Genomic DNA, 49106 nt, shown 5'->3' on the forward strand with positions numbered 1-49106 from the left:
CGGACAAAGCCGGTGATGATGTTGCCCGCGAAATCCTTTTGGATTTCGTAAAAGTCGCCCTCGTCGGCGACCTTCACGATCAACTCCTTCATGTCATAGGGCTGGTTCGGGTTGTCGGGGATCAGCGTGTCCAGGCTTTCCTCGATCCTTGCGGGATCGTCGAAGAAGGGCCGCACCGGCGCCTTGTCGCGGTTGTTCAGCGGCAAGAAATCGAACAGGCGGCGGATTTCGGTCAGCGCCTCGACATCATCCTCGAACGCGCCATCGGCGACCGAGCTTTTCCTGGTGTGGGTGGACGCGCCGCCCAGTTGTTCCGCCGTCACCACCTCGTTCGTGACGGTTTTCACGACATCGGGACCGGTCACGAACATGTAGGACGTGTCCTTCACCATGAAGATGAAATCGGTCATCGCGGGGGAATAGACCGCGCCGCCCGCGCAAGGCCCCATGATGACGCTGATCTGCGGCACCACGCCCGACGCCATGATGTTGCGCTGGAACACGTCGGCATAACCGGCCAGCGACGCCACGCCTTCCTGGATGCGGGCGCCGCCCGAATCGTTCATCCCGATCACCGGCGCGCCGTTCTGCATCGCCATGTCCATGATCTTGCAGATCTTCTGGGCATGGGTTTCCGACAGCGAGCCGCCAAAGACGGTGAAATCCTGCGAAAAGACATAGACCATGCGGCCGTTGATGGTGCCCCAGCCGGTGACGACGCCATCGCCATAGGGCCGGTCGTCCTGCATCCCGAAATCGGTCGAACGGTGGGCCACGAACATGTCGAATTCCTCGAAGCTGCCTTCGTCCAGCAGCAATTCGACCCGTTCCCGCGCCGTCAGCTTGCCCCGCGCATGCTGCGCGTCGATGCGGCGCTGCCCGCCGCCCAGACGGGCCTGCGTCCGGCGGTTTTCCAGTTCCTGCAAAATGTCCTTCATGGCGCGCCCCCGATCCTGCCGTTGCAGAGTAGTCACCGCCCCGATCGCCGGAAAGCAAAATCCTGGAAATTTGCAAACTGTGCGATGTGTCGATGCTGAAAACTGAAAAGCTGCAAACGGATGGCTGCACGGGACATGCGGCCGGATCGCGATGCAACGCGGGCGACAGGGGGGATGGGTGAGAGGCTGGACAACGACCCAAGCGGGGCTCGTTACGGCTGCTTCCTTCCGGACCTGACCGGGTTGGCGAGGCGCCTGCCCGCGCCAACCTCTCGGCGGTCTAGATAGTGCGGTTGCGCGCCGGATGCAAGCGCGTCACAGATGAAGGCGAACCACCGCGAAACCGTCGCCCGTGTGGCCCAGGTGTTCCATCCGCCGGCCGATGCACGCTTGCGCCTGGGGCAACAGCGGGATGCCGCGGGGGCCGGTCTCGAACGTGACCGAGGTGCCGGGAAGCGGCTGGAACTGCCATGCGGGGGTGGCGTGGATCGACACGCGGCGCCGCTGGCGCAGGTAATTGCGGATCACGTCGCGGGTCTGCGGGCCGGGCGGGACGATCGGCGGCCGCCCCCCCGTCAGGGCCGCGAACAATCCGCAGCCCGACAGGCGATAGGAATTCGTCGCCAGCACGAACCGATCATCGTCGCGCAGCGCCCGGCCGCGCCAGGTCAGGTCGCGGACGCGGCCGCCGCCTGTCGGGGTTCCATCGGCGCGGAAGGCCGCCGGACTGGACAGGTCGATGCGCCACCGCAAATCCTCGATCACGTCGAACTGGTACGCGGGAAAGGCCGGATCGGTCAGGGGTTGGTCGGCCCGGCCGGGCAGGATGCGGTTGAACAGGCCCGCCGACCGTTCCAGCCAGCCGCGAAGGCCCGCCCCGTCGATGGACACCGCGCAGATGCGGTTCGAAAAGGAATAGATGTCGGTCAGGTTGCCAAGGCGCAGCCGCCCGGCCGCGACATCGGTAAAGTGTTGCGGACCGCCGCGCCCGCCCGCCCGGAACGGCGCCGCGGCGGCCAGCACCGGCACCCCGTCCAGGGCCGTGCCTTGCAGGCTTTTGCGCACGAACCAGCGTTGCGCCATGTTCACCAGCGTAAGCGCCGGATCCGCGCCGATCAGCGTGAAGTAGCTGCTGATCCGCTGTGCGCTGCTGCCGACGCGGGTGCCCAGATGCGATACCGTCATGCGGTGCGACGGCGCGACCGCGCGCAGCACGGCCGGGGCCGGGGGAAGATGGGCGCCGACCGCCTCGCACCGGGATGTGGCCCCGGACAGGCGCCAGCCCGTCCGGTCGTCATGGACCAGCGACAGATCCATCACCCCCAGGTGCGATCCGCAAAAGCCCGGCATGACCGCGGGCTTGCCCGAGAGTGTGCCTTCCACCGCGTCGATGCCCCCCGAGGAGGCCATGCTGCCCGGAAACACCTCGTGCGTGTGGCCCGCGACGATGGCGTCGACGCCGTCCAGGGCGCCCAGTTCGGCGGCGACATTCTCGGCCCCCGGCGTGCCGGGGTGCGCCGAGATCCCGCTGTGGGCAAGCGCGACGACGATATCCGCGCCCTCGGCCCGGATCCTGGGAACGACCCGCCGCGCCGTGGCCAGGATGTCGTCGCAGGCCATGCGTCCCGCCAGATCCAGATCCCAGGCGGCGGTCTGCGGCGGCAGGAACCCCACAAGCCCGATGCGCAGGGTGACGGCGCGGCCGGTTGCGGTCCGCACCCGCTTGCGCAGAATGGCATAGGCGGGAAAATCCGTGCGCCCCCTGACGGACAGATTGGCCGCCAGAAGGGGAAAGCGCGCCTGCCGTGCCGCCGATCGCAGGACATCCAGGCCAAAGGCAAAATCGTGATTGCCGATCGCGGCCGCGTCATAGCCCATCAGGTTCATCGCCGCGATGGCGGGATGGCCCTTTCCGCCCGACTGCGCGGCCAGATCCCCCAGGGGTGTTCCTTGCAGGAAATCGCCGTTGTCCAGCAGCAGGGTATTGGGCGCCGTGTGGCGATGCCGTTCGACAAGCGAGGCGATCTGGGCAAGGCTACCCCGCCCGCAGGGCCGGTCGGCCAGGTAATCGTGGGGCAACAGCTTCATGTGCATGTCGGTTGTCGCCAGGATCCGCAGCATGACCATGTCGCACTGATGCCGCGGCGGCAGATCGGCAAGCTGGATCTGGCTGGTCCCGTCAGGCATCCGCAACCTCAAACCCCAGGGTCGCCGCGCACCCCCTTGCGCCCGGCCCGGCCACGCTAGCGTCCCCGGACCCTTAACTCAACCATAGATTGATAAAATAAGACCCATTTCCGATTTGCGTGTGCAGGCGCCCCGGATTATCGTGGCACAGGCGGCGCGTTGCCGCCAGGATTTCCGTTGGTTGCCGATCATGATTGCCCGCCTGTTGCGCGTCTCGCCCCCCATGACCTATGAAGCGCAGGGTTCCTGGTCGCCCGATCGGAACCGTGTTTCGAATGGTCAGCGCGCGATGAGATTTTCGACCCGTATCGACACGGACATTCCCGCGCCCGATCTGTTCGACATCCTCAGCGATTTTTCCCGCAGCGAACGCGCCCTTGGCGCGCGGGGCGTGACGGTGCGCCGGATCGACCCGGCCCAGGAACCGGGAAGCAGTCTTGGCTGGACCATCGATTTCGACTGGCGCGGCCAGCGGCGGACGCTGCGGCTGGATGTGACGCGGTTCGACCGCCCGTCCCATGTCACGATGGGCGGGCATTCCGACCAGTTCGACCTGTCCGTCAATATCAGCGTCGTCGCGCTGAGCCGGATCCGGTCGCGCCTTCTGTTCGAGACAGAGATCCGCCCCCGCACCCTGCGCGCGCGGCTGCTGATCCAGACGGCGCGGTTCGGCAAGGCCCAGCTCGACCGGCAATACGCCCGGCGGATCGCCGATTTCGTGGCGCATCTGCGCGCGACCTAATCCGTGCGCTGCTGGGCCTCGCGCAGCGGATCGGCGGGATACACGCCCAGCATGTCCAGCGACGACGTGAAATAGCGCAACTCCTCCAACGCACGTTGCAGGGCCGGATCCTCGGGATGGCCTTCGACGTCGGCATAGAACTGCGTCGCGGTGAAGACGCCGTCCACCATGTAGCTTTCCAGCTTGGTCATGTTGACGCCGTTGGTCGCGAACCCGCCCATGGCCTTGTACAGCGCGGCCGGGATGTTGCGGACGCGGAAGACGAAGGTGGTCAGCATCCGGTCGGACCGGCGGCCATAATCGGGCTGGCGCCCCATGATAAGGAAGCGGGTGGTGTTGTGGTGGTGATCCTCGATGTCGCGGGCCAGCACCTCCAGTCCGTGGATCTCGGCGGCCAGTTCGCTGGCCATCACGCCGATCCCCGGCGTGCGCTCGCGCGCCAGGTCGGCTGCGGCGCCCGCGCTGTCGGCCGCGGCCGAGGCGGTTATCCCGTGCTGCGTCAGAAAGCCGCGCGCCTGCGGGATCAGCACCAGATGGGCGCGCACGTGGCGCACGTCGTCCAACCGGGTGCCTGGCCACGACATCAACGAGATGCGGACCCGCACGAACGCCTCGTCCAGGATATGCAGGCCGGATTCGGGCAGCAGGTGGTGGATGTCGGCAACCCGGCCATAGGTGGAATTTTCCACGGGCAGCATCGCCAGGTCGGCCCGATGGCTGCGCACGGCCTCGATCACGTCCTCGAAGGTGCGGCAGGGCAGGGCGTCCATGCCGGGCCTGGCCTTGCGGCAGGCTTCGTGGCTGTAGGCGCCGGGTTCGCCCTGGAAGGCGATGCGATTGGTCGTGGTCGTCATGGCCCGCTGTCCGAATTTTGAAGTGTTTCGGCGTCAACTATACCTTGATCCTTCAAAGCGAAAGCGGATAGATACCCGTCGAATTGACGAGCTTACCAATGCGGGGATCGCACGCGATGTTCAACACCATGACCCTGACCAAGGCCGCAGGCGCGCTGATCGGCGCGCTGCTGTTTCTGATGCTGGCCAACTGGGCGGCAAGCTCGTTGTATACTGTCAGTTCGGGCGAACACGGTGAAATCGCCCAGGCCTATACCATCCCGGTCGAGGAAGCCGCGGGCGGCGAGGAACCCGCCGAGGAGCAGATCGACTTTGCCGCCCTGCTGGCATCGGCCGACGCCGCGGCGGGCGAGAAGGATTTCGGCAAGTGCAAGGCCTGCCACAAGCTGGACGGCAGTGATGGGGTCGGTCCCCACCTGAACGGCGTCGTGGGCCGGGAAGTGGCCGGCATCGCCGGTTTCTCCTATTCCCCCGCGATGGTCGAACACAAGGCCGTGGCGCCCCAGTGGACCCCCGAGGCGTTGCAGGAATTCCTGGCCAATCCCAAGGGCGTCGTGCCCGGCACCAAAATGTCCTTTGCGGGGCTGAAGGATCCGCAGGACCGCGCCGACATCATCGCCTATCTGCAAAGCCAGCCCTGACCCCGGCGGCACCGCGTGGCGGCACCGCGTGGCGGCATCGCGGCAAGGGCGCATCGCCGGATGCGCCCTTTTTCATGGCTCCATCCATCACGAAATCGCGGCTTGATCGTGTCCCCGGCGCTGCCTAGCGTGGCAGCCAACCCACCACAGCCGGAGTTTGCCGATGCGCCGCCTTGCCCTGATCGCCGTCCTTGCCCTTGCCCCGGCCGGCGGCGCCCTGTCGCAAGAAACCCGGACCCCCGGCGCCGAGGACATCATCAAGACCCACGCCATCGCCCTGTTCGGCGAACCGGCGCTGCCCGCCGATTTTCCGCATTACCCTTATGTCAACCCCGACGCGCCCAAGGGGGGCGAGATCTCCTTTGGCGCGGTCGGGGGCTTTGACAGCTACAACCCGTTCACCCACCGGGGCCGGGCCATCGCGCTGTCGGTGATCCAGCTGGAACGCCTGATGGACAGCCCGGCGGACGAATTGGGCGTCGATTACTGCCTTTTGTGTGAAACGCTGGAATATCCCGCCAGCAAGGACTGGGTGATCTTCAACCTGCGCCCCGAAGCCCGATTCAGCGACGGCACGCCCCTGACCGCCGATGACGTGCTGTTCAGCTTTGAAACCCTGCGCGACAAGGGGTTGTCGTCGTTCCGCATGGCCATGCAGCAGATGGTCGCCAAGGCCGAGGTTCTGGACGACCGCCGCATCAAGTTCACCTTTGCCGACGGCTATCCCCGCCGCGACGTCATCAGCCAGATGGGCAACCAGATCGTCTTTTCCAAAAAGGACTTCGAGGACAACAAGCGCGATCTCGAACAGAGCAGCAACACGCCCTTTCTGGGATCCGGCCCCTATATGTTCGACCGCGCCGACATCGGCCGCACCCTGGTCGTGAAACGCAATCCCGATTACTGGGGCAAGGATCTGCCGATCACCCAGGGCCGATTCAACTTTGACCGCATCCGCTATGAAATGTTCGGCGATTTCGACAGCGCGTTCGAGGCGTTCAAGGCAGGCGAATACACCTTCCGCAACGAAACCTCATCGATGCACTGGTCCACGCGCTATGACTTTCCGGCGCTCGCCTCGGGCGCGGTGGTGCGCGAGACGCTGCCCGACGGGCAGATCGCCAGCGGCGACGGCTGGGTCTTCAACCTGCGGCGCGACAAGTTCAAGGACATCCGCGTGCGCGAGGCGATCGGGCTGATGTTCAACTTCGAATGGACCAACCAGACGCTGCTGTACGGGTTGGAGACGCGCGTGAATTCCTTTTGGGAAAACAGCGAATTCCGCGCCGACGGCCCGCCTTCCCCTGCCGAAGCCGCCTTGTTGGAACCCGTCGCGGCCGATCTGCCCCAGGGCATCCTGACGGACGATGCCGTGGTCCAGCCCACCGGGGGCGAACGCCAGCTTGACCGCCAGAACATGCGCCGCGCCACGGCCCTGCTGGATGAGGCGGGCTGGACGGTGGGCGATGACGGCAAGCGGCGCAACGCCCAGGGCGAGTTGCTGACGGTCGAGATCCTGAACGACGACGTGGGCAACGACCGCATCATCAACCCCTTTGTCCAGAACCTGCAAGCCATCGGCATCGAGGCCGTGAACCGCCGCGTGGACAATGCCGAAATGCAGCTTCGCACCCGGTCCAAGGATTTCGACATGGTCGAGGATTCGCTGGGCCAGGCCTATGCCATCGGCGGCTATGCCGGCCAGGTCTTCGGGTCCGAGGATGCGGACGACGTGTTCAACCCGATGGGCCTTGCCAATCCCGCCATCGACCGGCTGCTGGAACTGGGCCAGCAGGCCCAGACGATGGACGACAACATCACAGCCATCAACGCGCTGGACCGTGCCCTGCGCAGCCTGCGGTTCTGGGTGCCGAAATGGTTCAAGGCCGAATACACCCTTGCCTATTACGACATGTACCGGCATCCGGAAAAGATGCCGCCCTATGCGCTTGGCACGCTGGATTTCTGGTGGGCCGACACGGGCCGAGAGGCCGAGCTGAAGGCGGCGGGCGCAATCCGCTGAGGTCAGGGTTGATTTCCCGGCAGTCCCGCCCGACAAGGGCCGGATAAGGAAACGGGGCCGCGAAGGCCCGAAAGGGCAAGGGCAATCCGATGGGCGCCTATATCCTGCGGCGGCTGCTGCTGATCGTCCCGACGCTGATCGGGATCATGGTGGTGAACTTTACCCTGACGCAGTTCGTGCCGGGCGGTCCCATCGAACAGATCGCCGCCCAGGTGCAGGGGTCGGGCGACGCCTTCAGCAACATCTCGGGCGGCGGGTCGGGCGGCGATACGGGCGTGGTCGAGGGTTACGAGGGCGCGCGCGGCCTGCCCCCGGAATTCATCGCCCAGCTGGAAAGGGAATTCGGCTTCGACAAGCCGCCCTTGCAGCGGTTCCTGTCGATGATGGGCAACTATCTGACCTTCGATTTCGGCACGTCCTGGTTCCGGTCGATCAGCGTGATCGATCTGGTCGTGGAAAAGATGCCGGTGTCGATCACGCTGGGCCTGTGGTCCACGCTGCTGGCCTATCTGATCTCGATCCCGCTGGGGATCCGCAAGGCCACGCGCGACGGCACGCGCTTTGACACATGGACCTCGGCGGTCATCATCATGGCCTATGCGATCCCGGCGTTCCTGTTCGCGGTGCTGCTGATGGTGCTGTTCGCGGGCGGCAGTTACTGGCAGATCTTTCCGCTGCGGGGCCTGACCAGCGACAACTTTGCCGACCTGAGCCTGTGGGGCAAGATCAAGGACTATGCCTGGCATGCGACCCTGCCCGTCATCGCCTCGACCATTTCCAGCTTTGCCACGCTGACCCTGTTGACCAAGAACAGTTTTCTGGACGAGATCAACAAGCAGTACGTGATGACCGCCCGCGCCAAGGGCCTGGCCGAGGGGCGGGTGCTTTACGGCCATGTGTTCCGCAACGCCATGCTGATCGTGATCGCGGGCTTTCCGGCGATGTTCCTGGGCGTGTTCTTCGGGGCCAGCATCCTGATCGAGACGATCTTTTCGCTGGATGGCCTGGGCCGCCTGGGGTTCGAGGCCGCGGTGCAGCGCGATTATCCGGTGATCTTCGGCACGCTGTATGTCTTTGGCCTGATGTCGCTGGTCGTGGGGATCCTGTCCGACCTGATGTATGTCTTTGTCGATCCGCGCATCGATTTTGAATCGAGGGCCGGGTGATGGCGGTCAGCGAACTCAACCGCCGCCGCTGGCGCAATTTCCGCCGGAACGGCCGGGCCTTCTGGTCGCTGGTGGTCTTTGCCGTCCTGTTCGTGGTGGCGATGTGCGCCGAGATCGTCGCCAACGACAAACCCATCGTGGCCAGCTATCGCGGCGATCTGTATTTCCCGGCCTACAACTTCTATCCCGAAACCGCCTTCGGCGGCGATTTCGGAACCGAGGCGATCTATACCGACCCGGCCGTGCAATGCCTGATCGTGACCGGCGGCAACCAGGACTGCTGGGACACGCCCGAGGATCTGCTCGCCGCCGTCGATGCCGGCACCAGCGACATCCCCGAGGCCGATCGGGGCTGGATGATCTGGCCGCCGATCCCGTTCCATTATTCGACGATCAACAACGTCGGCACCGCGCCCAGCGCGCCGGATGGCACGCACTGGCTGGGCACCGACGACACCGCGCGCGACGTTCTGGCGCGGGTGATCTATGGCTTCCGCATCTCGATCCTGTTCACGCTGATCGTGACGGTAGTGGCCTCGATCGTCGGCATCACGGCGGGGGCGATGCAGGGATACTTCGGCGGCCGCACCGACCTGGTGTTCCAGCGGGTGCTGGAGATCTGGGCCTCCACCCCGTCGCTGTATGTCATCATCATCCTGTTCGCGATCCTGGGGCGCAGCTTCTGGCTGCTGGTCTTTGTCACGATCCTGTTCGGCTGGCCTGCCTTGGTGGGCGTGGTGCGGGCCGAATTCCTGCGGGCGCGCAACTTCGAATACGTCCGCGCGGCGCGCGCGTTGGGGGTGGGCGACCGCACCATCATGTTCCGCCACATCCTGCCCAACGCCATGGTGGCCACGCTGACCATGCTGCCCTTCGTCGTGACCGGCACGATCAGCGGGCTGGCGGCGCTGGATTACTTGGGTTACGGGCTGCCGGCATCGGCGCCGTCGCTGGGCGAACTGGCCTTGCAGGCCAAGCAGAACCTTCAGGCGCCCTGGCTGGCCTTCACCGCGTTCTTCACCTTTGCCATCATGCTGTCGCTGCTGGTCTTCATCTTCGAAGGCGTGCGCGACGCCTTCGATCCGCGAAAGACGTTCAAATGACCAACGATCTGCGGCCCGTCATCCCCGCCCCCGGCGCCCCCGCCGTCGTGGCCGAAGGACATGGCGCGCAGATGCCGGGCGACGCGCAGGGCCACGCCATCCCGTCCCCCGGCAGCGACGCGGTTCTGGCGGTCCGCGACCTGCGCATCGGCTTTCGCCAGGAAGGCCGGATCGTGCCCGCCGTCACGGGCGTCAGCTTTCACATCGGCAAGGGCGAAACCGTGGCCCTGGTCGGCGAATCCGGGTCGGGCAAGTCGGTCACGGCGCTGTCCACCGTGCGCCTGCTGGGCGATTCCGCCGTGGTCGAAGGGTCGGTGAAATACGCGGGCCGGGAAATGGTGGGTGCCCCCGACCGCGTGCTGCGCGACATTCGCGGCAACGATATCAGCTTCATCTTCCAGGAACCGATGACATCGCTGAACCCGCTGCACACGCTGGAAAAGCAGCTTGGCGAAAGCCTGGCGCTGCACCAGGGGCTGACAGGGGCAAAGGCCCGCGCGCGCATCGTGGATCTGCTGACCCGCGTGGGCATCCGTGATCCCGAAACCCGCCTGGCCGATTACCCGCATCAACTGTCCGGCGGGCAGCGCCAGCGGGTGATGATCGCCATGGCCTTGGCGAACGGTCCCGAACTGCTGATCGCGGACGAACCCACCACCGCGCTGGATGTCACGATCCAGGCGCAGATCCTGGACCTGCTGGCGGAACTGAAAGCCGACGAAGGGCTGTCGATGCTGTTCATCAGCCACGATCTGGGCATCGTGCGCCGCATCGCCGACCGCGTTTGCGTGATGAAGGACGGCGAGATCGTCGAGCAAGGCCCGGTCGAGCGGATCTTTGTAAACCCGCAGCACGACTATACCCGCAAGCTGCTGGCGGCCGAACCGACCGGCGGGGCCGATCCGGTTCCTGGCGATGCCCCGGTGATGGTCGAAACCCGCGACCTCAAGGTGTGGTTTCCGATCCAACGGGGGCTGCTGCGCAAGACGGTGGGCCACGTCAAGGCCGTGAACGGCGCCACGCTGACCGTGCGCGCGGGCGAAACCTTGGGCGTCGTCGGCGAATCCGGGTCGGGCAAGACCACGCTGGCGCTGGCGATCATGCGGCTGATCGACAGCGACGGGCCGATCCTGTTCATGGGCCAGGACATGTCCCGCTGGCAGTCGCGCCAGTTGCGCCGCCTGCGCCGCGACATGCAGATCGTGTTTCAGGATCCCTTCGGCAGCCTGTCGCCGCGCATGACCGTCGAACAGATCATCGCCGAAGGGTTGGGCGTCCACGGCGTCGAAAAGGGCCGCGACCGCCGCGTCATGGTCGCGGACATCATGGCCGAGGTCGGGCTGAACCCGCAGATGATGCACCGTTATCCGCATGAATTTTCCGGCGGGCAGCGCCAGCGCATCGCCATCGCCCGCGCCATGATCCTGCGCCCCAAGGTGGTGGTGCTGGACGAACCGACATCGGCCCTGGACATGACGGTCCAGGTGCAGATCGTCCAGCTTCTGCGAGGGTTGCAGCGGAAATACGGCCTGGCCTTCCTGTTCATCAGCCACGACCTGCGGGTGGTCCGGGCCATGTCGCACACCATCATGGTGATGCGCGCGGGCGAGGTGGTCGAACAGGGCGGCACCGCGCAAATCTTTGACGATCCGCGCCACGAATACACCCGTGCGCTGCTGGCGGCGGCGTTCCGCGATCATCACCGATGAAGATCCTGTTCGTCCATCAGAACTTTCCCGGACAGTTCCCGCATCTTGCCCCCGCCCTGGCCGCACGGGGCCATCAGGTTCTGGCCCTGACCGACGACAAGAACCAGCGGCCCAGCCCCGTGCCTGTCGTCCGCTACAAGACCCCCGACGATGTGGCGGCAACCGGCCTGGGGCGCAGCTATGCCATCCATGCCCAACGCGGCTATCTGGCCGCGCGCGGGGCGCGGGCGCTGCGGGATCGGCACGGCTTTGTGCCCGATGTGATCCTTGGCCATTCCGGTTGGGGCGAGACGCTGTTCCTGCGCGAGATCTGGCCCGATGCCCGTCTGCTGGTCTATGCCGAACTGCTGTATCGCACGCGCGGCCACGATGTCGGCTTTGATCCCGACATCCAGGATGGTTCGGACGAGGCGCGGATGATGACCGTCGCCCGCAGCGCCCATCTGATCCAGGGCATCGTCCAGGCCGACGCCGCGATCGCGCCCACGCGGTATCAGGCCGACAGCTTTCCCGCCGACCTGCGCGGCAAGATCGCCGTCATCCACGACGGCATCGACACCGCCCGCGTGTGCCCGAACCCGGCGGCCCGCCTGATCCTGCCCGGCGGACGGACCCTGCGCGCGGGGGACGAGGTTCTGTCCTATGTCAGCCGGTCGCTGGAACCCTATCGCGGTTTCCATGTCTTCCTGCGCGCCTTGCCCGACGTGCTGGCCGCCCGCCCACGGGCGCAGGTGGTCGTGATCGGCGCCGAAGGGATCAGCTATGGCAGCGCACCCAGGGACGGCGGCACCTGGAAGGCGCGGATGCTGGCGGAACTGGGCGACCGGCTGGACCTGTCGCGCGTGCATTTCCTGGGCCGGGTGCCCTATGCCGATTATCTGTCCCTGATCCAGCTGGCCCGCGTCCATTGCTATCTGACCTATCCCTTCGTGCTGTCCTGGTCCCTGGCCGAGGCGATGGCGGCGGGCGGATACATCGTGGCGTCGGATACCGAACCCGTGCGCGAATTGATCCGCGATGGCGAAAACGGCCGTCTGGTGCCGTTCTTCGACGTGCCCGCCCTGTCCGCCGCGCTGACCCAAGGCCTTGCGGGCGATCCCGACGCGGACCGGCTGCGGGCGGCGGCGCGCCGGACCATCCAGGACGGCTATGACCTGCACCGCCACAGCCTGCCGCGCCAGATCGCATGGGTGGAAAGCCACGCCCCGATGGGCTAGATCCGCGCGGGACAGACAACGAGGCGTCCCATGGTTCAGATCCGGCTGACGAATACCCGCACCCGCAGGAAAGAGGTTTTCGAACCGCTGGACTGCAACGACGTGCGCCTGTATCTGTGCGGCCCGACCGTCTATGACCGCGCCCATCTGGGCAACGCGCGGCCGGTGCTGGTATTCGACGTGCTGGTCCGCCTGCTGCGCCATGTTTATGGCGAAGATTCGGTCACTTATGTGCGCAATTTCACCGACGTGGACGACAAGATCAACGCCCGCGCCGCCGCCACCGGCCGCACCATCCGCGAGATCACCGACGAGACGATCGCCTGGTATCACGCCGACATGGACGCCCTGGGCGCCCTGCGTCCCGACCATGAACCCCGCGCGACGGAATACATTCCGCAGATGATCGCCATGATCGGCGACCTGATCGCGCGCGGCAACGCCTATGAGGCCGAAGGCCATGTCCTGTTCGACGTGCGGTCCTTTCCGGACTACGGCCGCCTGTCGGGCCGGTCCGTTGATGACATGATCGCCGGCGCGCGGGTCGAGGTCGCGCCGTTCAAGCGCGATCCGATGGATTTCGTGTTGTGGAAACCCTCAGGCGCCGATCAGCCCGGCTGGGACAGCCCCTGGGGCCGGGGCCGCCCCGGCTGGCACATCGAATGTTCCGCCATGTCCGAGGCGCTGCTGGGACCGTCCTTCGATATCCACGGCGGCGGCATCGACCTGCAATTCCCCCATCATGAAAACGAGATCGCCCAAAGCTGCTGCGCCCATCCCGAGGCGACGTTTGCCAACGTCTGGCTGCACAACGAGATGTTGCAGGTCGAGGGCAAGAAGATGTCCAAGTCGCTGGGGAATTTCTTCACGGTGCGGGATTTGCTGGACCGGGGCGTGCCGGGCGAGGTGATCCGGTTCGTGATGCTGTCCACGCATTATCGCAAGCCGATGGACTGGACGGAGGTGAAGATGAAAGAGGCTAAAGCCGTCCTTCGGCGATGGTGGGATATTGTAGGTAACGCCGAGCCATCCAAACCATCACCACATGTAATTCTGGCTCTGGCAGACGATTTAAATACCTCGTCAGCAATCGCTGCGTTACACCAGTTGTATGATGAGGTTAGGCAGTGGCAGCCACCACAAGTCGAGGGAAGAACTGGTATTTCGTCGGAAGAAATTCAAACATGGATCGATGCCAGATCTGAATTCCTCGCATCCGCAAACTTCTTAGGTTTGCTAACAGAGGCCCTGAGTGACTGGGTGAAGCCTACTACTTGGGGTGACGATATCGAGAGACTTGTAACATCAATATGTTCAAAATGGCTCAAACTGAGACGAGCTAGGAATTATGAACAAGCCGACCTTCTAAAAAGTCAAATGAGGGCAGCTCATATAGAACTTGTTGCCGAGAAGGGTGACCAAACAAACTTCAAATATTTAAACCCATATAAGAAAGAACTAGCTGACGATATTTTGCAAAAATTGCAATCTATTAAGGAAAGTTGGGAAATTGCCTCTTGATGCCTGCACCGAACTGGTGCGGACCCAGGATCCCGACCGCTTCGGCGCTGTCTTGGTGGCTCAGCCGCAGGATCGCCCGGCGCTGATGACGCTCTATGCCCTGAACCTGGAAATCGCCCGCGCGCCGTTCCAGTCGGCGGAACCGATGCTGGCCGAGATGCGGCTGCAGTGGTGGATCGACCGGCTGGCCGAGATGGGCAACGGCAAGCCGCCCCCGTCGCACGATGTCCTGACCCCGCTGTGGGACGCCTGGGGCCGGGACGCGGGCGGCCTTGTTCCCCTGGCCGAGACCCGGCGCCGCGACTGCGCCCGAGAGCCTTTGACCGATCCGCAGGCGGTCGTGGCCTATGTGGCGGACACGGCGGGGGAACTGATGTGGGCCGCCGCGCGGCGTCTGGGCGCGCCGGACAATGCGCGTGCGGTGGTGGCCGATCAGGCGCTCGGCGCGGGACTGGCGGCGTGGCTGCGCGCGCTTCCGCGATTGCAGGCCATGGGTCTGGGTCTGAAACACCCCGATCCCGGCAATGCCGCGATGCTGGCGGGCCTCGCGCGGGACGCCCTGCGCCGCGCCGCAGGGTCGCGCCATCTGCTGCCCAAACGGGCAGTTGCCGCGCTCTATCCCGGCCCGCGCGTGATGCCGTTTTTGACCGGCATCCTGAAAGGCGACATCAACCCCCTCCAGGAAATCCCTGAAATCACGCCCTTCCAACGCCGCGCATCCTTGGCGCGGCTGGCGCTGACCGGGCGGTGGTGGCGCTAGGACGGGGCGCCCCCCGGACCATAAACCCTCTTTTCACCCTTTCGCCGATATGAAAGGAATTGAACCGAACGTTGCGGGACGGAACGGATGGCCAAGGGCGGGTTGGATGCACAGGCACGACAGGGCTATGCCCTGATCGCGCCGCCGTTCCTGTACGCGGCGCTGGTCCTGGCCGCGCCCCTGCTGACCATCCTGGCCTACAGCTTCCTGACCGACGGCTATCTGGAGGTCGTGCGCGAGTTTACCTGGGCCAACTATGTCCAGGTCTGGACCGATCCCATCGTGCGCACGGTGATGCTGCGGTCGCTGATGGTGTCGGCCCTGGTGACGCTGGTGACGGTGGCCCTGGCCTTTCCGGTGGCCTACTACGTCAGTTTCCTGGTCCGGCCCCAGAAAAAGGCCACATGGCTGTTTCTCATCACCATTCCCTTCTGGACCAGCTATCTGATCCGGGTGTTCCTGTGGAAGGTGATCCTGGGTTACAACGGTGTGGTCAATTCCAGCCTGACCGGCCTTGGCATCATCGACGAACCGCTGACCTTCATCCTGTACAACGTCAATTCCATCGTCATCACGCTGGCCCATGCCTATGCGCCCTTCGCGATCCTGCCGATCTTCGTGGCGCTGGAAAAGATCGACCGTTCCCTGCTGGAGGCCGGGCGCGACCTGGGCGAAAGCCGCGCCATGACCTTTTGGCGGGTGACGCTGCCCCTGGCGATGCCGGGGGTGCTGGCGGCGGTGCTGATCGTGTTCATCCCGACCATCGGCGATTACGTCACCCCCGAACTGATCGGCGGGGGCAAGATCCCGATGATCGCCAACCTGATCCAGGTGCAGATGCTGGCGCTGGACAACCGCCCGCTGGGTTCGGCCCTGGCGGTGACGACCATGGCCATCGTCGCCGTGGTCAGCATCGTGTTCCTGCTGATAAACCGCCGCTTCCTGAAGGTGCGGTCGTGAAGGGGCAGGGGCGCGGCTTGCAGGCCTATGCGCTGCTGTACCTGTTGTTTCTTTATGCGCCGATCATCCTGCTGCCGCTGTTCGCGTTCAATTCGGGCACGATCATCGCATTCCCGTTGCAGGGCTTCACGACCGACTGGTTTTCGCAGATGTGGGCCAACGCCACGCTGCGCACGGCGCTGGCGAATTCTCTGCTGATCGCGGTTTCGGCGGCAGTCCTGGCGACCTGCCTGGGCATCTTCGCCGCCCGCGCCTCGACACGGTTTGAGTTTCCGGGCAAGGGCGGGATGATGGGGTTCATCCTGTTGCCGATGGTCCTGCCGGAAATCATCGTCGCCATGTCGCTGCTGGTCGTGCTGCTGGGCGCGGGGGTGCAGTTGTCGATCCTGACGGTGATCCTGGGCCATGTGCTGATCTGCATGCCCTATGCCATCGCCATCCTGTCCACCGCCTTTTCATCCCTGGACAAGTCGCTCGAGGAAGCGGCCTATGACCTGGGCGAGACGCGGTGGAGCGCGTTTCGCCTGGTCACGCTGCCCCTGGTCATGCCCGGCATCATCAGTTCGCTGCTGATTTCCTTCACCATCAGCCTGGACGAATTCATCATCGCCTTTTTCCTGGCGGGCAACCAGCCGACCCTGCCCACCTATATCTTCAGCCAGTTGCGGTTCCCCAAGCAGATCCCGATGATTATGGCGCTGGGGACCGTGCTGGTGGCGCTGTCCATCGTGCTGCTGGCCTTGGGCGAATACTTCCGCCGCCGCGGCAATGCCCGCATGGGCGGCAATCCGACAAGGGGATTCCTGTGACCGACGACCGCAAGCCGATGATCGAATGCCGCGGCGTCCACAAGCACTACGGCGATTACCACGCCCTGCGCGGCATCGACCTGACCATCCGCGCGGGCGAGTTTTTTTCGCTGCTGGGGCCGTCGGGCTGCGGCAAGACGACTCTGCTGCGCACCATCGCCGGGTTCGAGGATATTTCCGAAGGCGCCATCCTGATCGATGAAAAGCGCATGGACGAGGTGCCCGCGAACAAGCGCCCCACGAACATGGTGTTCCAGTCCTATGCGATCTTTCCGCATCTGACCGTGGCGCAGAACGTGGCCTTCGGCCTGCGTCGCGATCCCCGAGGCAAGGCGGAGAAATCGGCCTTGGTCGATGAAACCCTGGCCCTGGTCGGCCTGCGCGGCTTCGGCAACCGCGCAGCCCACGCCCTGTCGGGCGGGCAGCGGCAGCGGGTGGCGCTGGCCCGCGCGCTGATCCTGAAGCCCAAGGTGCTGCTGCTGGACGAGCCCCTGTCCGCGCTGGACCGCAAGATGCGCGAGCAGATGCAGGTCGAATTGATAAAACTGCAACGGCAGGTCGGCATTACCTTCGTGCTGGTCACGCACGACCAGGAGGAAGCCCTGGTCATGTCCGACCGCATCGCCGTGATGTTCGAGGGCGAGATTGCGCAATTGGACGGTCCCGAGGCGCTGTATGCCCGCCCCGCCAACCGCCGGGTCGCGGATTTCATCGGCGTGATGAATTTCCTGCCCGCGCGGATCGTCGCGGAACAGGGCGGCGGCGCCACGGTCGAGGTGCCGGGGCTGGGGATGGTGGATCTGCCCGCACGCCAGATCAGCCGCGCCAATCCCGACGACGGCGGCCCGACCATCGGGTTCCGGCCCGAAACCATGACCCTGCTCGGCGCGGGCGCCACCCACAGCCAGCCGCGGGAAACGAACGCCACGATTGATGAGGTCGTCTATTACGGCGACATGACCTATTACGACCTGCGGCTGGACGGCGCCGCGGCCATGGACGGCAAGGCGCGCCCGGTGCGGATTTCCATGCGCAACGTTTTTGGCCGCGACGTGCAGGAGGTGGGGACGCGGACCCGCCTGGCCTGGTCGCCGGGATCGCTGGTGCTGTTCCGCTGACGCTTGCGAAACCCCGACCGCGCGCCTAGAACGCGGCCTGAATTTGGCTGAAAGGGGCGCGTCATGGGCTTTCGCATGGGAATTGTCGGCTTGCCGAACGTGGGCAAATCGACGCTGTTCAACGCGCTGACGAAAACCGCCGCCGCGCAGGCCGCGAACTTTCCCTTCTGCACCATCGAACCCAACGTGGGCGATGTCGCGGTTCCCGATCCGCGCCTGGACACGCTGGCCGCGATCGCGAACAGCAAGCAGATCATCCCGACGCGGATCACCTTCGTGGACATCGCGGGCCTGGTCAAAGGCGCCAGCAAGGGCGAAGGGCTGGGCAACCAGTTCCTGGCCAACATCCGCGAGGTGGACGCCATCGCCCATGTGCTGCGCTGTTTCGAGGATGGCGATGTCACCCATGTCGAGGGCCGCGTCGATCCCGTCGCGGATGCGGAAACCATCGAGACCGAACTGATGATCGCCGATCTGGAATCGGTCGAACGCCGCCTGGCCAACATCGCGCGCAAGCTGAAGGGCGGCGACAAGGACGCCGTGGCCCAGGAACGCCTGCTGAAATCCGCGCAGGCCGCGTTGGAATCCGGCCAGCCCGCCCGCACGGTGCAGGTCGCGGACGAGGACCGCAGGGCCTGGGACATGCTGCAACTGCTGACCGCCAAGCCCGTGCTGTTCGTCTGCAACGTCGAGGAGGACCGCGCCGCGACCGGCAACGCCCAGTCCGACCGCGTGGCCGCCATGGCGCGCGCGCAGGGCGCCGGGCATGTGGTGATTTCGGCCCGGATCGAGGAGGAGATCAGCCAGCTTCCCGCCGACGAGGCCCAGATGTTCCTGGAGGAGATGGGCCTGCACGAGGCGGGCCTGGATCGCCTGATCCGCGAAGGCTATGCGCTGCTGGGGCTGGACACCTATTTCACCGTCGGACCCAAGGAGGCCCGCGCCTGGACCATCCACCGGGGCACGCTGGCCCCGCAGGCGGCGGGCGTGATCCATGGCGATTTCGAACGCGGCTTCATCCGCGCCGAAACCATCGCCTATGACGATTACGTCGCCTTCAAGGGCGAGGCGGGCGCGCGCGAGGCGGGCAAATTCCGGGTCGAGGGCAAGACCTATCCGGTCAAGGACGGCGACGTCCTGCATTTCCTGTTCAACGGCTGACGCGCTTCAGCGGGTCAGAAAATACCAGGCGGCCCCCCCGATCAGCAGGACCACCGCCAGAACCCCGCCCGTTCCCCGCCACCGGGACGCCGGTTCCAGCGGATCGACCGACAGCGGCGCCTTGCCGTGGCCCAGGCTTTCGCGGATCCGCTGGCGGGCGCGGGCGGGGGCCATGACCGGGGTCAGGTCGCCCGCGAACCGCGACAGGTGTTCCTGCCAATCCCGCATCCGTTCGGCAAGGGCCGGGTCCGTCGCACGGCGATCGGCCAGGCCCAGCGCCATCTCGGCCGCCAGCATGTCGTCCGGGCCGCCGTCGGCCAGGGGATTGATCCGCGCCAGGCCGTCATGCAGTTCAAGACGAACGGCCTCGGCCGGCAGGCCCTGGGACTGCGCCAGCCCGGCCATGCCGATGCCGTGCAGATAGGCGGCGCGCACCATGTCGATTCCGTCCAGGGCCGGCCCGCCGGTCGGGGGGGCCGCCGGTGTCGCCCGCTCCATCGCCTTGTCCCGCGCCATCGTCGCCAGCCAGGCCATCGGCGACAACCCGCTGCCCGGGAACCGCCCGGCCTGTTCCCAGATACCGACATAAACCTGTTCCAGCACGTCCTCGGCCGCGCCCCGGTCCCGCAGCACCGACAGGCACAGCGCGTTCAGCCCCGCCGAGGTGGTGTCATACAGGGTATCGAAGGCCCGGCGGTCGCCCTTGGCGACGCGTGCGATCAGATCCTCCAGAATCGTGGGGCTGGCATTCGGCAAGGGGCTGAAATCCTCTTGTGGTTGAAGGCCACCTTAGCAGCCGACCCGCCCCCGTCAACGCGGCCCCGGCTTGCGCATGGCGGACTTATGCGCAATCAAGGCAGCCATGCGACGAAAGGGCCTGTGATGCTGGACATGAACGCCAAACCCACCGAAGAGATCGACCTGCGCGAGGCGTTCGGTCTGGACAGCGACATGAAGGTCAGGGGTTTCGCCGAACGCTCGGATCGCGTGCCCGAGATCGACAGCACCTACAAGTTCGACCCCGATACCACCCAGGCGATTCTGGCGGGCTTTGCCTATAACCGGCGGGTGATGATCCAGGGCTATCACGGCACCGGCAAGTCCACCCATATCGAACAGGTGGCGGCGCGGCTGAACTGGCCCTGCGTGCGGGTGAACCTGGACAGCCATGTCAGCCGGATCGACCTGATCGGCAAGGACGCGATCAAGCTGGTCGACGGCAAGCAGGTCACGGTATTCAACGAGGGCATCCTGCCCTGGGCGCTGCGCAATCCGGCCGCCATCGTGTTCGACGAATACGACGCGGGCCGCGCGGACGTGATGTTCGTCATCCAGCGCGTGCTGGAGGCCGACGGCAAGCTGACCCTGCTGGACCAGAACGAGGTGATCACCCCGCATCCGTGTTTCCGACTGTTCGCCACCGCCAACACCGTGGGCCTGGGCGACACGACGGGCCTGTATCACGGCACCCAGCAGATCAACCAGGGCCAGATGGACCGCTGGTCGCTGGTCAGCACGCTGAACTACCTGTCCCACGACGCCGAAGCCGCCATCGTTCTGGCCAAGAACCCGACCTACAACACCGAAAAGGGCCGCAGGATCATCGGCCAGATGGTGACGTTGGCCGACCTGACGCGCACGGCCTTCATGCAGGGCGATCTGTCCACCGTCATGTCGCCGCGCACGGTGATCGCCTGGGCGCAGAACGTGCGGATATTCGGCAACAACATCGGCTATGCCTTCCGGCTGACCTTTCTGAACAAATGCGACGAACTGGAGCGGCAGACGGTCGCGGAATTCTATCAGCGCCTGTTCGACGAGGAACTGCCGGAAAGCGCGGCGGCGCGGGCGAAGTAAGACGGCTGGCCGCGTAAACGGCCAGCCATTCGGTCAGGCGACCTCCTCGGCCACCGGATAATCCACGTAACCCTGCGGCCCGCTGCCATAGAAGGTGGCGGGATCCTGCTGGTTCAGCGACAGATCCTCGCGCAGGCGGCGGGGCAGGTCGGGGGTGGCGATGAAGTCCCGGCCAAAGGCCGCCGCATCGGCGCGGCCCGTGCGGATCAGGTCGGCGGCGCTGTCGCGGGTCAGCCCTTCGTTGGCGATGACCAAGCCGCCGAACGCCGCCTTGATGTCGGCCATCAGGCTGTCGGGTCCGGGATGTTCGCGCAGGCAGATGAAGGCCAAACCCCGGTCGCGCATCTGCCGGGCGACATGCGTGAACAGCGCGCGGGGGTCGCTGTCGCCCATGTCGTGGCTGTCGCCGCGCGGCGCCAGGTGCAGGCCCACGCGATCCGCGCCCCAGACACCGATCACCGCATCGGCGATCTCGTTCAGCAGCCGCGCGCGGTTTTCGATCGGCCCGCCATATTGGTCGGTGCGCCGGTTGCTGCCGTCTTGCAGGAACTGGTCGATCAGATAGCCGTTGGCGCCATGGATCTCGACCCCGTCAAAGCCCGCGCGCCTGGCGTTCTCGGCGCCCTGGCGATAGGCCTCGACGATGCCGGGGATCTCGCCGGTCTCCAGGGCGCGGGGGGTCACGTATTCCTTTTTCGGACGCACCAGGCTGACGGTACCCGCGGGCTTGATCGCGCTTGGCGCGACCGGCAGTTCGCCGTCCAGGAACTGGGGGTCGGAAATGCGCCCAACATGCCACAGTTGCAGAAAGATCAGCCCTCCCTGGTCATGGACGGCCTTCGTGACCAGCTTCCAGCCCTGCACCTGGGCGTCGTTCCAGATGCCCGGCGTGTCGGCATAGCCCACGCCCATGGGGGTCACGCTGGTCGCCTCTGACAGGATCAGCCCGGCACCGGCACGCTGCGCATAATATTCGGCCATCATCGCGTTCGGCACGCGCGCGGCCCCGGCGCGGGCGCGGGTCAGGGGGGCCATGACGATGCGGTTGCGAAGGGTCAGGGGTCCAATCGGCAGGGGATCGAATAGGGTCGGCATCAATGGTCCTTTCGTTTTTGCATCCTCTGCACCTGTGCACGGCGCCTTGCCGTGTCAACATGCAGGCCGCGCATGACAGCCTTGGCCTGCGCGCCGTGCCCGGCTAGAACCGTCGTCCAGACCCGGAGGACACCATGGACACAGCCGTCCGCATCGCCCGCACCATCGCCGGCGAAATCGACGCCACCCCAGCCCAGGTCACAGCGGCGGCGGCATTGCTGGACGGGGGCGCCACGGTCCCGTTTGTCGCGCGTTACCGCAAAGAGGCGACGGGCGGGCTGGACGACACGCAACTGCGGATGCTGGCCGACCGGCTGGCCTATCTGCGCGACATGGAATCCCGGCGCGCGGCGATCCTGGGGTCGGTCCGGGACCAGGGCAAGCTGACCGACGACCTGGCCCGTGCCATTGCCGGGGCCGCGACCAAAGCCGCGCTTGAGGATATCTATCTGCCCTTCAAGCCCAAGCGCCGCACCAAGGCGATGATCGCCCGCGAAAACGGGCTGGAGCCGTTGTTGCGCGCGATCCAGGCCAACCGCGGCGCCGACCCCGCCACACTGGCGGCGGCATATGTCGGGGCCGCCGTGCCCGACACCAAGGCCGCTCTGGACGGCGCGCGGGACATCCTGGTCGAGGAACTGGCCGAAAACGCCGCCCTGCTGGGCGCGTTGCGCGACTTCATGCGGGCCGAAGCCTTCATCGCCGCCAAGCTGATCGCGGGCAAGGAAGCCGCCGGCGCCAAGTTCAGCGATTACTTCGACCACCGCGAGAAATGGTCCGCGATCCCCTCGCACCGCGCGCTGGCCATCCTGCGCGCCGCGAAAGAGGAGATCGTGACCATCGGAATCGCCCCCGACCCGGATACCGGCACGCAACGGGCCGAGGGAATCGTGGCGCAGGCGCTTGGCCCCCTGGGCAGCGGGCCGGGGGACCAGTGGCTGCGGCAGGTGGCGGGCTGGACCTGGCGGGTGCGGCTGTCGAACACGATGTATGTCGATCTGCTGACCGACCTGCGCAGGCGCGCCCATGACGAGGCGAGCCGGGTCTTTGGCCGCAACCTGCGCGATCTGCTGCTGGCCGCCCCCGCGGGCGCGCGGGCGACGCTGGGCATCGACCCCGGCATCCGCACCGGCTGCAAGATCGCCGTGGTGGACGCCACCGGCAAGCTGCTGGACACGGCGACGATCTATCCCTTTCCCCCGAAAAGCGACCTGCGCGGGGCCGAGGCGGCCTTGCTGGCGCTGATCGCGAAACACGGCGCCGACCTGATCGCCATCGGCAACGGCACCGCCAGCCGGGAAACCGAACGGCTGGTGGGCGACGTGCTGAAGCGCCTGCCCAAGGGTGCCACGGTGCCGACCAGGGTGGTGGTCAGCGAGGCCGGGGCCTCGGTCTATTCCGCATCGGAACTGGCGGCAAAGGAATTTCCGCAACTTGACGTATCCTTGCGGGGCGCGGTGTCCATCGCCCGGCGCTTGCAGGATCCGCTGGCCGAACTGGTCAAGGTGCCGCCCGAATCCATCGGCGTCGGCCAGTACCAGCACGATGTGGACCAGCGGCATTTGGCGAAAACGCTGGAGGCTGTGGTCGAGGATGCCGTGAACGCGGTCGGCGTGGACCTGAACACCGCATCCGCGCCGCTTCTGGCCTATGTCGCGGGGCTGGGGCCGTCGCTGGCGCAGAATATCGTCGCTTGGCGCGACGAGAACGGCGCCTTTCCGTCGCGCGCGGCGCTGAAGAAGGTGGCGGGCCTCGGGCCGCGCGCGTTCGAACAATGCGCGGGCTTCCTGCGGATCCCCGGCGGCAAGGAACCGCTGGACGCATCCGCCGTCCACCCCGAGGCCTATGGCATCGCGCGCAAGATCGTCGCCGCCTGCGGACGCGACATCCGCGCCATCATGGGCGACGGCGCCGCGCTGAAATCCATTCGGGCCGAACAGTTCGTGGACGACGATTTCGGCCTGCCCACCATCCGCGACATCCTGGCCGAACTGGAAAAGCCCGGCCGCGACCCGCGCCCCGGCTTTGTCACCGCCAGCTTTGCAGAAGGGGTCGAGGCGATCACCGACCTGAAACCCGGCATGATGCTGGAAGGAACGGTGACGAACGTCGCGGCCTTCGGCGCCTTTGTGGACATCGGCGTTCATCAGGACGGGCTGGTCCATGTCAGCCAGCTTGCCGACCGCTTCGTCAAGGATCCGAACGAGGTGGTGAAGGTCGGCCAAGTGGTCCGCGTCCGCGTAACCGAGGTGGACGTGCCCCGCAAGCGCATCGGGCTGACCATGCGCCGCGATGGCGACGCGGCCCGTCCCGCCCCCAGGGCGCCCGGCAAGGCCGGTCCGGGGTCGGCCTCGGCTGCCCCCAAGGCGGGCAGCCAGGGCGGTTTCGGGGCGGCCCTGGCCGAGGCGATGCGCCGGAAATAGGTTTCTTTGCGCCGTCGCGGATCCGATCCGGCCCATGGACGTTCGGTGCCGTCATGATCGGGGACCGCACGGATGCGCATCGGAATAAAGGTCGAACTGAACTACAGGCTTCTGACGCCGGGTCCGGCCATCCTGGCGGTCGAGGCGGCAGGAGCCTTCGGGCAGGAAATCAGCAACGCCACAATCGACTTCGGCCCGGTCGAACACCTGGCCCGCGTGCCGGGCGAGGAAGGCATCGGCGAAAAGATCATCATCCGCGCGGCCGAGGATCTGCGCTGTTCCTATTCCGCCGATGTGGTGGTGACGCGGCCCCGTCCGGTCTTCGACCGCATGTCCGCCATGGAGGTGGACGAGATGTCGGGGGATGCGCTGCGCTATCTTCTGCCGTCGCGCTATTGCCAGGCGGAACGGTTCGTGGCTTTCGCCGATCAGCGTTTCGGCGACAAGGCGGGCGGCGCCAAGGTTCTGGCGATAAGGGACTGGATCGAACAGCGGCTGGACTATGTTCCAGGCGTCAGCGATTCCGCGACGACGGCGGCGGATACGTTCCTGGAACGGCGCGGGGTCTGCCGCGACTATGCGCATCTGATGATCGCGCTGTGCCGGGCCGCCCAGATCCCCGCCCGCATCGCCAGCGTCTTCGCCCCGCGGGTCGAGCCGCCGGATTTCCACGCCGTGGCCGAGGTCTATCTGGACGGCACCTGGCACCTGATCGACCCGACCGGCATGGCCGCGGCCGACGAAATGGCTCTGATCGCGGTCGGGCGCGACGCGGTGGACGTGGCCTTTCTGACCACCATGACCGCAACCGAACTGCAAACCCAGACCGTCGCCGTCACCCGTCTGGACTGACGCGCCCCGACCGGGATTGTTGACCGTCCGGATGTTCCGGCGCAGGCTTGCGCTTGACAGGCCCGCGCCCTGCGGGCTAAAGCGTAAATGAACGGTCGTTCAATAAATCCATGGGGGTCTGGATGTTCACGCGGGGGATGGAATTCGATCTGGGCGAGGATGTGAACGCGCTGCGCGACATGGTGCATCGCTGGGCACAGGACCGGGTCAAACCCATCGCGGCCCAGGTTGACCGGACCAATGAATTCCCGAACGAACTGTGGACCGAGATGGGCGATCTGGGCCTTTTGGGCATCACCGTCCCCGAGGAGTTCGGCGGATCGGGCATGGGCTATCTGGCCCATGTCGTCGCGGTCGAGGAGATCGCGCGGGCCAGCGCCAGTGTCAGCCTGTCCTATGGCGCGCATTCCAACCTGTGCGTGAACCAGATCAAGCTGAACGGCACGGACGAACAGCGCGCGAAATACCTGCCCGACTTGTGCAGCGGCAAGGCCGTGGGCGCGCTGGCCATGTCCGAGGAAGGCGCCGGCAGCGATGTCGTCGGCATGAAGCTGCGGGCCGACAAGAAGAACGACCGCTATGTCCTGAACGGCAGCAAGTACTGGATCACCAACGCCCCCGATGCGCAGACCCTGGTCGTCTATGCCAAGACCGACCCCGAGGCCGGCAGCAAGGGCATCACCGCCCTTATCGTCGAACGCGGCATGGCGGGGTTTTCCACCAGCCCCCATTTTGACAAGCTGGGGATGCGCGGGTCGAACACGGGCGAGTTGATCTTCGAGAATTGCGAGATCCCGTTCGAGAATGTTTTGGGCGAGGAAGGCCGGGGCGTGCGTGTCCTGATGTCGGGCCTCGATTACGAACGGCTGGTGCTGTCGGGCATCGGCACCGGGATCATGGCCGCCTGCCTGGACGAGGTGATGCCGTATGTGCGCGACCGCAAGCAGTTCGGCCAGCCGATCGGATCGTTCCAGCTGATGCAGGGCAAGATCGCCGACATGTATGTCGCGCTGAACACCGCCCGCGCCTATGTCTACGAGGTCGCCAAGGCCTGCGACGCGGGCAAGGTCACGCGGCAGGACGCGGCGGGCGCGGTGCTGTACGCCAGCGAACAGGCCATGGTCCAGGCCCATCAGGCCGTGCAGGCCTTGGGCGGGGCGGGGTTCCTGAACGACAGCACCGTCAGCCGCCTGTTCCGCGACGCCAAGCTGATGGAGATCGGCGCCGGCACCAGCGAGATCCGCCGGATGCTGATCGGACGGGAACTGATGGGGCTGGCCTGATGCGCGCGGCGCTTGTCGTGACGCTGATCGCCGCCCCGGCTTTGGCGCAAGACCCCGCGCTGACGGTCGATCCCTCGGTGGTCGAGGCTTGCGTGGCCGAAACCCCCGCGGGCGATCTGACGCCCGACTGCATCGGCGCGGCCGCCAGGCAATGCCAGCAGGCGCCGGGCGGCGATACGACCATCGGCATCGCGCAATGCGTGATGGGCGAACACGCCGCCTGGGATGCGGCGCTGAACCGCGAATACCAGGCGGCGCGGGCACAGTATGCCGACGACCGGACCGCCGCCGACAGCCTGCGCGACGCGCAGCGCGCCTGGATCGCCTGGCGCGATGCGGAATGCGCGTTCCAGTACGACCGCTATGGCGGCGGCTCGATGCGCATGATCGCCTCGGCCAACTGCCAGATGAGCATGACGGCCATGCGCGCTTTGGAATTGCGGGACTTGCAGGGATGGTAGGCGCGCGCGCCCACGGCTCGGGCCGCCACCCCATGATTGCCCTTGCAGCGGCATGGCCGACAATGGCCTGCCGCGCCTTATCCGGGAAAGCCTGTCCATGAAGCTGTCATCCGCCGCCCTGACGACCTCGGACACGTTCCGCGCCAACCGCGACGCGCATCTGGCGCTGCTAGAGGTTGCGCGGCAGGCGGCCCTGGCCGCCGCCGCCGGGGGCGGTCCCAAGGCCATGGAACGTCACACCGGCCGGGGCAAGATGCCGCCGCGCGACCGGGTGGCCAACCTGCTGGATCCCGGCAGCCCGTTCCTGGAAATTGGCGCCACGGCCGCGCATGGCCTGTATGACGGCGCGGCGCCGGGCGCGGGCGTGATCGCGGGCATCGGTCGCGTGCACGGTCAGGACGTGATGGTCGTGGCCAACGACGCCACCGTCAAGGGCGGCACCTATTACCCCCTGTCCGTCAAGAAGCACCTGCGCGCCCAGGAAATCGCCGGGGAATGCCGGTTGCCCTGCGTCTATCTGGTCGATTCGGGCGGCGCGAACCTGCCCAACCAGGACGAGGTGTTTCCCGACCGCGACCATTTCGGCCGCATCTTTTACAATCAGGCGCGGATGAGCGCCAAGGGCATCCCCCAGATCGCCGTGGTGATGGGATCCTGCACGGCGGGCGGCGCCTATGTCCCCGCCATGTCCGACGTGACGATCATCGTGCGCGACCAGGGCACGATCTTCCTGGCCGGTCCCCCCCTGGTCCGCGCCGCGACCGGCGAGATCGTGACCGCCGAGGATCTGGGCGGCGGCGATGTCCACACCCGCCTGTCCGGCGTGGCGGATTACCTGGCCGAGGATGACGCCCACGCCCTGGCCATGGCGCGGCGCGCCATCGGCAACCTGAACCGCCGGATGCCCGACAGCGTGGTCTGGCAATCCCCCGAACCCCCGGCCTTCGATCCCGACGAAATCCTGGGCGTCGTGCCCGCCGACCTGCGCACCCCCTATGACATCCGCGAGGTGATCGCGCGGGTGGTGGACGGCAGCCGCTTCGACGAATTCAAGGCGCGCTTCGGGGAAACCCTGGTGACGGGTTTCGCCCATGTCGAGGGCTGCCCGGTCGGCATCGTCGCCAACAATGGCGTTCTGTTTTCCGAAGCGGCGCAAAAGGGCGCGCATTTCATCGAGCTGTGTTCGCAGCGATCCATCCCGCTGGTGTTTTTGCAAAACATCACCGGCTTCATGGTCGGGCGCAAATATGAAAACGAGGGCATCGCCCGGCATGGCGCCAAGATGGTGACGGCAGTGGCGACCACGAACGTCCCCAAGATCACCATGCTGGTCGGCGGCAGCTTCGGGGCCGGCAACTATGGCATGGCGGGCCGCGCCTATTCGCCGCGCTTCCTGTGGACCTGGCCCAATTCCCGCATCAGCGTGATGGGCGGCGAACAGGCGGCGGGCGTGCTGGCGACCGTTCGGCGCGAAGGAATCGAACGCCAGGGCGGCACCTGGTCCCTCGACGAGGAAACCGAATTCAAGCGCCCCACCATCGAGATGTTCGACCGCCAGTCCCACCCGCTCTACGCCTCGGCCCGGCTGTGGGACGACGGCATCATCGACCCGCGCAAGACCCGCGACGTGCTGGCCCTGTCACTGCGCGCCGCGCTGCACGCGCCCATCGAACCCACCCGCTTCGGCGTGTTCAGGATGTAGGGGACGCCGCAGGATGGTTTCTTCTTCACCCAAATATCCCGCGGGGGTCCGGGGGCGCGAAGCCCCCGGCATCCGCCACACGCAGGTGCCGTCATGTTTCAGAAAATCCTGATCGCCAACCGGGGCGAGATCGCCTGCCGCGTCATCGACACCGCCCGCAGGCTGGGCGTGCGCACCGTCGCGGTCTTTTCCGACGCCGACCGCGCCGCCCGCCATGTCGCCATGGCGGACGAGGCCGTCCATATCGGCGGCCCGGCCCCCAAGGACAGCTATCTGCGCGGCGATGCGATCATCCGGGCGGCGCTGGATACCGGCGCGCAGGCGATCCATCCGGGCTATGGCTTCCTGTCGGAAAACCCCGATTTCGTCGATGCGGTGACGGCGGCGGGGCTGGTCTTCATCGGCCCGTCCGCCAGTGCCATCCGCAAAATGGGCCTGAAGGACGCGGCCAAGGCGCTGATGGCGGATGCCGGGGTGCCGATCGTGCCCGGTTATCATGGCGAAAACCAGGATCCCGCGCATCTTCAGGAACAGGCAGGCCACGTCGGCTATCCCGTCCTCATCAAGGCGGTGGCGGGCGGCGGCGGCAAGGGGATGCGGCTGGTCGAACGTCCCCAGGATTTCGCACCCGCCCTGCAATCCGCGCAGGGCGAGGCCGCGACCGCCTTCGGCAACCCCGCCGTGCTGATCGAGAAATACATCCAGCGGCCCCGCCATATCGAGGTGCAGGTCTTCGGCGACGGCACGAACGCCGTGCATCTGTTCGAGCGCGACTGTTCCCTGCAACGCCGCCACCAGAAGGTGATCGAGGAAGCCCCGGCCCCCGGCATGACCGCCGACATGCGGCAGGCCATGGGCGACGCCGCCGTCCGCGCGGCAAAGGCCATCGGCTACAGCGGCGCGGGCACCATCGAATTCATCGTGGACGGCAGCGGGGGCCTGCGCCCGGACGGATTCTGGTTCATGGAAATGAACACTCGGTTGCAGGTCGAACACCCCGTGACCGAGGCGATCACCGGCGTCGATCTGGTCGAATGGCAGTTGCGGATCGCATCCGGCGAACCGCTGCCCGCCCGGCAAGAGGATCTGTCGATCCACGGCCACGCCTTCGAGGCGCGTCTTTATGCCGAGGACGTGCCCGCGGGTTTCCTTCCTGCGACGGGCCGTCTTGCGCATCTGTCATTCGCCGACAATGCCCGCAACGAAACCGGCGTGCGGCAGGGCGACACGATCAGCCCCTGGTATGATCCGATGATCGCCAAGGTCGTCGTGTGGGGCAAGACCCGTGCCATCGCGCTTGGCAAGCTGGAAGCCGCCCTTGTCGATACCGAGGTCGCGGGCACCGTCACCAACATCGACTTCCTGATCGCCCTGACCCGGCATCGGGGCTTTCGCGCGGGCGATGTCGATACCGGCCTGATCGCGCGCGACCTGGACGCGCTTATCGCCGCGTCCGAAGCGACGCCTGCGGCCCATGCCCTTGCGGTGATCGGGCTTGCCGGTCTGGCCGATCCGCAGGTCAAGGGCGGCATGACCCTGTGGCAGCCGCTGCGCCAGACAATCGCCTGGAAAGACGGGCAGGCCGTGCTGGAGGTTCTGGGCCCCGGCGCGGCGCGCGTGACGCTGGACGGCCAGTCGCACGAGGTCCGCTGGCAGGGCGACCGCTGGTGGGTCGATGGCAGCCTGTGCCGCCACCGCATCGCGGCCCATGACGGCGGCATCAGCGTCTTTGGCGCGGGCAGCCTGCATCTGGCGCCGCTGGATCCGCTGGACCGGCAGGCGGATGCCGGGGCAGGGGCCGCGCTGACCCTGTCGCCGATGCCGGGGCTGGTGAAATCGGTGGATGTCCGCGCGGGCCAGGCGGTCAAGGCGGGCGACCGGCTGGCCGTGCTGGAGGCGATGAAGATGGAACACAGCCTGACCGCCGCCCGCGACGGCGTGGTGGCCGAGGTTCTGGCGGCCGCCGGCGACCAGGTTCAGGCCGGCGCCCCCCTGATCCGGCTGGAGGAGGAAGCGGATGCCTGACACGCCGCCCGAACCCGTGCCGACCGATGCCCCACCACCCGCTGCGGGGGGACCGGTCGGGGATGACAGCGGCAAGATCACTCTGTGGCACGTGCCTCTGTCGCGGTCGATGCGCGTCCTGTGGCTGCTGAACGAACTGGAACTGCCCTTTGCGCTGCGGGTCATGGACCTGCGCAGCAAGGACATGCGCGGGGCCGAATACGAGGCGATCCATCCGGTCGGCCGCGCCCCCGCCTTGCAGATCGACGGCAGCGTGATCCACGAATCGGGGGCGATGGTCGAATACCTGTGCGAAACGCGCGGCCCGCACTTGGGACGCGCGCCGGGGGCCGAGGGGCGGCTGGGCTGGCTCGACTGGCTGCATTTCGCCGAAACCATCGGCCAGCACATCGCCAACCTGACGCAAAGCCACCTGATGCTGCGCGACCCGTCCATGCGGTCGCCCACCGTGATGAAGCTGGAAACCGCGCGGCTGGCCCGCGCCCTGCGGCTGGTCGAACAGACGGTCAAGAACCAGGACTGGCTGATGGCCAGCGGCTTTTCGGGCGTCGATTGCGCCGTCGGCTGGTCGGTCTGGACGGCGGGCCGCTTTGTCCGCCTGACCCCGGCGTTGCAGGCCTATGCCGACCGCTGCACCGCGCGCCCGGCCTTTCGGCGCGCCCTGCCGCAAGAGGGCGAGCCGCAGCTTTACGACCGCGATTTCTATGAGCTTTCCGATGCCTGAGAGGGTCGAGATCTTTGAAATGGGGCCGCGCGACGGCCTTCAGAACGAAAAGCGGCTGATCCCGGCGGCGGACAAGATCGCGCTGGTGGACATGCTGTCGCAAGCCGGTTTCTGGCGGATTGAAGTCACCAGCTTCGTCAGCCCGAAATGGGTGCCGCAGATGGGCGATGCCGCCCAGGTGATGGCGGGCATTCGCCGCGCGCCGGGCGTCCGCTATGCCGTGCTGACGCCGAACATGAAGGGCTATGAGGGCGCCAAGGCCGCGCGGGCCGGCGAGGTCGCGATCTTTGCCAGCGCATCCGAAGGCTTCAGCCGCGCCAACCTGAACGCCACCATCGCCGAAAGCCTGGAACGGCTGGCCCCGGTGGCGGCGGCGGCACGGGCCGATGGCATCCCGGTGCGCGGCTATGTCAGCGTGGTCACGGACTGCCCCTTCGACGGCCCGACGCCGCCTGCCAGCGTGGCCCGCATCGCCGCCGCCCTGCGCGACATGGGCTGTTACGAGATCAGCCTGGGCGACACCATCGGTCAGGGGCGTCCCGAAACTATCGACGCGATGCTGGGTGCCGTGCTGGACGAACTGCCCGCGCACCAGTTGGCCGGGCATTACCACGACACGGCGGGCCGGGCGCTGGACAACATCGACGCAAGCCTGGCGCGCGGGCTGCGGGTCTTTGACGCGGCGGTCGGGGGCTTGGGCGGCTGTCCCTATGCCCCCGGCGCGGCGGGCAACGTCGCCACCGAAAAGGTGGCCGCGCATCTGGCGGCGCGGGGCTTTGCCCATGGCCTGGACATGGCCGTCATCGAAAAAGCCGCCGCCTTCGCGCGGGGCTTGAGGGGGAATGCCCATGTTTGAAACGATCCGCATCGACCTTGATCCGCGCGGCGTGGCGACCCTGTGGCTGGCCCGTCCCGACAGGCACAACGCCCTGTCCCAGCCGATGATGGAGGAACTGACCCAGGCCGCAGCCCGGCTTGGCGCCGATCCCGCCGTGCGCGTGGTGGTTCTGGCGGGCGAGGGCGCCAGCTTCTGCGCGGGCGGCGATCTGGGCTGGATGCAGGCGCAGATGAACGCCGATGCGGACACCCGCCGGGCAGGGGCGCGGACCCTTGCCGGGATGCTGTCGGCGCTGAACCTGCTGCCGAAACCGCTGATCGCGCGGGTCCATGGCAATGCCTTTGGCGGCGGCGTCGGCATGATGGCGGTGGCCGACATCGCCATCGCCGCGAGCACCGCGACATTCGGCCTGACCGAGGTCAAGCTGGGCCTGATCCCCGCAACCATCGGCCCCTATGTCCTGGCCCGCATGGGCGAGGACAAGGCTAGGCGGGTGTTCTTCTCGGCCCGGCTGTTCGGCGCGGACGAGGCTGTGACGCTGAATCTTGCCGCGCGCAGCGTCGCCCCCGCCGATCTGGACGCCGCCGTCGAGGCCGAAGTCGCGCCGTTCCTGCGGGCCGCCCCCGGCGCCGTCGCCGCCGCCAAGGCGCAATGCCGCGCCCTTGGCCCGCGCATCGATCAGGCCATCATCGACGACAGCATCGACCGCCTCGTCGCCGTCTGGGAAGGCGACGAGGCGGCCGAGGGCATCGCGGCGTTCTTCGACAAGCGCAAGCCCCGCTGGCAGGTCTGATCCGTCTGCGCTATGGCTGGCCTTGCACAAGGGGGCAGGCATGGACGTCAGGATACTGGATCCGCGGATACGTGACTGGGGGATCCCCGCCTATCAGACGCCGGGATCGGCGGCGGTCGATCTGTTCGCCTGCATCGGCGCGGCCCTGGACATCGCGCCGCAGGCCCCCGCCGTCCTGATAAGCGCCGGAATCGCGCTGTCCTTTGATGATTTTTCCTGCGCGGGGCTGATCCTGCCCCGGTCCGGGCAGGGCCACAAACGAGGGCTGGTGCTGGGCAACTCGACCGGCCTGATCGACCCCGATTATACCGGAGAGATCCTTATCAGCACCTGGAACCGCAATCCCGCCGGATCGCCCCCCATTACCGTCCAGCCGGGCGAACGGATCGCCCAGATGATCTTTGTGCCGGTGCTGCGGCCATCCTTTACGGTGGTCGAGGCGTTCAGCGGGGGCACCGCACGGGCGGCGGGCGGTTTCGGATCGACCGGGGCGTGACGCGATGATGGGGCTGTGGCTGCTGACAGCGATCGCGGCGGGGGGGTGGATCCTGGGACTGCCGCGCCGGACGATGCTGGCGGCGCTGTCGCTGGTCTGGGCGGGCATCGTCATGCTGCACCTGATCGCGCCGCCGGTGGGCCGGGCGCTTGGCGGATCGGCGCGCGGCTGGCTGGTCGCGGGCGGCCTGGCGGCCCTGATCCTGGGCTATCGCGCGGCTCTGGCCCGGCTGCGGTCGCGGGCCGCGCCCGCGCCGGTGCGGGTCGTGGACACGCCCCCCTCGGGGATGTCCGACGCCGAACTGGATCGTTACGCCCGCCATCTGGTTTTGCGGGAAATCGGCGGCCCCGGACAGATGTGCCTGCGCAATGCAAGGATGCTGATCGTCGGCGCGGGGGGCCTGGGCGCGCCGGTCTGCCTGTATCTGGCGGCTGCGGGCGTCGGGCGGATCACGCTGGCCGATGACGACACCGTCAGCCTGTCGAACCTGCAACGCCAGATCATCTTTCGCAGCGATCAGCGCGGCGAGGCCAAGGCCGATGCCGCCGCCGCCGCGATGCGCGCCCTGAACCCCCATGTGCAGGTGACGGCCCTGCCGCGTCGGATCACCGATGCCGACACCGCCCTGATCGCCGAGCACGATCTGGTGCTGGACGGCACCGACAGCTTTGCCGCGCGCGACGCGGTCAACCGCGCCTGCGTCGCGGCGGGCGTGCCGCTGATCGCAGGCGCCATCGCCCAGTGGGAAGGGCAGGTAACGCTGTATGATCCCGCGCGCGGCGGGCCGTGTCTTGCCTGCGTGTTCCCGACGGCCCCGGCCCCCGGCCTGGCCCCGCCCTGCGCCGAGGCCGGGGTGATCGGGCCGTTGCCCGGCGTCGTAGGCAGCCTCATGGCGTTGGAGGCGATCAAGCACCTGACGGGCATTTCGGAATCGGGCGCGGGGCAGGGCCTGCGCGGGCGGATGCTGATCCTTGACGGGCTTTATGGCGAAAGCCGGATGATCGGCACCGCCCGGCGTCCCGATTGCCCGGTGTGCGGAACGGGACTGGAAGGCGCGGCGCGCACGTCCTAGGGTTGCGCAACCAAGGAGGCGCCATGAACCCCGAATTGACCCGCTGGACCGGCCCCGAAGGACTGCCGCGTTTCGACCGGATCGCGGACAGCGACCTTGCCCCCGCGTTCGACCGCGAACTGGTCGCAGCCGAGGCCGCGATGGAGGCGATCGCCGCCAATGCCGAACCGCCGACCTTCGCCAACACCGTCGCCGCCCTGGAAACGGCCGAGGACGGGCTGAACCGGATGCTGTCGATCTTTTACACCCTGGCCAGCGTCGATTCGAACCCTGCGCGAGAGGCGCTGCAACGCGATTTCGCCCCGCGTCTTGCGGCCTATGGCAGCAGGACGGGGATGGACCCCCGGCTTTATGCCCGCGTCAAGGCCGTCGCCGCGACGGCCGACACCCTGCCCCCCGAGGATCGGCGCATCACCGAACTGGCCCTGCGCGGGCTGACCCGGTCCGGCGCCGGTCTGGACGGCGCGGCGCGGGACCGCATGGCCGACATCCGCGCCCGCATGGCCGTGCTGACCACGCAGTTTTCCCAGAACGTGCTGGCCGATGAACGCGATTACGTCCTGCCGGTCCCCAACGACCGGCTGGCGGGCCTGCCCGACTGGCTGCTGCGGTCCATGCGCGCGGCGGCGAAGGAACGCGGCATGACGGGGCAGGTCGTCACCCTGTCGCGGTCCCTGATCGTGCCCTTTCTGGAACATGCCGAGGATCGGGCCTTGCGAGAGGTCGCGTTCCGGGCCTGGACCGCGCGCGGAACCGGCCACGGCGCCGGGGGCGGGGCGACGGACAACCTGCCCCTGGTCACCGAAATCCTGGCGCTGCGGAACGAACGGGCGCGCCTGCTGGGATACGCCGACTTTGCCGCCTACAAGCTGGAACCGGAAATGGCCGGCACCGCCGATCGGGTGGCGGATCTGCTGGGGCAGGTCTGGGAACCGGCCCGCGCCCGCGCCGCTAGCGATCAGGCCAAGCTGACCGCGATGCTGCGCGACGATGGCGTGAACGGCGTGCTGGAACCCTGGGACTGGCGGCATTATTCGGAACGGCTGCGGCGGCGCGAACACGATTTCGACGCCGATCAGGTCAAGCCCTATCTGACGCTGGACGCGATGCTGGCGGCGATGCTGGACGTGGCACACCGTCTGTTCCGGCTGGAATTCCAGCCCTTCGACGCCCCCTTGTGGGCGCCCGAGGCGCGGGCGTGGCGGATCGCCCGCGACGGGCGGCCGATGGCGGTCTTCGTGGGGGATTATTTCGCCCGGCCGTCGAAACGGTCGGGGGCCTGGTGTTCGTCGTTGCAGGTCCAGCACAAGATCGGCGCGGGCCAGCGCCCCATCGTGGTGAACGTCTGCAACTTCACCCCGCCCGAGGAAGCCGGCGCCCCCGCCTTTCTGTCCTGGGACGATGCGCGCACGCTGTTTCACGAATTCGGCCATGCGTTGCACCACATCCTGTCGAACGTGACCTGGCCCTCGATTTCGGGAACGTCGGTGGCGCAGGATTTCGTGGAGCTGCCCAGCCAGCTTTACGAACACTGGCTGGAACAGCCCGCCGTGCTGGATGCCCATGCCCGCCATCACCGGACGGGCGAACCGCTGCCCGCGCCCTTGCGCGACCGCCTGCTGGCGGCGGGCAGGGCGAATGCGGGGTTCTCGACCGTCGAGTATCTGGAAAGCGCGCTTGTCGATCTGGCCTTTCACCGGGGCGATCCGCCGGCCGATCCGATGGCGGAACAGGCGCGGGTGCTGGCCGGGCTGGAGGCTCCTGCCGTGATCCCGATGCGCCACGCCACGCCGCATTTCAGCCATGTCTTCGCGGGCGACAGCTATGCGGCGGGATACTACAGCTACATGTGGTCCGAGGTGATGGACGCCGACGCCTTTGCCGCCTTTGCCGAAACCGGCGACATCTTCGACCCCGCGACCGCACGCCGGCTGGAGGAAACGATCCTGTCGCGCGGCGGATCGGCCCCGGCGGACCGATTGTGGCTGGCCTTTCGCGACCGGATGCCGGGGGTGGATGCGCTGTTGCGGGGGCGCGGGCTGGCCTGACCGGGCCTAGTCCCTCACCTCGTCCGGGTCCACGCCCCATATCGCCGTTTTTGGCACCCAGCCGCGCTGTCCGCCGCCGGAGATGCGGCACCAATCGATGTTGCATTCGCCCAGCCGGACGATGGCCCCCGTTTCGGCGCGCGCCACGATGTCGGCATCGGGATTCGGGCGGCTGCGCAGTTCCACCATGTCCTGCGTCACCAGCGCGGTCCTGACGCCCGACAGCAGCGCGTAATGGATCCAGCCCCCGGCACCGTCCTTGTCCTCGACCCGGCGCCAGTGGCCGAACTCGGCGACCACGCGCAGCGGCATACCGGCGTGGCGGAACACCCAGTCGATGCGGTGCGACAGGCTGGGACCGCGCCGGGCGTTGCCCTCGGACCCTTTCAGGCTGACATAGCGGGGGACCGGCAGGTTGGTGACGGCCCCGCGAGCCGCGCCGCCGCTGTCCTGGACGCGGAGGATCTGCGCATCGGCCGATTGCGGCGCGGCGTCCGCCTGGGCCAGCATCAGCCCCGCCGATACGGCCAGAGCCATCGCCCCGCCAGCCAAAATCATCCTTATCCTCATAAGCCCGTCCGTTCCTGCCCGGCCGCCCTGCGGCGATCCATTCTGCCCCTGAACGGGGGCCGCAAGGCGCCCCCAATGGGGTCTTGTGCCGGCCCCATATCGCGGGCAGTTTGCCAAATGCGGCGCCCTTTTGAAAGGCCGCCGCGACATGACATCGAGAAAGTGAGGCCATCATGCACAGCCCTCAGCCCTCGCGCCAGAAACTGCGGGTCGTGGTGACGCGGCGCCTGCCCGAGGCGGTCGAGACGCGCATGAAAGAGCTGTTCGATGTGGTCCTGCGCGACGACGACAGCCGCATGTCGCGCGACGATCTGGCGGCGGCGATGCGCGGCGCCGATGTGCTGGTGCCGACCGTGACGGACCACATCGACGCCAACATGCTGGCCCAAGCGGGCGAGCGGTTGAAGCTGATCGCGAATTACGGCGCGGGGGTCGATCATATCGACGTCCATTCCGCCCGGCAGCGCGGCGTGCTGGTCAGCAACACCCCCGGCGTCGTGACCGAGGATACCGCCGACATGGCCCTGGCGCTGATTCTGGCCGTCACCCGCCGCATACCCGAAGGCCTGGCCGAGATGCAGGCGGGCCGCTGGGGCGGCTGGGCGCCCACCGCCCATCTGGGCGGCCGCGTCGGCGGGCGGCGCCTGGGCATCCTGGGGATGGGCCGGATCGGGCAGGCGGTCGCGCGGCGGGCCAATGTTTTCGGGATGCAGGTCCATTACCACAACCGCAAGCGCCTGCGCCCCGAGATCGAGGACGAGTTGCAGGCGACGTATTGGGAAAGCCTGGATCAGATGCTGGCGCGGATGGACGTCATCAGCGTGAACGCCCCGCACACGCCATCGACGTTTCATCTGCTGAACGCCCGGCGCCTGAAGCTGCTGAAGCCCACGGCGGTGGTGGTGAACACCTCGCGCGGCGAGGTGATCGACGAGAACGCCCTGACCCGGATGCTGCGCGCCGGAGAGATCGCGGGCGCGGGGCTGGACGTGTTCGAGCACGGGCACGAGATCAACCCCCGCCTGCGCGAACTGCCGAACGTGGTCCTGCTGCCGCACATGGGCAGCGCCACGGTCGAGGGCCGGGCCGAAATGGGCGAAAAGGTCATCATCAATATCAAGACCTTTGCCGACGGCCACCGGCCCCCGGATCTGGTCGTGCCGTCGATGTTGTAACACGGGGGATTTGGCCCATCCCCGCGCCGGGGATTGCCCGGTATGTTCGGGCGCAAAAGAAGGCGGGCGGAATGACGGGTTCAGGCAGTGTCGGGACCAGGGCGCGGTGGGCGGTATCGGCGCTGTTCCTGGCCAACGGGCTGGTGGTCGGAAGCTGGGCGCCCAAGCTGCCCGCCATGATGGCGCGGCTGGAGATCGGCGAATCCGTGGCCGGGCTGCTGGTGCTGGCGCTTGGCGTCGGGTCGATCTGCCTGATGCCGGTCTTTGGCGCGCTGGTGGCCCGGCGGGGGTCGGCCCATGCCGTCAAGCTGGCGGCAATGCTGTTCACGCCCAGCCTGATCTGGATTTCGCTGGCCCCGACGGTCTGGGCGGTGGCCATCGCGGTTTTCGCCTTTGGCGCGCTGATCGGCGGGATGGATGTCGCGATGAACGCCAATGCCGTGGCGGTGGAACGCGCCCGGCGGCGCGCGATCATGTCGTCCTGCCACGGGTTCTGGTCCCTGGGCGGCCTGGCCGGGGCGGGGGCAGGGGGCGTCGGAATCCAGATCCTTGGCGAACTGGCCCATGCGGGGGTCGTGGCGCTGATCGTGGCGGCGATTTTGGCCGCGGCCTTTCCGCATGTCTTGCGGGACAGTCCGGCGGCGGGTCAGGAACACCAGCCGCTGCGTCTGCCGCGCACGCCCTTGCCCTATCTGATCGGCGTCATGGCCTTGGCATCGATGATCCCGGAAGGGGCGATCCTGGACTGGGCGGCAGTCTATCTGCAACGGGAAATGGGGGCGTCGCTGGCGCTTGCCGGTTGGGGCTTTGCCGCCTGCGCCGGGACCATGGCGGTGATGCGGTTTCTGGGCGACGGAATCCGGCGCCATTGCGGCGCGGTCAGGACGCTGCGGATCAGCACTGTCGTCGCCATGGCCGGGCTGGCCCTGGCCGGGCTGGCGCCATCGCCCTGGGCGGCGATCGCCGGGTTTGGACTGGCGGGCATCGGCATCGCCAACATGGTGCCCATCGCCTTTTCCGCGGCAGGCAATGTGCCGGGGCTGGCGCATGGGGTTGGGCTGTCGGTGGTCACGACCATGGGGTATTCGGGGATCCTGCTGGCCCCCGGAACCATCGGCTTCCTGGCCGAACGGATCAGCTTTTCCGCGATCTATCTGGGCCTGTCGCTGCTGTTGCTGATCCCGCTGGCACTGTCGCGGCTGGCGCGCACGGCGGATTTCGACGCCGGCGGCTAAGTCACCGATAAACGTTGCCGTCGCCCGGAAAGGTCCGGTCGCGCACGGCCGCGGCGTAATCGGCGATGGCCTTGTCCGCCTGCGGTCCCAGATCGCCGAACTTGCGCACAAAACGCGGCACCCGCTGGGTCAGGCCCAGCATGTCGTCCAGCACCAGGATCTGCCCGTCGCAGCGGGCCGAGGCGCCGATGCCGAGGGTCGGCACCGCCACGGCCCCGGTGATCTGGTCGGCCAGCGGCTCCATCACCCCCTCGACCACGATGGAAAAGGCGCCGGCCTGGGCGACATCCATCGCATCCTGGACGTGGCGCGGCCAGGTATCGGCATCGCGCCCTTGGGTCTTGAAGCCGCCCATGGTGTGCGTCGCCTGCGGCGTCAGGCCGACATGGCCCATCACCGGGATGCCGCGTTCGGTCAGGAACCGGATGGTGGGCGCCATGTGGCCGCCGCCTTCCAGCTTGACGGCGCCGGCGCCGGTTTCGCCCATGATGCGCGCGGCGTTGCGAAACGCCTGCTGGGGGGATTCCTCGTAGCTGCCGAAGGGCATGTCGATCACCACCATCGCGCGGCTGCTGCCCCGGACGACCGCCTGGCCATGCAGGATCATCATCTCCGGGGTGACGCCGATGGTGGTGGGCAGGCCATGGATCACCATGCCCAGGCTGTCGCCCACTAGGATCAGGTCGGCATGGGCATCGACCATCGCGGCCAGCGGCGCGGTATAGGCGGTCAGCGCGACGATCGGCACGGCCCCCTTGCGGGCCGCGATCTGCGGGGCGGTCAAACGCTTGATACGGGTTTCAACAGACATCGAAGTCCCCTTTCGGTTGGGCGACACGCTGGTCGATCAGCAGCACGTCGCCAAGGCGGACGGCCAGCAGGATCACGACGGGCCGCTGAATCGCGGCGATGCGCGACAGGTCGGCGGCGTCGCGGATGTCGATGGACCGGATCCCGGCCAAAGGTTCGGCGGCGATGATGCGCCGGATCGCGGCCCGGATGGCCGGGACGCCTGCGCCGTCGGCCACCATGCGCGCCCCGCGGTCCAAAGCACGGTTCAGCACCGGTGCGGCGGCGCGTTCCGCGGGCGACAGGCGGCGGTTGCGCGACGACATGGCAAGCCCGTCCGCGTCGCGCATCGTGGGCACGGGCAGGATTTCGACCGGCATGTCCAGGTCGGCGACCATCCGGCGGATCACCGCAAGCTGCTGGTAATCCTTTTCGCCAAAGGCCGCGGCATCGGGCCTGACGATGTTGAACAGCTTCGTCACCACGGTCGCCACGCCCCGAAAATGGCCGGGCCGCAGGCGCCCCATCAGGATGCGCGACAGGCCTGTCACCTCGACCGCCGTTTGCGCGCCGGGGCCATAGAGGTCGGCGACAGACGGCAGGAACACCGCGTCGCAGCCCGCATCCCGCAGCAGCCGCAGGTCGTTTTCCTCGTCGCGCGGATAGGCCGCCAGATCCTCGTTCGGGCCGAACTGGGCGGGATTCACGAAGATCGACGCGGCCACGCGGCCGCCGCCCCGCGCGTCCAGCCAATCGCGGGCATGGGCCACCAGCGACATGTGCCCGTCATGCAGCGCGCCCATGGTCGGCACCAGGGCCACAAGGCCGGCCTGGCGCCGCCAGTCGCGCATCGCCTGCCTGTCGCGGCAAATCTGCATGAACATCCCCCGCCTCCTGTGGCACGCACCCTAAGGGACGGCGGCAGATTCGCACAAGTGCTGCGATGCAGCATGTCGTTTTTCGCCCGTTTAGGTCGGGCCTATCGGAACGGCGTTTACGGGCCGTGGCAGTAACGCACAGCAACAGGCCAGGGAGTCGCGCGGAATGAAGTCGCATGTAAAGGTTCTTGTCGTCGGGGGCGGCGCAGTCGGCTGCGGCATCGCGCTCCATCTGGCGCGCGCGGGATGGGACACGATGCTGGTCGAACGCGACGAGCTGACGGCCGGGTCCACCTGGCACGCGGCGGGGCTGCTGCCCTTGTTCAACATGGGCTATGCGACGACCCACATCCACGACTATTCGGTCAAGCTGTATGCCGATCTGGAATCGCAGACCGGGCTGAACGCGGGATTCACCCGCTGCGGCAACCTGCGCATGGCCCAGACCGATGCGCGGATGGACGAATATATGCTGTATTCCGCCACCGCCGAAACGGTGGGGATCGAGCATCAGTTCCTGACCCCGCAGCAGGTAAGGGACCGCTGGCCCCTGGTCCGCACCGAGGATCTGAAAGGCGCGCTGTTCCACCCGACCGACGGCTATATCAACCCCGCCGACGTGACTCAGGCCATGGCCAAGGGCGCGCGGATGGCGGGCGCCGCCATCGAACGCAAGATCCAGGTCAACGGCTATGCCTGGACCGGCAGCGAATGGATCGTTTCCTGCGAAAAGCTGATCGAAAAGGGCGGCAACCTGGTCGGTTCGGGCGAGACGTTCGAGATCCGGGCCGAACATGTCGTGACCGCGACCGGCAACCACGCGCAGCGCACCGCCCGCCTGCTGGGCATAAAAATCCCCGCGATCCCGGTCGAACACCAGTATATCGTGACCGAACCCGATCCGGCCCTGGTCAAGTGGCGCGCCGAGGGCAATCCCGAACACCCGGTGCTGCGCGATGCCGACGCGAAATGGTATGTGCGCGAGGAACGCGGCGGCTGGATTCTGGGGCCGTATGAACGCAATGCCCCGGCGCGGTTCCTGTACGACGTACCCGAATCCTTTCGCGCCGACCTGTTCCCGCTGGATCTGGAACGGATCGAGGAGGAATACATGTCCATGATCCACCGGATCCCGACATCCGAAACGGTGGGGTTGAAGGACGATTTCAACGGCCCGATCTGCTATACCCCCGACGGCAACCCGCTGGTCGGTCCGGCGCCCGGCCTGCGCAACATGTGGCTGGCCGAAGGGTTCAGCTTCGGCATCACGGCGGCGGGCGGCGTCGGCCATTACCTGACGCAGATGATGGTAGATGGCGAGGCCGAGATCGACATGGCGTCGCTGGACCCGCGCCGCTTCGGCGGCTGGATGACCACCGAATACGCCGCGCGCAAGAACGAGGAGGCATATGAGAACGTCTTCGTCCTGCATCATCCCGATGAAGAACGAGAGGCCTGCCGCCCGCTGCGCACCTCGCCCGCCTATGACCGGCAAAGGGCGCGGGGCGCGCAATTCGGCCAGGTGAACGGCTGGGAACGCCCGAATTACTATGCGCCCGAAGGGTTCGACGACCATGACAGCCGCAGCTTCCGGCGCGGCGGCTGGTGGCAATACGCCAAGGCAGAGGCCGAGGCGGTTCGCAATGCGGCAGGCCTGATCGACGCCACGGCCTTTGCCAAGCATACCGTCAAGGGACCGGGCGCGACGGCTTTCCTGGACTGGCTGACGACCAACAGGCTGCCCAAGGTCGGCCGGATCAACCTGACCTATGCGCTGACGGATGCGGGCACGACGCGGACCGAATACACCATCGTCCGGCTGGCCGAGAACGACTATTACCTGGTCTCGGCCGGGGCCTGGGCCGCCTATGACAGCGATCACCTAGTGAAATCGGCCGAGGATTTCATGGCGGCGGGCGGCGATCATGTCGCCATTCAGGACGTGACGACGCAATGGGGCGTCTTTGCCATTGCCGGGCCTGCGTCCCGCGACATTCTTGCCAAGCTGATCCGCGACGCGCAGCCGGAAACCGCGCTGTCGAACAAGCGGTTCCCCTGGCTGTCGGCCAAGCGGATCGAACTGGGCATGGTGCCCGTCAACGCCATCCGCGTCGCCTATACCGGGGAACTTGGCTGGGAACTGCACCACCCGATCGAGATGCAGAACCACCTGTTCGACCGGCTGGTCGAGGCGGGTGAGCCGCTGGGGATGAAACTGGTCGGCGCGCGGGCGCAGAACTGGCTGCGGCAGGAAAAATCCTATCGCGCCTTCGGCACGGAACTGGGTCGCGACGCCACCCCGCTGGAGGCCGGTCTGGACCGTTTCGTGGATCTGTCCAAGGATTTCCGGGGCAAGGCCGCGATGCAAGCCAAGGGCATCCGGTCGATGTGCGTGACGCTGCTGATCGACGGGCCGGACGATGCCGATCCCTGGGGCCGCGAGGGGATCTTCCTGGACGGGGAAAAGGTCGGGCGCCTGACCTCGGGCGGATATTCGGCGGCCTTCGGCAAGCAGATCGGCATGGGCTATGTCCGGCCCGATCTGGCCGCGCCCGGCACCAAGCTGAAGGTCCGCATGTTCCGCGAATTGTGGGACGCCAGCGTGACCGAGGACAGCCCCTATGATCCGCAGAACGCGCGCATCCGCATCGACGGATGAGGCAGCGCCCTGCGCTTTCGGTCAGCCGACCACCAGGCGCAGGGCATCCTCGTAGGACGAGACCTGCACGGGCGAGTCCGGCGGATAGGGCTGGTCCATCTTCAGCATCGCAAACCCATGCGTCAGCGCCCAGACCGCCGTTTCGACGGACGCCGCCTTTCGATCCCCGACAAAGGGCGCGCAATGGTGTTGAAGAACGACATAGCTGGCGCGGGCAATCGTGCGCAGGTCGTCGTCCTGGGTTGGCAGTTGATCGAACATCAACCGGAACAGCGCGGTCCGGCAGCGGGCAAAGCGGATATAGGCGTGGTTTACCGCAAGCAGTCGGTGGAACGGGCCGGAATCCGCCGGCATCGCATCGCGGGCGCAGATCAGGTCATGCCGGAAATCCTGGAACCCCTGGGTGGCAATGGCGATGCGCAGACCCGGCAAGCCGTTGAAATGATGCGCCGGCGCGGCATGGGATACGCCCGCGCGTGCGGCAATGCGCCGCAGGGTCAGGCCTTCGGTGCCGTCTTCATCCAACAGCGCCACGCCAGCCTGGATCAAGACTTGGGCCAAGTCGCCTTTGGGTTGCATTTTGGCCTTATCCATCATCTTGACAGTGTAAAGCCAATGTTGGAATGTGGCGCAACCGGCTTGGCCCATGGCACCTGTCAAACCGGGAATGCCAAATGTCGCTTTCGTACCAAGTTCCGGGCTGTGCGCTCAAAGCTCTGGTCTGTTTTCGCTATGTCATCGTTTGCCAGTTCTCAGGCCAGAGCCTTTATGTCTGGCATCATAGAGGGACTTGCAGTTACTGCAACACCCAATGCCGCAATTTTGCGCATACAAAACGAAAAAAGCCGAACCCGAAGGTCCGGCCTTTTTCGTTTGGAGCGGGCGATGAGATTCGAACTCACGACCCTAACCTTGGCAAGGTTATGCTCTACCCCTGAGCTACGCCCGCATCCGTGCCGTTGGCCGCTGGCCTTCGGTAGGCGGTGATTTATGGGACGCCGCCACGGCGTGCAAGGGGAAAATTCACCTTCGGGCACGAAAATCATGCGGGCGTTGACAGCGCCGGGCAGGCGCGTGAGCCTGGCGCGGGGACAGGGATGGATCATGGCCGCAACCGATCAGCTTTCAGATTTCGTGCGCGCGGCCCTGGCGTCCGGGCATGATGGCGCACGCATCCGCGCGGCGTTGCACGGGGCCGGATGGACCGATCCTGAAATCGAGGGCGCCATGGCCGCATGGCACGGCGGGGGCGACCTGCCGCCGGTGCCCCGGCCACGGCCCTTTGTTTCGCCGCGCGAGGCGATGCTGTATGCGCTGCTGATGGTCGCCTTGGTGCTGGTGTGCTTTCATGTCGTGCGGCTGGGGTTTCACGTGATCGACCAGGCGATTCCCGATCCGGCGGAAACGGGGTCGTCCGACCGGTGGGCGATGCGGTTCTCGGTCGCGGCGATCATTGCCTTTCTGCCGCTGTTCGTGGCCTTGGATCACCGCATGGCAAAGCGGACGGACGGGGGCGACCGGCAGCGGCGGTCGCAGGCGCGCCGGATTTTCGCCTCGATCACCGTGCTGGCGGCGGCCCTGGTTCTGCTGGGCGACGCCGTGTCGGTGATCTATGCCTTCCTGTCGGGCGACCTGACGCTCCGGCTTGCGGCGAAATGCGCCTTGGTGGCCCTGATGGGCCTGCTGGTGGCCGCCTGTTACCGAGAGGATCTGGATGGTTAGGCGTTGGCCCGTCATGGCGCTGACCGCGCTGTCCCTGGCGGTTCTGGTGGCGGGCATCGTCGCCACCGGCGGGCCGGCGCAGGGGCGGGCGGAACGGCGTGACGGGGCGCGGCAGCGCGACCTGTCCGACATCCAGGCGCTGCTGTCCTGCAAGGCGCAGCAGGCCGGTCGCGTGCTGACGGATCCGACGCCGACCGAGGCCTGCCCGATGACGCCGCGCCTGGCCGATCCCTTTACCGGCGCGCCCTATCGGATCGAACGGGTGGCGCCCGACAGCGTCCGCCTGTGTGCGGGCTTCGAACTGCCCCCGGACGATGCCGCCCAGGGGCGCGACGGATCGGGCTGCACCGTGCAGCGGATCGTCGTGGACTGAACGCTTATTCCGCCGCCCGGACCCGCGCGGGCCGCAGCATCGGCGCCAGATAGCGCCCGGTGTGGCTGTCGGGCACATCGGCCACATCCTCGGGCGTGCCCACCGCCACGATGCGCCCGCCGCCGTCCCCGCCTTCGGGGCCGATGTCGATGATCCAGTCGGCGGTCTTGATGACGTCCAGATTGTGTTCGATCACCACGACCGTGTTGCCCTGATCGACCAGCCGGTGCAGCACCTCCAGCAGCTTGCGCACGTCCTCGAAATGCAGGCCGGTGGTGGGTTCGTCCAGGATATACAGGGTCTTGCCGGTGGACTGGCGCGACAGTTCCTTGGCCAGCTTGACCCGCTGCGCCTCGCCGCCCGACAGGGTGGTCGCCTGCTGGCCGACCTTGACGTAACCTAGACCCACCTCCATCAGCGCGTCCATCTTGTTGCGGATGGCGGGCACGGCCGAGAAAAAGCCCTGCGCATCCTCGACCGTCATGTCCAGCACGTCGGCGATGGATTTGCCCTTGAACAGCACCTCCAGCGTCTCGCGGTTGTAGCGTTTGCCCTTGCAGGTCTCGCAGGTGACATAGACGTCGGGCAAAAAATGCATCTCGATCTTGATGACGCCGTCGCCCTGGCAGGCCTCGCAGCGGCCACCCTTGACGTTGAAGGAGAACCGGCCGGGCTTGTAGCCGCGTGCCTTGGATTCGGGCAGGCCCGCATACCAGTCGCGGATGGGCGTATAGGCGCCGGTATAGGTGGCCGGGTTCGACCGCGGCGTGCGGCCGATGGGCCGCTGGTCGATGTCGATCACCTTGTCCAGATGCTCCAGTCCGGTGATCGTCTCGCAGGGGGCCGGGGTCTGGCGGGCGCCGTTCAGGCGCAGGCTGGCCGTCTTGAACAGCGTCTCGATGGTCAGGGTGGACTTGCCGCCGCCCGACACGCCGGTCACGCAGACGAACCTGCCCAGCGGAAATTCGGCCGTTACGTCTTTCAGATTGTTGCCGGTGGCCTTGACCACCTTGACCGCCTTGCCGTTGCCCGTGCGGCGTTCGTCGCTGACGGCGATTTCGCGGACGCCGGACAGATATTGCCCGGTCAGGCTGACCGGGTCGGCGGCGATTTCATCGGGCGTGCCTTGGCTGACCACGGTGCCGCCGTGGACGCCCGCGCCCGGACCCATGTCGAAGACGTAATCGGCATGGCGGATCGCGTCCTCGTCATGTTCGACCACGATGACCGAATTGCCCTGGTCGCGCAGCCCCTTCAGCGTGTCCAGCAGGCGGTCGTTGTCGCGCTGATGCAGGCCGATACTGGGTTCGTCCAGCACATACAGCACGCCCGTCAGGCCGGATCCGATCTGCGACGCCAACCGGATCCGCTGGCTTTCGCCGCCCGACAGCGTTCCCGCCGCGCGGCTCAGCGTCAGATAGTCCAGGCCCACATTGACCAGGAAGCCCAGCCGTTCGCGGATCTCCTTGAGGATGGCATGGGCGATCTCGTTCTTCTGCCTGCTCAGGTGCTTCGGCGCGGCCTCGACCCAGGCAAGCGCCTCCTTGATGGACAGTTCGACCACCTGGCCGATATGGGCGCCCGCGATCCTGACCGCCAGGGCCTCGGGTTTCAGGCGATAGCCCTTGCAGGTGCCGCAGGGGCGGTTGTTCTGATACCGCTCGAACTCCTCGCGGACCCAGGCGCTGTCGGATTCGCGCAACCGGCGATCCATGTTGGGGATCACGCCCTCGAACACGCGGGTGACGTTGTAGACGCGGCCCGCGTCGTCGAACCGGAACGCGATCTCCTCGGACCCCGACCCATGCAGGAACATGCGCCGCACATCGTCGGTCAGATCCTTCCACGGGGTCTTCTTGTCGAACCCGTAATGCTTGGCCAGGGCATTGACCGTCTGGGTCAGATAGGCCGACTTGGACTTGGCCCAGGGGGCGATGGCGCCCTTGTCCACGGACAGGGCGGCGTCGGGCACCACCAGACGTTCGTCGAAGAACAATTCGACCCCCAGCCCGTCGCAGGCCGGGCAGGCGCCGAAGGGGGCGTTGAAGGAAAACAGCCGGGGTTCGATTTCGGGGATGGTGAAGCCGCTGACCGGGCAGGCGAATTTTTCGCTGAACGTGGTGCGTTCCGGTTCGTCCGCCGCCGTTTCCACGATAGCGATGCCGTCGGCCAGATCCAGGGCGGTGCGCAGCGAATCGGCCAGCCGGGTTTCCAGCCCCTCGCGCACGACGATGCGGTCCACCACCACGTCGATGTCGTGGCGGAACTTCTTGTCCAGCGTCGGCGGTTCATCCAGTTCGTGAAACTGGCCGTTCACCTTGACCCGCTGGAACCCCTGCTTGCGCAGTTCCAGAAACTCTTTCTTGTATTCGCCCTTGCGATCCCGGACGATCGGGGCCAGCAGATAGGCGCGCGTGCCCTCGGGCATCTCCATGATGCGGTCCACCATGTCCTGGACCTGCTGCGCCTCGATTGGCAGGCCGGTCGCGGGGGAATAGGGCGTTCCTGCGCGGGCGAACAGCAGCCGCAGATAGTCATAGATTTCCGTGACCGTGCCGACGGTGGACCGGGGGTTCTTGCTGGTGGTCTTTTGTTCGATGCTGATGGCGGGCGACAGGCCGGTAATGTGGTCCACGTCGGGCTTGCCCATCATGTCCAGGAACTGGCGCGCATAGGCCGACAGGCTTTCGACATAGCGGCGCTGCCCTTCGGCATAGATCGTGTCGAAGGCCAGCGACGACTTGCCGCTGCCCGACAGCCCGGTGATGACCACCAGCTTGTCGCGCGGGATGTCCATGTCCACGCCCTTGAGATTGTGTTCGCGCGCGCCGCGCACCTCGATGAACTTCTGTTCCATGCTGCGTCCCTGGCCGACCAAGGGCATCACATAGGGACAACGCTTCAAAAAGCAACCGCAGAATGGGAACATCTGGCGAACACGACCTTGCGTCAACCTTTTGTTGCGGGCTGACCCTCGTGCCGCTTGCGCTGCGCTGCGGCATCGCTAGTCTCTCGCGCAACTGTGAAAAGGGGACCGCGATGTTTCAAAAGATCCTTGTTGCGAACCGTGGCGAGATTGCGATCCGGGTGATGCGGGCGGCCAACGAGCTGGGCAAGCGGACGGTGG

Annotated in this window: 42 protein-coding genes, 1 tRNA gene and 1 other RNA gene (1 of these 44 only partly in view); 32 read left to right on the forward strand and 12 right to left on the reverse strand. The window is 66.8% G+C overall.

Translation table 11 applies throughout. The annotated features are described in order from the left end of the window. The 3 genes from CHB77_RS13925 to CHB77_RS13935 form a co-directional block, all read right to left on the reverse strand. On the reverse strand, positions 1–938 hold the 5' portion of the coding sequence (locus tag CHB77_RS13925; RefSeq protein WP_089388825.1) for an acyl-CoA carboxylase subunit beta. 595 nt of this gene lie to the left of the window's left edge; only the first 938 of its 1533 coding nucleotides appear in the window; its start codon is at positions 936–938; its stop codon lies beyond the left edge, outside the window. A 177-nt stretch (positions 939–1115) separates the two neighbouring features. After that, positions 1116–1212, reverse strand: an RNA gene (ffs, locus tag CHB77_RS13930) — signal recognition particle sRNA small type. 41 nt (positions 1213–1253) lie between these two features. After that, entirely contained in the window at positions 1254–3125 is a 1872-nt protein-coding gene (locus CHB77_RS13935; protein WP_089388826.1) for a bifunctional 2',3'-cyclic-nucleotide 2'-phosphodiesterase/3'-nucleotidase, read from the reverse strand. A 289-nt stretch (positions 3126–3414) separates the two neighbouring features. On the opposite strand from CHB77_RS13935, the gene CHB77_RS13940 reads away from it, so the two are divergent. Beyond that, positions 3415–3867 (forward strand): hypothetical protein, encoded by a 453-nt coding sequence (locus CHB77_RS13940; protein WP_089388861.1) that lies wholly within the window; start codon positions 3415–3417, stop codon positions 3865–3867. On the opposite strand, the gene CHB77_RS13945 is transcribed toward CHB77_RS13940, so the two are convergent. After that, positions 3864–4721, reverse strand: a complete 858-nt coding sequence (locus tag CHB77_RS13945) for a prephenate dehydratase (RefSeq protein WP_089388827.1) — start codon at positions 4719–4721, stop codon at positions 3864–3866. The genes CHB77_RS13940 and CHB77_RS13945 overlap by 4 nt on opposite strands. Positions 4722–4837: 116 nt before the next feature. Between CHB77_RS13945 and CHB77_RS13950 the strand changes: the two genes are divergently transcribed. From CHB77_RS13950 to ychF, 12 genes are all read left to right on the forward strand, one after another. Further along, positions 4838–5362 carry a c-type cytochrome gene (locus tag CHB77_RS13950; RefSeq protein ID WP_089388862.1) on the forward strand — a complete coding sequence of 175 codons (525 nt, stop codon included), beginning with the start codon at positions 4838–4840 and terminating at the stop codon, positions 5360–5362. A 163-nt stretch (positions 5363–5525) separates the two neighbouring features. After that, positions 5526–7385, forward strand: coding sequence for an extracellular solute-binding protein (locus tag CHB77_RS13955; RefSeq protein ID WP_089388828.1), 1860 nt, complete (start codon positions 5526–5528; stop codon positions 7383–7385). A gap of 89 nt (positions 7386–7474) precedes the next feature. Further along, positions 7475–8551: a microcin C ABC transporter permease YejB gene (locus tag CHB77_RS13960; RefSeq protein ID WP_089388829.1), complete on the forward strand. Its 1077-nt coding sequence runs from the start codon at positions 7475–7477 to the stop codon at positions 8549–8551. Next, complete coding sequence (locus CHB77_RS13965; RefSeq protein WP_089388830.1) at positions 8551–9654, forward strand: ABC transporter permease; 1104 nt, start codon at positions 8551–8553, stop codon at positions 9652–9654. The genes CHB77_RS13960 and CHB77_RS13965 overlap by 1 nt, the downstream gene beginning before the upstream one ends. Positions 9655–9725: 71 nt before the next feature. Next, positions 9726–11363 carry an ABC transporter ATP-binding protein gene (locus CHB77_RS13970; RefSeq protein ID WP_089388863.1) on the forward strand — a complete coding sequence of 546 codons (1638 nt, stop codon included), beginning with the start codon at positions 9726–9728 and terminating at the stop codon, positions 11361–11363. Next, positions 11360–12580 (forward strand): glycosyltransferase, encoded by a 1221-nt coding sequence (locus CHB77_RS13975; protein WP_089388831.1) that lies wholly within the window; start codon positions 11360–11362, stop codon positions 12578–12580. Before CHB77_RS13970 ends, CHB77_RS13975 begins: the two co-directional genes overlap by 4 nt. A 30-nt stretch (positions 12581–12610) precedes the next feature. Beyond that, a complete protein-coding gene (gene cysS / locus CHB77_RS13980; RefSeq protein WP_089388832.1) occupies positions 12611–14101 on the forward strand; it encodes a cysteine--tRNA ligase in 1491 nt (496 codons plus the stop codon). Next, positions 14091–14861 (forward strand): squalene/phytoene synthase family protein, encoded by a 771-nt coding sequence (locus CHB77_RS13985; RefSeq protein ID WP_089388833.1) that lies wholly within the window; start codon positions 14091–14093, stop codon positions 14859–14861. Before cysS ends, CHB77_RS13985 begins: the two co-directional genes overlap by 11 nt. Before the next feature lie 87 nt (positions 14862–14948). After that, positions 14949–15821 carry an ABC transporter permease gene (locus CHB77_RS13990; RefSeq protein ID WP_089388834.1) on the forward strand — a complete coding sequence of 291 codons (873 nt, stop codon included), beginning with the start codon at positions 14949–14951 and terminating at the stop codon, positions 15819–15821. Beyond that, a complete protein-coding gene (locus CHB77_RS13995) occupies positions 15818–16630 on the forward strand; it encodes an ABC transporter permease (RefSeq protein ID WP_089388835.1) in 813 nt (270 codons plus the stop codon). Before CHB77_RS13990 ends, CHB77_RS13995 begins: the two co-directional genes overlap by 4 nt. Next, positions 16627–17748, forward strand: a complete 1122-nt coding sequence (locus CHB77_RS14000) for an ABC transporter ATP-binding protein (RefSeq protein WP_165456288.1) — start codon at positions 16627–16629, stop codon at positions 17746–17748. Before CHB77_RS13995 ends, CHB77_RS14000 begins: the two co-directional genes overlap by 4 nt. 63 nt (positions 17749–17811) lie before the next feature. Continuing rightward, positions 17812–18909 carry a redox-regulated ATPase YchF gene (ychF, locus tag CHB77_RS14005; protein ID WP_089388836.1) on the forward strand — a complete coding sequence of 366 codons (1098 nt, stop codon included), beginning with the start codon at positions 17812–17814 and terminating at the stop codon, positions 18907–18909. Positions 18910–18915: 6 nt separating this feature from the next. Here ychF and CHB77_RS14010 read toward each other — a convergent pair whose 3' ends face one another. After that, on the reverse strand, positions 18916–19665 hold the full coding sequence (locus CHB77_RS14010) for a sigma factor (RefSeq protein ID WP_089388837.1): 750 nt from the start codon (positions 19663–19665) through the stop codon (positions 18916–18918). Between the two features lie 126 nt (positions 19666–19791). Between CHB77_RS14010 and cobS the strand changes: the two genes are divergently transcribed. Continuing rightward, entirely contained in the window at positions 19792–20766 is a 975-nt protein-coding gene (cobS, locus tag CHB77_RS14015; RefSeq protein ID WP_089388838.1) for a cobaltochelatase subunit CobS, read from the forward strand. Between the two features lie 33 nt (positions 20767–20799). Here cobS and CHB77_RS14020 read toward each other — a convergent pair whose 3' ends face one another. Beyond that, positions 20800–21861, reverse strand: a complete 1062-nt coding sequence (locus tag CHB77_RS14020; RefSeq protein ID WP_089388839.1) for an alkene reductase — start codon at positions 21859–21861, stop codon at positions 20800–20802. A 134-nt stretch (positions 21862–21995) separates the two neighbouring features. Between CHB77_RS14020 and CHB77_RS14025 the strand changes: the two genes are divergently transcribed. From CHB77_RS14025 to CHB77_RS14080, 12 genes are all read left to right on the forward strand, one after another. Next, positions 21996–24284 (forward strand): Tex family protein, encoded by a 2289-nt coding sequence (locus CHB77_RS14025; protein ID WP_089388840.1) that lies wholly within the window; start codon positions 21996–21998, stop codon positions 24282–24284. A 72-nt stretch (positions 24285–24356) separates the two neighbouring features. Continuing rightward, a complete protein-coding gene (locus tag CHB77_RS14030; protein ID WP_089388841.1) occupies positions 24357–25136 on the forward strand; it encodes a transglutaminase-like domain-containing protein in 780 nt (259 codons plus the stop codon). Between the two features lie 122 nt (positions 25137–25258). Continuing rightward, on the forward strand, positions 25259–26419 hold the full coding sequence (locus CHB77_RS14035; RefSeq protein ID WP_089388865.1) for an isovaleryl-CoA dehydrogenase: 1161 nt from the start codon (positions 25259–25261) through the stop codon (positions 26417–26419). Next, the gene (locus CHB77_RS14040) at positions 26419–26880 is read left to right on the forward strand and encodes a lysozyme inhibitor LprI family protein (protein ID WP_089388842.1); all 462 of its coding nucleotides are present in this window, start codon (positions 26419–26421) and stop codon (positions 26878–26880) included. Before CHB77_RS14035 ends, CHB77_RS14040 begins: the two co-directional genes overlap by 1 nt. A 97-nt stretch (positions 26881–26977) precedes the next feature. Beyond that, complete coding sequence (locus tag CHB77_RS14045; protein WP_089388866.1) at positions 26978–28582, forward strand: carboxyl transferase domain-containing protein; 1605 nt, start codon at positions 26978–26980, stop codon at positions 28580–28582. A 93-nt stretch (positions 28583–28675) separates the two neighbouring features. Then, positions 28676–30607 carry an acetyl-CoA carboxylase biotin carboxylase subunit gene (locus tag CHB77_RS14050; RefSeq protein WP_089388843.1) on the forward strand — a complete coding sequence of 644 codons (1932 nt, stop codon included), beginning with the start codon at positions 28676–28678 and terminating at the stop codon, positions 30605–30607. Further along, on the forward strand, positions 30600–31331 hold the full coding sequence (locus CHB77_RS14055) for a glutathione S-transferase family protein (RefSeq protein ID WP_089388844.1): 732 nt from the start codon (positions 30600–30602) through the stop codon (positions 31329–31331). Before CHB77_RS14050 ends, CHB77_RS14055 begins: the two co-directional genes overlap by 8 nt. Further along, complete coding sequence (locus tag CHB77_RS14060) at positions 31324–32187, forward strand: hydroxymethylglutaryl-CoA lyase (RefSeq protein WP_089388867.1); 864 nt, start codon at positions 31324–31326, stop codon at positions 32185–32187. The genes CHB77_RS14055 and CHB77_RS14060 overlap by 8 nt, the downstream gene beginning before the upstream one ends. After that, complete coding sequence (locus CHB77_RS14065) at positions 32180–32962, forward strand: crotonase/enoyl-CoA hydratase family protein (RefSeq protein ID WP_089388868.1); 783 nt, start codon at positions 32180–32182, stop codon at positions 32960–32962. Before CHB77_RS14060 ends, CHB77_RS14065 begins: the two co-directional genes overlap by 8 nt. Before the next feature lie 40 nt (positions 32963–33002). Continuing rightward, entirely contained in the window at positions 33003–33458 is a 456-nt protein-coding gene (gene dut / locus CHB77_RS14070; protein WP_089388845.1) for a dUTP diphosphatase, read from the forward strand. Positions 33459–33462: 4 nt separating this feature from the next. Further along, the gene (locus CHB77_RS14075) at positions 33463–34530 is read left to right on the forward strand and encodes a HesA/MoeB/ThiF family protein (protein ID WP_089388846.1); all 1068 of its coding nucleotides are present in this window, start codon (positions 33463–33465) and stop codon (positions 34528–34530) included. 23 nt (positions 34531–34553) lie between these two features. Next, a complete protein-coding gene (locus CHB77_RS14080) occupies positions 34554–36578 on the forward strand; it encodes a M3 family metallopeptidase (RefSeq protein ID WP_089388847.1) in 2025 nt (674 codons plus the stop codon). 6 nt (positions 36579–36584) lie between these two features. Here the strand turns inward: CHB77_RS14080 and CHB77_RS14085 are convergent, their stop codons facing one another. After that, positions 36585–37136 carry an SH3 domain-containing protein gene (locus CHB77_RS14085; protein ID WP_242626662.1) on the reverse strand — a complete coding sequence of 184 codons (552 nt, stop codon included), beginning with the start codon at positions 37134–37136 and terminating at the stop codon, positions 36585–36587. A 185-nt stretch (positions 37137–37321) separates the two neighbouring features. On the opposite strand from CHB77_RS14085, the gene CHB77_RS14090 reads away from it, so the two are divergent. Together CHB77_RS14090 and CHB77_RS14095 are read left to right on the forward strand one after the other, a co-directional pair. Further along, positions 37322–38323: a 2-hydroxyacid dehydrogenase gene (locus CHB77_RS14090; protein ID WP_089388848.1), complete on the forward strand. Its 1002-nt coding sequence runs from the start codon at positions 37322–37324 to the stop codon at positions 38321–38323. Between the two features lie 71 nt (positions 38324–38394). Further along, complete coding sequence (locus CHB77_RS14095; protein ID WP_089388849.1) at positions 38395–39558, forward strand: MFS transporter; 1164 nt, start codon at positions 38395–38397, stop codon at positions 39556–39558. Between the two features lies 1 nt (position 39559). Here CHB77_RS14095 and panB read toward each other — a convergent pair whose 3' ends face one another. Both panB and panC read right to left on the reverse strand, forming a co-directional pair. Beyond that, positions 39560–40369, reverse strand: coding sequence for a 3-methyl-2-oxobutanoate hydroxymethyltransferase (gene panB, locus CHB77_RS14100; RefSeq protein WP_089388850.1), 810 nt, complete (start codon positions 40367–40369; stop codon positions 39560–39562). Then, entirely contained in the window at positions 40359–41231 is an 873-nt protein-coding gene (gene panC / locus CHB77_RS14105) for a pantoate--beta-alanine ligase (RefSeq protein WP_242626663.1), read from the reverse strand. The genes panB and panC overlap by 11 nt, the downstream gene beginning before the upstream one ends. 160 nt (positions 41232–41391) lie before the next feature. Between panC and CHB77_RS14110 the strand changes: the two genes are divergently transcribed. Continuing rightward, positions 41392–43884 carry a GcvT family protein gene (locus CHB77_RS14110; RefSeq protein WP_089388851.1) on the forward strand — a complete coding sequence of 831 codons (2493 nt, stop codon included), beginning with the start codon at positions 41392–41394 and terminating at the stop codon, positions 43882–43884. A gap of 21 nt (positions 43885–43905) precedes the next feature. Here CHB77_RS14110 and CHB77_RS14115 read toward each other — a convergent pair whose 3' ends face one another. Further along, complete coding sequence (locus CHB77_RS14115; protein WP_165456289.1) at positions 43906–44445, reverse strand: TetR/AcrR family transcriptional regulator; 540 nt, start codon at positions 44443–44445, stop codon at positions 43906–43908. A gap of 313 nt (positions 44446–44758) precedes the next feature. After that, positions 44759–44833 (reverse strand) — tRNA-Gly (locus CHB77_RS14120). Between the two features lie 155 nt (positions 44834–44988). Here CHB77_RS14120 and CHB77_RS14125 point away from each other — a divergent pair. Together CHB77_RS14125 and CHB77_RS14130 are read left to right on the forward strand one after the other, a co-directional pair. Next, on the forward strand, positions 44989–45606 hold the full coding sequence (locus CHB77_RS14125) for a DUF5671 domain-containing protein (RefSeq protein ID WP_089388853.1): 618 nt from the start codon (positions 44989–44991) through the stop codon (positions 45604–45606). Further along, complete coding sequence (locus CHB77_RS14130) at positions 45599–45979, forward strand: hypothetical protein (protein WP_131023373.1); 381 nt, start codon at positions 45599–45601, stop codon at positions 45977–45979. Before CHB77_RS14125 ends, CHB77_RS14130 begins: the two co-directional genes overlap by 8 nt. Positions 45980–45983: 4 nt before the next feature. On the opposite strand, the gene uvrA is transcribed toward CHB77_RS14130, so the two are convergent. Beyond that, a complete protein-coding gene (gene uvrA, locus CHB77_RS14135; RefSeq protein WP_089388871.1) occupies positions 45984–48836 on the reverse strand; it encodes an excinuclease ABC subunit UvrA in 2853 nt (950 codons plus the stop codon). A gap of 182 nt (positions 48837–49018) precedes the next feature. On the opposite strand from uvrA, the gene CHB77_RS18890 reads away from it, so the two are divergent. Next, the coding region (locus CHB77_RS18890) for a biotin carboxylase N-terminal domain-containing protein (RefSeq protein WP_425320183.1) at positions 49019–49106 on the forward strand (88 nt) is incomplete at its 3' end.

This window comes from Paracoccus sediminis (assembly GCF_900188295.1).
Taxonomy (GTDB): domain Bacteria; phylum Pseudomonadota; class Alphaproteobacteria; order Rhodobacterales; family Rhodobacteraceae; genus Paracoccus; species Paracoccus sediminis.

Coding starts and splice junctions, on each gene's coding strand:
- CHB77_RS14080 (WP_089388847.1), top strand. CDS start 34,554: ATGAACCCCGAATTGACCCGCTGGACCGGCCCCGAAGGACTGCCGCGT.
- CHB77_RS14055 (WP_089388844.1), top strand. CDS start 30,600: ATGCCTGACACGCCGCCCGAACCCGTGCCGACCGATGCCCCACCACCC.
- CHB77_RS14125 (WP_089388853.1), top strand. CDS start 44,989: ATGGCCGCAACCGATCAGCTTTCAGATTTCGTGCGCGCGGCCCTGGCG.
- CHB77_RS14075 (WP_089388846.1), top strand. CDS start 33,463: ATGATGGGGCTGTGGCTGCTGACAGCGATCGCGGCGGGGGGGTGGATC.
- cysS (WP_089388832.1), top strand. CDS start 12,611: ATGGTTCAGATCCGGCTGACGAATACCCGCACCCGCAGGAAAGAGGTT.
- CHB77_RS14020 (WP_089388839.1), bottom strand. CDS start 21,861: ATGCCGACCCTATTCGATCCCCTGCCGATTGGACCCCTGACCCTTCGC.
- CHB77_RS14090 (WP_089388848.1), top strand. CDS start 37,322: ATGCACAGCCCTCAGCCCTCGCGCCAGAAACTGCGGGTCGTGGTGACG.
- CHB77_RS13940 (WP_089388861.1), top strand. CDS start 3,415: ATGAGATTTTCGACCCGTATCGACACGGACATTCCCGCGCCCGATCTG.
- CHB77_RS14030 (WP_089388841.1), top strand. CDS start 24,357: ATGCGCATCGGAATAAAGGTCGAACTGAACTACAGGCTTCTGACGCCG.
- CHB77_RS14050 (WP_089388843.1), top strand. CDS start 28,676: ATGTTTCAGAAAATCCTGATCGCCAACCGGGGCGAGATCGCCTGCCGC.
- CHB77_RS14110 (WP_089388851.1), top strand. CDS start 41,392: ATGAAGTCGCATGTAAAGGTTCTTGTCGTCGGGGGCGGCGCAGTCGGC.
- CHB77_RS14025 (WP_089388840.1), top strand. CDS start 21,996: ATGGACACAGCCGTCCGCATCGCCCGCACCATCGCCGGCGAAATCGAC.
- CHB77_RS13975 (WP_089388831.1), top strand. CDS start 11,360: ATGAAGATCCTGTTCGTCCATCAGAACTTTCCCGGACAGTTCCCGCAT.
- CHB77_RS13950 (WP_089388862.1), top strand. CDS start 4,838: ATGTTCAACACCATGACCCTGACCAAGGCCGCAGGCGCGCTGATCGGC.
- cobS (WP_089388838.1), top strand. CDS start 19,792: ATGCTGGACATGAACGCCAAACCCACCGAAGAGATCGACCTGCGCGAG.
- dut (WP_089388845.1), top strand. CDS start 33,003: ATGGACGTCAGGATACTGGATCCGCGGATACGTGACTGGGGGATCCCC.
- uvrA (WP_089388871.1), bottom strand. CDS start 48,836: ATGGAACAGAAGTTCATCGAGGTGCGCGGCGCGCGCGAACACAATCTC.
- CHB77_RS13965 (WP_089388830.1), top strand. CDS start 8,551: ATGGCGGTCAGCGAACTCAACCGCCGCCGCTGGCGCAATTTCCGCCGG.
- ychF (WP_089388836.1), top strand. CDS start 17,812: ATGGGCTTTCGCATGGGAATTGTCGGCTTGCCGAACGTGGGCAAATCG.
- CHB77_RS13960 (WP_089388829.1), top strand. CDS start 7,475: ATGGGCGCCTATATCCTGCGGCGGCTGCTGCTGATCGTCCCGACGCTG.
- CHB77_RS13970 (WP_089388863.1), top strand. CDS start 9,726: ATGCCGGGCGACGCGCAGGGCCACGCCATCCCGTCCCCCGGCAGCGAC.
- panC (WP_242626663.1), bottom strand. CDS start 41,231: ATGTTCATGCAGATTTGCCGCGACAGGCAGGCGATGCGCGACTGGCGG.
- CHB77_RS13945 (WP_089388827.1), bottom strand. CDS start 4,721: ATGACGACCACGACCAATCGCATCGCCTTCCAGGGCGAACCCGGCGCC.
- CHB77_RS13935 (WP_089388826.1), bottom strand. CDS start 3,125: ATGCCTGACGGGACCAGCCAGATCCAGCTTGCCGATCTGCCGCCGCGG.
- CHB77_RS13990 (WP_089388834.1), top strand. CDS start 14,949: ATGGCCAAGGGCGGGTTGGATGCACAGGCACGACAGGGCTATGCCCTG.
- CHB77_RS14065 (WP_089388868.1), top strand. CDS start 32,180: ATGTTTGAAACGATCCGCATCGACCTTGATCCGCGCGGCGTGGCGACC.
- CHB77_RS14060 (WP_089388867.1), top strand. CDS start 31,324: ATGCCTGAGAGGGTCGAGATCTTTGAAATGGGGCCGCGCGACGGCCTT.
- panB (WP_089388850.1), bottom strand. CDS start 40,369: ATGTCTGTTGAAACCCGTATCAAGCGTTTGACCGCCCCGCAGATCGCG.
- CHB77_RS14035 (WP_089388865.1), top strand. CDS start 25,259: ATGTTCACGCGGGGGATGGAATTCGATCTGGGCGAGGATGTGAACGCG.
- CHB77_RS14045 (WP_089388866.1), top strand. CDS start 26,978: ATGAAGCTGTCATCCGCCGCCCTGACGACCTCGGACACGTTCCGCGCC.
- CHB77_RS14130 (WP_131023373.1), top strand. CDS start 45,599: ATGGTTAGGCGTTGGCCCGTCATGGCGCTGACCGCGCTGTCCCTGGCG.
- CHB77_RS14040 (WP_089388842.1), top strand. CDS start 26,419: ATGCGCGCGGCGCTTGTCGTGACGCTGATCGCCGCCCCGGCTTTGGCG.
- CHB77_RS13955 (WP_089388828.1), top strand. CDS start 5,526: ATGCGCCGCCTTGCCCTGATCGCCGTCCTTGCCCTTGCCCCGGCCGGC.
- CHB77_RS14095 (WP_089388849.1), top strand. CDS start 38,395: ATGACGGGTTCAGGCAGTGTCGGGACCAGGGCGCGGTGGGCGGTATCG.
- CHB77_RS14085 (WP_242626662.1), bottom strand. CDS start 37,136: ATGATTTTGGCTGGCGGGGCGATGGCTCTGGCCGTATCGGCGGGGCTG.